Below are 55,438 nucleotides of genomic sequence, written 5' to 3'. Positions count from 1 at the left end.
GCGATTGCCGGATCGCTCCACTTCTCGATGTCCCCGCGGAAGATCGCGGCGATGGTGGGGGCATCCAGGTTGAGGGAGTCGATGCCCGGCAGGTTGAATGCCACCGCTATCGGGGAAATGTAGGCCGGAATGTCCATGGCGCCGTTGGGCCCGCAGACTTCCCGGGCTTGGCCCAGTTCCTCTTCCTGGAGATAGGCATCCGAACCGGCGAAGTCCACCGCGCCGGCCAGCAGCGCGTTGCGTCCGGCGCCTGAACCATCCGGGGAGTACTGCACCTGGACCTTCGGATTGATGGTGCCGAAGCCGGCCATCCAGGCGTCCATGGCGGGGCCCTGGGCACTGGATCCGGAGCCGGAGAGAATACCCGACAGCGTGGACGTGCTGTTTTCCGCTGCCTCGCGCTGTTCATCTCCCAGGGGGTAGTCCGAACCGCAGGCGGACAGCGCCAGGACGGCGGCGGCTGCCGCGGCAAGGGGACGGACGGAACGGGGTATGGGCACTGAGGCTGTCCTTCCGGGGACTGTGGCAGAGGCTGACGGCGCGGCCGGGATGCTCACGGAAAGAACACCGGGCACCCCTTCAAGGCTAGCGGCCATTCCCGCTCCCCCGCCAACCGAAAGGCCTCCCGGGCCTTGGCCGCGCTCAACAGGGGTGGAAGGATTGATGGCCAAGGAGGCGTCACCGTGCTCATTACCGCTGCAGTTTTTGCCGTGATTGCCGCGGCTGTCCATCTGTACATTTTTGTTCTGGAATCCCTGCGCTGGACGGTTCCGGCGACCATGAGGGTTTTTCGGATTTCCAGCCCGCAGGAGGCGGCCTACACCCAGGCACTGGCGTACAACCAGGGATTCTACAATCTGTTTTTGGCAGTCGGGGCGCTGCTGGGGATTGTCCTGCTTGGTGCCGGCAGCAGGGTGGCGGGGCTGACCCTGATGAGTTTCACGTCAGCGTCGATGGTCCTGGCCGCGCTGGTGCTGATCCTGAGCAACCGGAAAATGATCCGTCCCGCCCTTGTTCAGGGCGGCCCGGCCGTCCTCTGCCTGCTCTTTACCCTGCTCGCAGCCTGACGGCCGCGGCTACCGTCCGGATCCGTAGGCTGCGGCCGTCCACAGGTGGAACAGTGCGTAGGCCCGCCAGGGCCGCCACGGCTCGGACAGGGCGGCTGCAGCACGTCCGGTTCCAACGCCCAGCGCCCGCTTAAGCACGAGGTCATCCGCCGGATAGGCGTCCCGGTCGCCAAAAACCCGGACCGCCAGGTAATCAGCCGTCCACGGGCCGATTCCGGGAAGCGCCAGCAGGGCCGCACGGGTGGCAACCGGGTCGGACCCGGCACCGAGCACCAGCCCTGAGGCGGATGCTTCCGCCAGCGCGGCTACGGTCCTCGCCCGCGAATGCGTGAGTCCAATTGCCGCCTGCAGATCTTCCGCCGGCACGGCGGCCAGCTGTTCGGGGAAGGGAAAGGCTCGAAGCCCGTCCCGTTCCGGGCCGCCGAAGGCTGCCGCGAGCCGGGCGCCGAAGGTACGCGCGGCGGCGAGGGAAACCTGTTGGCCCAGCACCGTGTGAACGGCGGTTTCGAAGCCGTTGACGGATCCCGGCACGCGCAGTCCCGGTGCGGCCGCCACCAGCGGTGCCAGCAGGTCAAAGCCGGAGAGGAATCCGTCGATGACGGCGGGGTCCGCGCCCAGGTCCAGCCAGCGCCGCACCAGGACCAACACGGCAGCCTCCTCCTGTGCCAGCACCTCGGCCGGAGTTTCCGGGGCCAGGGAAAGCTCCACCTCTACGGCGCCCGGACGGCCGAAGCGGACGCGGACCCGGGCCGGTCCGGACGGTGCCGGCACCAGGCGCTCAACCTCCGCGCCGCCGTCGTCGTCGTATTCCGCCCGCTCCAGGCCGGGCACTGCATGGGCGGCAAGCGCCCGGAACAACGGTTGCCAGGCGAACGGTTCAGTGCAGGCCAGTTTGTGCCGAAGGGTCCGGGCCGGCGGGAGGATCACGGGGTCATTCCGGTCATGCGCAGGGTGATGTTGATCCGTCCCTGCGCCAGCCCCGAGTCGGGATCGGCCGTGCCCGGCAGGGTCTTGGGCACGCCGTGGTAGGCGAAGCGCGAGGGCCCGCCAAAGACAAACAGGTCTCCGGAGCTGAGCTCAATATCGGTGTAGGGCTTGGTCCGCGTGGAAGTATTCCCGAAGCGGAATATGCAGGTGTCGCCAATGCTGAGGGACACCACGGGGGCACTGGACTTCTCCTCTTTGTCCTGGTGCATGCCCATGTGGGCGCCGTGGGCGTAGTAATTGATCAGTGCGGTGTCCGGGGTGTAGTCCTCGGGCTTCCAGAGGTCCGGTGCGTATCCGGGTTCGCCCGGGCGTCCGTAGGCCTCGGTCAGGGCGCGCCGTCCCAGGGAGATCAGCCACTGGGGCACCTCGGCCACCCGGCCGCCGCCGGCGTCGTCGGCGGTGCGGGTGTATTTGTACGGCTGCCAGTGCCAGCCCAGGCACACGGTCTGCACGGACATGGGATGTCCGCCGGGGAGGACCGCGGCCCGCATGGGCACCGGCCCGATGGCCCACTGCCGGCAGGCCTGAACTATCTCGCGCTGCGCCGCCGGATCCAGCCAGCCGGGAACATGGACGGCGCCGGCGGCCAGCTCTGCCCGGTTGGGCGGGAACAGTGCGCCGCTCATGCCGCAGCCTCCAGATTCAGCAGCAGCCGTTTGGCGTCCGGTCCCCCGCGGTAGTTGCCTGTGGTCCCGTCCGAGCGCACCACCCGGTGACAGGGCACGACGACGGGCAGCGGGTTCAGCGCACAGGCTGTTCCGACGGCGCGGACCGCACCGGGATTTCCGGTCAGGGCCGCCAGCGCCGAGTAGCTGGCGGTGGATCCATAGCCAATGTCCGGGAGGTGCTCGACGACGGCGCGGCGGAAGCCGGCGGTCAGCCGCAGGTCCAGGGACAGGTCAAAGCGGCGGCGGGTTCCGGCAAAGTACTCCCCGATCTGATCCGCGGCGTCACGGAGCCGCTCGGGTGCCTTGAGGATGCGCGGGCTGATGCGTGCGGCAAGGGCGGCCAGCACCGTGTCGTGGTCCTCGCAGGCGAAGGACACCCGCACCAATCCGGCGTCGGTTGCCGCCAGGAGCAGTTCCCCCACCGGGGTATCAATGACCGTGTAGGCCACGTCCAGCACGCCGGTCTCCTCAGCGGCGGTGACCAGTCTTCCGTGCAGCCGCTCCAGGACAGCGGCTTCGGCGGCGTTCCCGCCGGTCTGCGGGCGCAGCTCCGGCGGCAGACCGTTCGGTGTTTCCTTCAGCGGCAGTTTTTCCGGCGGTGTCATCATGATTCCTCCAAGTTCAGGCTGCGCAGTTTCTTCATGCCGTCCGCTGCGGACCGGCGGCACGCCGCCTCGGTGCCGCCCAGCACCACGGCAACTTCCGCATAGGACAGCCCGGCCAGGTGGTGATAGGCAAGCGCCTCCCGCTGCCTGCGCGGCAGGGTCTTCAGTGCAGCCCAGAGCGGATCATAATCATTGGCCTCGCCGGGGACCGGATAGCCGGTGCTGCGCCCCTCGCGGCCATTGCTGCCCGCGGGCGGCGGCAGATCGGAAACCGGAACCGGACGCCGGGCGGCGGCACGGTGCAGGTCAATGGCCTTGTGCTTGGCAATGGTCACCAGCCAGGCCTGGATGTTGGCGCCCGGCGCCAAGTCCGGGTAGGCGCACAGCGCCGCCAGGAACGTCTCTGACCAGGCGTCCTCCGCATCCTGCGGCCCCAGCACGGCGCGGCAGACCCGCAGCACGGCCGGCCCGTGTTCAACGACAACGGCTTCGAACGGTTTCACTTCCACACCCGGTAAACGATCTCGGAGCAGCTTTTGTGAGCCTGCTCCCGCTGACGGTCCCATGGTCTCAGAAGAGTGTGTCCTGGACCCGCCGCGGATCCTCCAGCCCCAGCAGGTGCTGCTTGCGCTGCAGCCCGCCCGCATAGCCGGTGAGGGCGCCGGCAGCTCCCACCACGCGGTGACACGGAATGATGATCGAGACGGGGTTCCGGGCATTCGCTGCACCCACGGCCTGGGCCAGGTTCTTATCCCCGAGCTGCCGGGCCAGGTCCCCGTAGGTGCGGGTTTCTCCGTAGGGGATTTCCAGCAGCAGTGCCCAGACCCGCTGCCGGAACGGGTTGCCCGCCGGGGCCAGCGGCAGGGTGAAGTCCCGGCGCTCGCCTCCGAAGTATTCGCCGAGCTGTTCCCGGGTCCGGGCCAGGACGACGGCGTCGGCGACGGCGCCGTCACCGGCGGCGTCGTCGTTGTCCGAAACCGGCGGGCCGAGCGTTTCAGGTGCCGGGCCGCGTTTGTGGTTTTCCATGTAGACCGCGGTGAGGGCACCGCCGTCGGCCACCAGGGTCAGGGGCCCGATGGGCGAAGCGATCACACAATGGACGGCAGTCATGAGCCGAGCGTAGCGGCTTTATCAGCCCAGCCGGCCGCTGAGCCGGGAACGGATGGCATCGGAGGAATCATCCAGGCCGGTGATCCGGACCGTTTTGCCGCGGCTGCGGTACTTCTCGGTGATGGCATCCAGTGCGGCCACTGTGGAGGCGTCCCAGACGTGTGAGGCGCTCAGATCGATCAGCACCTGGTCCGGATCCAGGGCGTAGTCGAACTGGGTGTAGAGGTCATTGGAGGAGGCGAAGAACAGCTCGCCCTGCACCGTGTAGGTGACCGCACCGCCGTCGCCGTTCAGGGTGCGGTGCACGGTGACGAAGTGCGCCACCCGGCGGGCAAAAAGCACCATGGCCGTGAGCACTCCTGCTCCGACGCCGATCGCCAGGTTGTGCGTGAACACCGTGGCGAGGACGGTGATGACCATGACGGCGGTCTCCGACTTCGGCATGCGCTTCAGGGTGGAGGGACGGATGCTGTGCCAGTCGAACGCGGCCCAGGCCACGAAGATCATCACGGACACGAGCGCCGCCATGGGAATCAGCGCCACCACATCTCCCAGGACCACCACCAGGATGAGGAGGAAAACCCCGGCCAGGAATGTGGAAATCCGGGTGCGGGCACCGGAGGCCTTCACGTTCATCATGGTCTGCCCCACCACGGCGCAGCCGCCCATGCCGCCGAAGAATCCGGTCACAATATTCGCTATGCCCTGCCCTGCCGCCTCGCGGGGCTTGGAGGAGCGGGTATCGGTGATGTCATCCACGAGTTTGGCGGTGAGCAGTGATTCCAGCAGGCCCACAAAGGCCATGGCGAGCGCGTACGGGGCGATGATCCGCAGTGTCTCCAGGGTCAGCGGAATGTCCGGGAAGAGCAGGGCCGGCAGACTGTCGGGCAGCTCCCCCTTGTCTCCCACGGTCGGCAGGTCCCAGCCGGCGACGACGGCGGCCACCGTCAGGACGGCGATCGCCGCCAGCGGCGCGGGCACCGCCGTCGTCAGCCGGGGCAGGCCGAACACGATAACCAGCCCGACGGCGACAATCGGGTAGACCAGCCAGGGCACGCCAATGAGTTCGGGCAGCTGGGAGGAAAACACCAGGATGGCCAGCGCATTCACGAAGCCCACCATCACCGACCGGGGAATGAAGCGCATCAGCTTGGCCACACCGGCCAGCGCGAGCAGGATCTGGATCACGCCGGCCAGGATCACGGTGGGCACCAGGTAGCGGACGCCGTGGTTGGCCACCACCGGTGCAATCACCAGCGCGACGGCGCCGGTGGCGGCGGAAATCATGGCGGGGCGGCCGCCCACAAAAGCGATGGTGACTGCCATGGTGAAGGAAGCGAAAAGTCCCATCCGCGGATCCACGCCGGCGATGACCGAGAAGGCGATGGCCTCGGGGATCAGGGCAAGCGCCACGACAAGCCCGGCCAGCACTTCCGTTTTGAGCAGCCGCGGAGATTTCAGGGTGGCCAGCACCGACTGCCGGGTGACAGGAGTGCGGGCGGGCGCCTCTGAAGAGGGCATGGGGGTTCCTTTGAAGGCTGAGGAGATCGGTTGGAATTGGGGTTGGGGCGGCGGGAATGCACACCGCGCCCAGGACCAGATTACCGCCGGATTGCTGCGGTCCTACGCGGGGCCGGCAGCGTTCGCCAAGAAAAACACCGTTTGCCCGTCCATCTGCGCCCCGGTGGCCCTAGACTGCTCCATACCGAGCGGTATGGAATGGGGAGTACCGGCTCGGCGGGCCCTCTGGGGGTCCATAACCGCTTGGACGCTGAACGCCAGATCAAAGGAGATCTTCATGCAAAACCTCGCCGGCATTCTCACCGACACCGCGGCCCGGATTCCGGACCGGCCGGTCCTGCTGCTCGATGAGGCCACTGTCTCTTACGCAGCCCTGGACGCCATGAGCGCCAAGGTGGCGGGCGTCCTCGCCGCGCGCGGCATCGAGCCCGGTGACCGCGTCGCCCTGATCATGCCCAACATTCCGCAGATGGCCTTTGTCTACTACGGCGTGCTGCGGTACGGAGCCGTGGTGGTTCCCCTGAATCCGCTGCTCAAGGCCCGCGAAGTGGCCTATCACCTGCAGGATTCCGGCGCCCGGCTGGTCTTCGCCTGGGAAGGGATCCTGGCTGAGGCCCTGGAGGGGGCGGAGCAGGCCGGCGGCGTTGAAGTTATCCCGGTGAATGCGGGGTCGTTCCTTCAGCTGCTGGCAGAGACGGATCCGGTTTCCGAAGTGCGTGAGGTGGACGGGGAGGACACCGCCGTCATCCTTTACACCTCCGGCACCACCGGGCGGCCCAAGGGGGCCGCGCTGACCCACAACAACCTGGTCACCAACGCCGAAATTTCCCGCAATCTGCTGCACACGGTGGAATCGGATGTGATTTTTGGCGGCCTGCCGTTTTTCCATGTGTTCGGGCAGACGTCCGCACTGAACTCAGCGGTCATGGCCGGTGCCTCGATCAGCCTGCTCCCGCGGTTTGACGCCGGCAAGGCCCTGGAAATCATTGAACGCGACGGCGTGACCATCTTTGAGGGCGTTCCCACCATGTACGTGGGCATGCTGCGCCATCCCCGCCTGGCGGACACCGATGTCTCGTCACTGCGCGGAGCCATCACCGGCGGATCGGCCATGCCGCTGGAGGTGCTGCATGAATTTGAGCGTGTTTTCGGCACCCAGCTGCTGGAGGGGTACGGCCTGTCCGAAACCTCACCCGTGGTTTCCTTCAACCTGCCGGGACCGGACCGCATGGCCGGCTCCATCGGCAAGGCGGTGGAGGGCATGCACGTGCGCGTGGTGGATCCCGACGGCGGAGACCTTCCCGTGGGTGAGGTGGGCGAACTCGCCGTGCAGGGCACCGGTGTCATGAAGGAGTACTGGAACAATCCGGAAGCTACGCAGGCGGCCATTCCCGACGGCTGGTTCCGCACCGGGGATCTGGGCCGGCTCGACGACGCCGGAAACATCTACATTGTGGACCGCAAGAAGGATGTCATTCTGCGCGGCGGTTACAACGTCTATCCCCGTGAGGTGGAGGAAATCCTGTACGAGCATCCCGCCGTGGCCGAGGCCGCAGTGATCGGCATCCCCGACGAACTGCACGGCGAGGAAATCGTGGCCGTGGTGGGCTTGAAGGAGGATGTCCGGGTGGCCGACGACGTCGCCCGCGAGGCGCTGCTGGGGGACATCCGCAGTTTCGCGAAGGACCGGCTGGCAGCCTACAAGTATCCGCGGCGGGTGGTGCTGACCGATGCCCTGCCCAAGGGTCCCACCGGAAAGATCCTCAAGCGGGAAATCAGGGTGGATACCCCGGCCAGCCAGGGCGAACCTCAGGTCGAACCCCAGGCGTAGCGGCCGGGCCCGCCGCAGCAGAGGCTGCGGCGGGCCCGTCTCACGCGTAGGGATCGGGCTCTTCAAGGGCCTCGCCGGGCAGGCCGGCCGCCCGGTCCGAGCGCACCAGCACCACCCCCAGGACAATGAGCGCCCCGCCGATGAGCTGTACCGTGGCGGGAAGTTCCGCCAGGAACAGCCAAGCCCACAGGACGGCGAAGAGCACCTCGGTGAGGGAGACAAAAGACGCGACCCGCGAACCGAGACTGCGCGCCGCCACAATGCCCGTGACGTAGGCCAGCACGGTGGAGAGCAGGACCAGCCCGGCGAGCGGCACCCACCACGGCGTCACCTGGCCGGCCAGCACCACGTTGGCGGTGCTGAAGCCTGTGGGGAGAATGCCGGCTGCCCCGAGCAGCACCATGGTGGCGGCTCCTACGATCATTCCGCCGGTGGCGAGCACCAGGGGCGGCAGCGAGTCGTTCTGCTTGGCCGTGATGAAGAAGTAGATTGCGAGGCAAACGGCCGCCGCCAGACCCCACAGGACGCCCACCGGATCAATGCGCACGGCGCCGCCGATATCCAGGACGAGCACCAGGCCTGCGATCGCGGCCAGGGCGCCTCCGATGGTCTTCAGGCCCGGCCGACGGCGGGTGGCCGCCCAAATCCACAGCACCATCAGTACCGGTGCAAGGAATTCCAGCAGCAGCGCCACCCCTACGGACAACCGTTCCACTGCGTTGAAGTAGAAAAACTGGCACCCGGCAACCCCGATGAATCCAAAGGCCAGGATGGTCTTCCAGTTCTCCCGGACCTGGTACCAGCGCCCGTGCAGCACCACCAGGGCGGGAATGAGCAGCACCAGTGCTGCTCCGCCCATCCGTACGGCCACGGCGCTGGTAGACGTCCAGCCCGTCTCCAGCAGCGACTTGGCGAAGGACCCGGAGAGTCCGAACACTGCCGATGAAAGCAGGGCCACCGCTATGCCGGCGCTGCCGCCCGGGCTGCCGCCCGGGTTGCCGCGGATGCCCGCGGTGTCGGCCCCGGCTGCCCGCTTATGCTCTACGCGTTTCATGGTCCCTCCAGGAACAAAGATTAGACGTCCCGCGGGACAGGTCAGGACCATTCTGCCTCTTAGACCATTACACTGGGAAGACCTCTTCGAAAATGTCAGGATTCATAATGGTTTTAGGACATGACACCGCAGACTCCCTGGGAACTGTGGCGGCGCTCATCAACACCGGCGTGGCCGGACCGGACAAACTCCTCACCCTGGAAGACCTGGATGACTTCCTGGCTCAGGAGCGCTTCAGTGGTTCCCGCACCCGCACGGCAGCAGAACTGCGGGCCGTCCGGCACCTGCGCACCGTGCTGCGCCGGCTCTGGACGGCCGACGCAGAAGAGCTGGCGGCGGGCGTCAACCAGCTGCTGCGAAACTCCCGCGCCCTCCCGCAGGTGGTCCGCCATGACGAGTGGGGATGGCACCTGCACTGCACCTCCCCGGCCGCACCGCTGGAAGAAAGGATGGCCACGGAGGCTGCCATGGCCCTGGCGGACATCCTGCGCGGCGGCGAAATGAACAGGCTCGGGACATGTTCCGCCCCGGACTGCTCCGCCGTGATCCTGGACCTGACCCGGAACCGTTCCAAGCGTTACTGCGACACCGGGAACTGCGGCAACCGGGAACATGTCCGGTCCTACCGCAGCCGCCGGGCGTCGATTGGGGCCCCGCACACCAAGTAGTCCGCGCACCCGGCAGTAAGGGGTCTTGTTACTTGAAACACGTGTAGCTAGGTGAGGACACCAATGCGGGTCCCGGCCTTGTGCCGGGATGGCTCTTGGCGGGTGCGGCCAGGAGGCGCAGGGACCCGGTGCCGCCGACTCATCACAGTCCACCGCAGAGTCCTCGGCGAACCCCGAGACTTCCGGGCCTGGCTCGGTTCGGACGCGGCTCCACCGGTCCGGATCCACTGGCTCGGCACCAGCGGACGCACCGCCAGTATCACGGTCCGCGTTCCGGCAGAGCAGGTCCAGCCCCTGACCGATGCCGTGGCCGAACAGCAGCCCGCCGGGGCAGTGAAGGTCATTGTGGAGGAGTCCAGCGGCCCGGCAACCCCTCTGGGCACAAACGGGTCTTAATCCAGTAAAGGCCGGTCACCAGCCGGGACCGTCTCCCTAGACTGGAGGGCGTCAAGCAACGGCACCACGGCTTTCCCTAGGACCCGTTCATGGATCAGAAGCTGCACCACCTGCTGCACTCCCTCCCCTCCCGGACCGCCTGGATCATCATGGGCAGCTGCGCCGCATTCTGGCTCGTCTGCTTTACCGGAGTCCTGACTCCGCCGGTGTCTGCCCCGCCGAACCTGGCGCTGTTCTGGTTCTACGCCATGCTCATGCTCGCCCTGGCTTCCGCGATGGCAGCGATAGGTGCCGCAGCCGTTCTCCTGGTACGGCAGCAGCAGATCCCGGCGCCCGTGGGCGCGCAGCAGGCTCCCGCAGAGTCCGACGACGCCGGGCAGGACCAAGACGCGGAGCAGGACCAATTGGCCGGCCTCGGCCGGATGCTGGATGGTCCGGACGGCCTTCTGGCAGCTGACAGCACCGAGCGGCCGGTTCCACCTCAGAAGATTCCGAAAGCTCCGAAGCGGCCTCCGCGCAAGCGGCGCTAACGGCTAAGGGAAGCACGGAGCTTCGGACCAAAAACGCACCCATACCTTCTTCTCCGCCGAGAGGTAAAGCCCTCTGTGCAGAGACCGGGACAATTCCCTTGATAACTAAGGGGGCTTCTGGTTTCCTGAGGTAGCGGTCCAGCAGAGGGCCTCGTCGCCACTGCGAAGAGCTGCCCCATGACGCCTCCCGAGTCCGCTTCCCTCACCCATTTCACCCGCGCCCGGCATGCCCGCGGGGACCTGCAGCAGGCGCTGCACAATGAACTGGTCCTTAGACACCGCGAGCTTGCGGACAGTGTGGCCGGTTCCTACGCCGGCCACGGCCGGGACCGCGGAGATCTGCGGCAGGTGGCTTACATTGGGCTCATCAAGGCCGTCAAACGTTTTGACCCCGCCGTCGGCCGGCATTTCCCGGCCTTTGCCATTCCGACGATCCACGGGGAGATCAAGCGTTACCTGCGGGACCAGTCCTGGATGGTGCGGCCCCCGCGGGAGGTGCAGGACCTGCGCACCACCATTGCCAAGGTTTATCCTCTGCTCACCCAGCAGCTGGTTCGTGAACCCTCCCTGGCGGAGCTGGCGCTGGAACTGGGCTGCGAGGAGAAAACCGTGTCAGAAGCCCTGAACTGCCAGAGCAGCCTGCAGCCGGACTCCCTGGATGCCCCCTTTGAAGGCGGATATGTAGCGGATGTCTACGGACACATCGACACCCGGCTGGAGCGTGCGGAAAACCTGGCAATGCTGGCCCTGGCCATCCGGAAACTGACGGATCGGGACAAAGACCTGCTGTTTCGCCGCTACTTCCATGAGGAGCCTCAGCAGGTGATTGCCGACCGGCTGGGCATGACGCAGATGCAGGTCTCACGCCGGCTTGCCCGGATACTGGTGACCCTCCAGCAGGAAATCCTTGGCCCAACGGAGGCCGCCGCCCCGCTCTCCGCCGAGGCCGCCAGCGCCTAGAGCAGCTCCAGCTTCGCGGCGGCGGCCAGCACGTCCTGGACCGAGACCGCCAGCAGGGCAGGGTCCGGCTCCACGGCAAAGGTGTCCCCCACCCGCTGCGACTCGTCAGTCAGGGCAATGTGCGGCCCCTTGGGCGGGCCCCACTCGGCCACCGGCGCCGGGCCGAAAATCACCACGGAGGGCCGTGAGTACGCCGAGGCCAGATGCGCGGCGCCGGTATCGGCGGAGATGACCAGCGCAGCGCCGGCCACGGCGGCCGCAAACGCGTCCAGCCCCAGCTTCCCCGCCGCTACGGCGGCCTCCGGCAGCCCTGCGCATTCAGCCACGGCAAGTGCCCGGGGCCGTTCGCCGGCGCTGCCGGTGAACACCACCTCATGCCCGGCGCGGTGCAGTTCCGCCGCCACGGCGGCAAAGCGCTCCACAGGCCAGAGCCGGCTTCCGTAGGCCGCCCCGACATGGATGACGACGGCGCCCGGGGCCGGGCTGGCGGTGCGCGGCGGCAGCAGGAGGTAATCCAGCGGATCCGCCGGGATGCCGTGCCAGTCCATGAGCTCGGACCACCGCTCACGTTCATGGATGCCGTGACGCCAGACCGGTCCGGGCAGCCCGGGACCCGAGTGTCCGAGCAGGACGCGCGGCGCCAGCGCCTGCAGCCGGCCCGTGCTTTCCGGGCCGCTGCCGTGCAGGTTCACTGCCACGTCAATCCGGCCGGGCTCCAGCGGTATGGGGACATCGAGCCCGTGCAGCGGAAGAAGATCGTCAACGCTGCCCACCAGTTCCACTACCGGACGCAGCCATTCCTGTGCCGCGTAGCTGATGCGGTGCTCCGGAAATGCCCGGCGCAACGCCCGCAAAGCCGGCACGGCCACCAAAAGATCCCCCAGTTTCAAGGCTCGCAGCACCAGCAACTCCGGCTGGCCCGTCCTCGCACTGCTGCTGCCCATGCCCGCTCCTTCATCCGCTCCGCGTCCGCGGCCGCGGAGCAGTGAAGCACATCCTGCCAGAATTCCCGCCGCCGGCTAAGCACCGGGACGAGCCGGAGAAGATGTGGCAGCAAACCTGTTTAGGAGCGGTGCGGATGGGGAACAAGCTCCTTATGGAACATCAGGAGTCAGACAGGCCGCGGGCGGTGCTCTTCGACCGGGACGGAACACTGGTGCGCGACGTCCCCTACAACGGCAACCCTGACTTGGTGGTCCCCTTTCCCCGCGCGGCGGCAGTGCTGCGGACACTTCGCCGGCAGGGAATCCGCACGGGCGTGGTCAGCAACCAGTCCGGGATAGCCCGCGGACTGCTCACACCCGCCCAGGTGGCCGCCGTCAACGCCCGCGTAGAGGAACTGCTGGGCCCGTTCGATGTCTGGGAAATCTGTCCGCACGGTCCTCAGGACGGCTGCAGCTGCCGCAAACCCGAGCCGGGAATGATCCGCAGCGCCTGCGAGCGCCTGGGGTTGCAGCCGCGCGACGTGGCCATGATCGGAGACATCGGCGCGGACGTAGAAGCAGCCGAAGCCGCCGGTGCACGCGCGGTCCTGGTTCCAACCGCCGTCACCCGGGTTGAGGAAACCGCCGCCGCCAGGTGCGTTGCCCCTGATCTTGCCGCCGCCGTCGGCATCCTGCTGGGGACCCCGTGACGCGCCGCGTCCTGGTGGCCCGCCTGGACAGTGCGGGAGATGTCCTGCTGACCGGCCCCGCCGTCCGTGCCGTGGCTGCTGCCGGCAATACCCGCGTCACCTTGCTGTGCGGACCGCAGGGTGCCGATGCCGGCGCCCTGCTGCCCGGGGTGAACTCAGTGCTGACGTGGGCCAGTCCCTGGATTGTCGATCCCGCGCCTGCCGCAACTGCAGCCGCCGTCGCCGCCCTGGAAGCGGACATCCGTCATGAGCAGATCGACGAAGCGGTCATCCTGACCTCCTTCCACCAGTCACCGCTGCCGCTGGCGCTGGTGCTGCGGCTCGCCGGCGTTGCCCGGATCACCGGTGCCTCCGTGGACTACGCCGGGTCCCTGCTGGACGTCCGGCTCAAACCCGGCGAAGACTTCCCGGAAGACCAGCCGGAAGCCGAGCGGGCCCTGCAGATCGCCGCAGCAGCGGGCTATCGGCTCCCGCCGGACGACGACGGACGCCTGCGCCTGTCCGGCACCGCCGACGTCCGGGATCTGGTGGGTTCCGGACCATACATTGTGGTCCATCCCGGCGCCGCGGTTCCGGCGCGGGCCTGGCCGGCCCTGCACCACGCAGCTGCCGTGGAGCTGCTGACCGCCGCCGGACACCGGGTCATCGTCACCGGCGGACCCGGGGAAACCCGCCTGACCGCCACCGTGGCGGGGGTCGCCGGCCTGGACTTGGGCGGACGCACCGATCTTCGCACCCTGGCCGGTGTGCTGGCCGGCGCGTCGGCCGCCGTCGTCGGCAATACCGGCCCGGCCCACCTGGCCGCTGCCGTGGGCACGCCCGTCGTCAGCCTGTTCGCTCCCGTGGTGCCGGCGGTGCGCTGGGCGCCGTACCGGGTGCCGCTGGAGCTGCTGGGCGACCAGAACGCACCCTGCCGGCTCAGCCGTGCCCGCATCTGTCCGGTACCGGGCCACCCCTGTCTTTCCGGCGTAACGCCGGAGCAGGTGGTGGAGGCAGTGCACCGTCTCACCACCGGAGTGAGATCCCTGGGAACACGCAGAGAAACGAGGACTGTATGAGGATCCTGCTGTGGCATGTGCACGGCGGCTGGATGGAAGCCTTCATCCGGGGCGGACATGAGTACATCCTCCCGGCAACGGCGGAGGGTGGAGCCTGGGGGCTGGGACGGGGCGGACGGGACTGGCCGGACACAGCCGTTGAATGCGCGCCGGAGAACCTGCGGGACCAAGAGATCGATGCGGTGGTGCTGCAGCGCCCCGAGGAGATCGCCGCCTGCGAACGCCTGCTGGGCCGCCGGCCCGGAGTGGACCTGCCGGCCGTGTATCTGGAGCACAACACGCCCAAGGACAGCGTTCCCTCCGCCGTCCACCCGCTGGCCGGCCAGAGCAACATCCCCGTCATCCACGTGACGCACTTCAACAATCTCTTCTGGGACAGCGGCAGGGCCCCCGCGCGGGTGATCGAGCACGGCATTCCGGACCCCGGTTACCGGTACACCGGCGTCCGGGAGCACCTGGGCGTGGTCATCAACGAGCCGGTGCGCCGGTGGCGGGTGACCGGCACGGACCTGCTGCCGCAGTTTGCCCGCGCGGCCCGTCTTGAGGTGTTTGGCATGGGCACGGAAGGGCTTCCCGCCGCCACCGGCCTGGGCCCGGATGAACTGACCGTCCGAGGAGACCTGCCCACCGGGGAACTGCATACGCAGCTGGCCGGGTGCAGGGCGTACGTCCATCCCATGCGCTGGACCTCCCTGGGGCTTTCCCTGCTGGAAGCGATGCAGCTGGGGCTTCCGGTGCTGGCGGTGGCCACCACCGAAGCCGCACGGGCCGTGCCGCCGGAGGCCGGAACCGTCTCCGCAAATGTTCAGGAACTGGTGCGAGCAGCAGCGCGCCTCATCCGTGATCCCGACGAAGCACGGCAGCGGGGCTTGGCTGCCCGCAGCTTTGCCCTGCACCGTTACGGCCTGGACGCCTTCCTGGCGGCCTGGGACAACACGCTGTCGGACATCACCACGCGGACCGGCGGGCGGCTCCCCGTTTTCGAGGACCCGGCCGTCGCCGCGGAACTGCCGGTGGCACGGCCTACGGAACTGTCAGGTGCTGTTGGAGGGGGCAAGCAGTGAAAATTTCAATGGTGTCCGAACATGCCAGTCCGCTGGCGGCGCTGGGCGGTGTGGATGCCGGCGGGCAGAACGTGCACGTAGCGGCGCTGTCCGTGGCGCTCGCCCGCCGCGGGCACTCCGTACGCATCTACACCCGCCGGGATGATCCGGCGCTGCCGGCCGTGGTGCCGGTAGGGCCGGGCCTGGACGTGGTGCATGTGGATGCCGGACCTGCACGCGTGCTGCCCAAGGACCATCTGCTGCCCTACATGAGTGAACTCGCGGACGGGATCTCCGCTGACTGGGGCTCCGCTCCCCCGGACGTGGTGCACGGGCACTTCTGGATGTCCGGGGTGGCGGCACTGGATGCCGCACGCCGCTTCGATACCCAGGGTTATCCGGTTCCGGTGCTGCAAACCTTTCATGCCCTCGGCACGGTGAAGAAACGGCACCAGGGCACCGAGGACACCAGCCCGCCGGAGCGCACCTGGCTGGAACCATCGGTGGGGCGCAACGCGGACCGGATCATCGCCACCTGCTCAGACGAGGTCTTTGAACTCAAGGCCCTGGGCATCCCGGGGCATCGAATTTCCGTTGCCCCCTGCGGGGTGGACCTGGACCTGTTCGGCTCCGCCGGGCCGGCTGAGCCGCGCAGCAGACGGTGGCGGATAGCCGCCGTCGGCCGGCTGGTGCCGCGCAAGGGCATTGACCTGGCGGTCCAGGCGCTGGCACTGCTGGCAGAACGCGGAATCGACGACGTCGAACTCCTGATCGTCGGCGGGGCCTCCGACTCCGCCGGGCTGGCCTCCGATCCGGAAGCCCGGCGCCTGCTGGCGCTGGCCCGCGACCTGGGCGTCGGGGACCGGGTCCTGCTGCGGGGGCAGGTCCCGCGCGAGGAAATGCCCGCCGTGCTGCGCAGCGCCGACGCCGTGGTGTGCACGCCCTGGTACGAACCGTTCGGCATTGTTCCGCTGGAGGCCATGGCCTGCGGGGTTCCGGTGGTGGCCTCGGCCGTGGGCGGACTCATCGACACGGTGGTGCACGGCAAAACGGGGCTTCACGTGCCGCCGAAAGATCCGGAGGCGCTGGCTCAAGCGCTGGCGGAACTGCTTCAAAACCCCGGATATGCCACCCGTCTGGGCACCGCGGGCCGGCAGCGGGCGAGGGCACGCTATTCCTGGGACCGGGTGGCCGCTGACACCGAAAAGGCCTACCAGAGCGCCGTGAGCCAGACGGCCGCCGCCGATCAGGTCAGCCTGCAGCCGCTGGGAGGAGCATTGTGAACGCTGAAACCACCACAGCCGCCGGTGCCGGACTAGCCGGGACCCTGGGTACGGATACCCGGCCGGCCCTGACCGCACCCCACACCGCTGCCCACCGGGCAGTGCTGCAGCACTTCACTGATCTGGGACCGGCGGTGGCTTCCGTCCAGGCACAGGCCCGGCAGCTCACCGCGTGGGGAGTGGAGCTGGCCGGCCGGCTCCTGGCCGGACACCGGCTGCTTGCCGCCGGCAACGGCGGGTCCGCGGCGGAGGCGCAGCACCTGACCGCGGAGCTGGTGGGCCGGTTCGACGGCGACCGGCGCCCGTTCTCGGCCATCGCCCTGCACGCGGACACCTCGGCCGTCACGGCCATTGCCAATGATTACGGGTTCGATCAGCTCTTTGCCCGGCAGGTGCTGGGTCACGGACGCCGCGGCGATGTCCTGGTACTGCTGTCCACCAGCGGACAAAGCCCCAATCTGCTGGCCGCCGCCGCTGCTGCCCGCAGCCTCGGCCTCAGGACCTGGGCCCTGACCGGGCGCGGGCCCAATCCGCTGAGCATCGCCTGTGATGAGGCGGTGTGCATCGACGCGCGCTCGGCCAACGCCCAGGAAGCCCATCTGATTGCCGTCCACGCGCTCTGCCGCGCCTTCGACGCGGAAGTGCTGCGCCGCAGCGGAGAGGAACAGTCATGAAAATTGTGGTGGTGGGCGACGTCCTGCTGGACACCGACATCACGGGCAGCGCGCAGCGGCTCTCCCCTGACGCCCCCGTGCCCGTGGTGGAGGTGGAGACGGTTCGACGGCGTGCCGGCGGCGCCGGGCTGGTGGCCCGGATGCTGCAGCGCGACGGCCACGAGGTACAGCTGGTTACGGTCCTGTCCAGTGACGGCGCCGCAGGGGAACTGCGTGCTGCGCTCGCAGGCATTGCGCTGACCGCCGGGCCCTCAGGCGTTCCCACCCCGGTAAAAACCCGGATCCGTGCCGGGGCGCAGGCGGTGGTGCGCTTTGACGAGGGCTGCGCCCCGCCCGAGGTGCCGGAGGTGACCGAGGAGATGCTCTCTGCAGTCGCCGCGGCGGAAACAGTCATTGTGGCGGACTACGGCCGCGGACTGACCGGAAACCGTCGGCTGCGGACCGTGCTGGAAGGGCTGGCCGGACGGATTCCCGTGGTCTGGGATCCGCATCCCGCCGGGGCGGAACCGGTGCCCGGCGTCGCTGCGGTGACCCCCAATCTTCCCGAGGCGCTGCGCGGCGCAGGCGTCACCGGCGGCGGCGTTTCCGCGGCCCTGCGGGCTGCCGAACGGCTGCTCGAGCGGTGGCAAAGCCGCTCCGTCGTGGTGACCCTCGGCGCCCTGGGCGCACTGGTCCTGCCGCGGTCCGGGCTGCCCCAGGTGATCCCGGCGCCGCAGGTGTCCGCCTCGGACACCTGCGGGGCCGGCGACCGGTTCGCCGCCACACTGGCTCTTGGCCTGCACCGGGGCCACCCGCTGGAATCCGCTGCCGAGAAAGCCGTTCTGGCCGCAGCGGGTTTCCTGGCCGGGGGCGGTGTTGCCTCCCTGCACCGGGACAAAGAGCCCGCCCGGCTGCACAGCGAAAGCCTCGACGCGCTGCACGCCGCGCAGCAGGTCCGCGAGCGCGGCGGAACGGTGGTGGCCACCGGAGGTTGTTTCGACCTGCTCCACGCCGGCCATGCCAGGACCCTCGCGGCGGCACGCCGGCTCGGTGACTGCCTCATTGTGGTGTTGAACTCGGACAGCTCCGTCCGGCGGCTCAAAGGCAAGCAGCGGCCGATCATCGGTCAGGAGGACCGCACCGAACTGCTGCTGTCTTTGGGCTGCGTGGACGGCGTGCTGGTCTTTGACGAGGACACTCCCGAAGCGGTGTTGGAGCGGCTGCGTCCGGACATCTGGGTCAAGGGCGGGGACTACCGCGAGGATCAGCTTCCCGAAGCCGGCCTGGTCAGGACCTGGGGCGGAGAAACCGTAACCGTTCCCTATCATCCGGCCCGTTCCACCACGGCCCTTGCCGCTGCCTTGGCCCAGGTGGGCTGAGCGAAAATCCATCCGCTAAGAATCCGGAAACCCTTCTGAAAGGAAACAAGCATGTCGTTGAATCTCTCCAATCCCGGACGGGTGCTGATCACCGGCGGAGGCTCCGGCCTGGGCGCCGCGGTGGTGCGCGCAGTTACTGAAGCCGGCGGAACCGCCGTCGTGCTGGACCGCGACATCAGCGGCGTTACCGAAGCAAAAGCCTTTGAAGTGGATGTGGCGGACCGCGCGGCCGTGGAAGCCGCAGTGCGGGAAGCGGCGGATTCCCTGGGCGGGCTGGACGCAGTGGTGACGGCTGCCGGGATCGACCGCTGCGGGCGGCTCGAAGACGTGGCCGCAGAGGAATGGGAAAAAGTCATTGGCGTGAACCTGCTGGGCACCGTGTCCGTGGTTCGCGCCGCGCTGCCCTACCTCCTTGAGAGCCATGGCCGTGCCGTCACCGTGGCGTCGAGCCTGGGGATTAAGGCGGTTTCCGACGCCACCGCCTACTGCGCCTCGAAGTTTGGGGTGGTGGGCTTCAGCCGGGCGCTGGCGGCCGAAACCCGCGGCCGGTTGGGGGTGACCACCATGATTCCCTCCGGCATGAAGACAAGCTTCTTCGATGACCGCACGGAACAGTACAAACCCCGGGACGATTCCCGGCTTAATGATCCGCTGCGCGTGGCTGAGGCCATTCTTTTTGCCCTGCACCAGCCCAAGGGGTGCGAGGTACGGGAAATGGTCATCTGCCACGAGGAGGAGGACTCCTGGCCCTGACAGTAGCCGGCGGGCCGCCCTACGCGGGCGGGGCGGCCCGCAGCTCGGCCACGTCCGCATACACCGCTGCGGGATCCACCGAGGCGACAAAGGAATCGTCGTGCTCGCAGCGGTCGGCAGTCCAGCCAACCTGAGTGACATCCACTGAGCACACGGGGCAGCGGGACACCCAGGCCATGTGGATCCGGTGGCGGGTGCGGCCCATGGCCCCGGCATTGATCACGTTGCCAAACCAGTAAATCCCCACCGTGGGTGTTCCCACCGCCTGCGCCAGGTGCCGCGGACCGCTGTCATTGCCCACCATCACGCTGCTTGCCTTCAGCAGCGCCGCCAGGGTGCCGATTTCCAGTTCACCCGCCACGGAGCCAATATCGGCATTGTGCCCGGCTGCATCGAGGGCCTGGGCAAGGATCCGGTCGCCCAGAATCCGGTCGCCGTCGTCTCCCACCACCAGCACCCGGCACCCGTCTGCTGCGGCCCGCGCCGCGACGTCTGCAAAGGCCGACGCCGGCCAGCGGCGCCGCGGATCCGTGGCACCGGGGTGCAGGGTTATCAGGTCCCGGCCGGGCGCCAGATAGGCGGCGGCCTTTTCTTCTTCCTCGGGCAGGACCTGCAGCTGCGGTTCCAGCGACACCGGAACGGCGCCCGCCAGACCCGCCACCTCCAGGAAGCGGAGCACTTCGTGCTGGTAATAGACATAGGGAATGGTGCGTTCCAGGTGCACCGCATCCGGTGTCCTGGTTCCTACCGTGTGCTCGGCGCCCAGCTTGAGCAGGAACGGGTTGGAGTTGCGGCCCCCGCCGTGCAGCTGCACGGCCAAATTGAAGTTCCGCGCCCCCATCTCTGCGCGGAACTGTTCCAAGGCAGCCGTATCCTCGGGACCCGGGTGGATCCCCGGCGCCGAAGGCAGCACTTCGACGCGCTGCACCGGTCCGGGACGGCCGTCCAGCAGCGCCGCGTGCAGCGGAGTTCCCAGCAGGGTGATTTCTGCTTCCGGGTAGGCCGCGGCGAGGGCGTCCAGGGCAGGCATGGCAAACATGAGGTCCCCGAGACCGCCGCCGCGCAGCACCGCAATCCGCTCCACTCCGGCAAACGGTTCCAGGACCGGGCCCACCCCGCGGCGCAGCGGCTCAGCCTGCGGCTTCCCGAACGCTGATCCGTCCTGCTCCGCCAATCCGTGCACCATGTGCCCTCCGCAGTCTCTTGCTCCCGGTCCTTTTCTGGGCTTCACCCTAGGGCCTGCACCCACTGAACCCAAGCCTCGGGACGCACCTCAAAACTCCCGGTGCAAACCTGTGTAAAGCGCCGCCCAAACGGGTAGGAACCCTACACAGGATCCAGCCAGTTCGCCTGCCGACCGCAAGGAACCCCATGCCTCACAGTGCCGCTCCCGCCTCCCCGGCTGTCTCTCCCGCCACGGCCGCAGCTCCTCCTGCCCCTGCCGCCGCATTGGCCGGTACTGCCGGCGCGCCGTCCCCTGCCGGCGCCGTGCCGGGCAGCGGCAGAATCCTGGTGCTCAACCCGAATGACGGCACGCTCGTGGGTGAACTTGCCGCCGCGGACCGCGAGCAGGTGACGCAGGCGGTCGCCGCGGCACGCGGGGCACTGCCCGGATGGGCCGGAACGAATCCCGCCGACCGGGGCCGGATCCTGCGCTCAGCTGCCGCCGCCGTCGCCGAACGGGCCCGGGAACTCGCGGAACTGAACCACCGGGAAACCGGGAAACCGGTGGATGAGGCCCTGGGCGGGATAGCCGCAGCGGTGTCCACGCTGGAGCAGTACGCCGAACTCGGCCCGGTGCACCGCGGCCTCAGCCTGCGCGGATCCGCGCTGGCAGCGGACTACACCGTCTCCGAACCCCGCGGCGTGGCAGTGCTGCTCACACCGTGGAATGATCCGGTGGCCGTAGCAGCCGGCCTCATTGGCGCGGCGCTGGTCACCGGCAACACCGTCATCCACAAGCCGAGTGAACGCTCTCCCCACACCGGCATCCTGCTTGGCGACATCCTGGCACCGTTCTTCCCGGCCGGTGCCTTCAGCACTCTGACCGGAGATGCGGAGACCGGGTCGCTGCTCACCCGCGAGGACCGGGTGGACGTCTTCGCCCATGTTGGTTCCAGCCCTGCCGGCGGGCGGATCGCGCGGGCGGCCGGCCTGACCGGGGCACACGTCATTCGTGAAAACGGCGGCAACGATCCCCTGCTGATCGATGCCGGGGTGGATCCGGTCTGGGCGGCTGAGCAGGCGGCAATCGGTGCCTTCAGCAACAGCGGACAGATCTGCACCGCCGTCGAGCGCATTTACGTACACCGGGACCTGGCCGAACCGTTTTGCCGGGCCCTGACCCAGGAAGCCCGGCGCCGCAACCGGGACCAGCCGCCGGCCCCGCTGGTGGATGTCCGGCTCCGCTCCTCGGTCCATGCCCAGGTCACCGACGCGGTCCGGAACGGAGCGGAGCTGGCCGAGGGCGGCGTACTGCCCGACGGTCCCGGCGCCCACTATCCCGCCACGGTGCTCCTGAACTGCTCCCATCCCATGGCTGTTTTTACCGAGGAAACGTTCGGACCGGTGGCTCCGGTGCAGGTGGTGGACAGCTTCGCCGAAGGACTGGAACTGGCTGCGCGGGACAGGTTCGGGCTCGCTGCCACCGTGCTGACGCCGAGCATCGACTCGGCCCACCGCGCCGTGGCAGCCCTGCCGGTGGGAACGGTGAAAATCAACGCCGTCTTCGGCGGCGCTCCCGGCGGCTCCGCCGAACCCCGCGGGGAGAGCGGGCGCGGCTTTGGCTACGGACCCGAGCTCCTCGACGAGTTCAGCCTGGTCAAAGTGGTCCATGTGGGCCTGGCGAAGGTGCCGGGACAGGCATGATCATCCCGCCGGAACTGTCCGGGCTGCGCAGTCTGGCCCCGTGGCTGCCGGGCCGCCTGGCGGCCCGGGCGCCGCTTGTCGCCGTCGTCGGGGACGTCATGCTGGACGGCTGGTGGTCCGGCACCACGGACCGGTTCTGCCGTGAAGCCCCGGCTCCCGTGGTGGACATGGTCAGCCGCGACTACGCACCCGGCGGTGCCGCAAACACCGCCATGAATCTCCGGGGCCTGGGCGCGCGGGTCCGTCTGGCGGGGCTGGTGGGCGAGGATGAACCCGGGCGCCGGCTGCGGGCCGTGCTCGCCGCCGCCGGCATCGACCTCCAATTGCTCCATGCCAGGCCGGACGCGCGGACTGCCACCAAATACCGCGTCCTGGCAGGAGATCAGGTGCTGCTGCGCATGGATGACGGCGGCAGCCCGGTTCCGGGGCAGGCGGAGGAGGATCTGGCCGATGCCCTGCCCGCCTGGCTCGGTGAAGCGGACGCCGTGGTGGTGTGCGATTACGGCAGCGGGCTGCTGCACGGGCGTGTGCGCGAGGCCCTGATCCGGCAGCGCGGAAACCGCCTCACCGTCGTGGACGCCCACGCGCCGGGACTGTGGGCTGCGCTGGAACCCGACGTCGTTACCCCCAATTTCCAGGAGGCGGCCCGGCTGCTGGACCTGCGGCCGGAGCCGGGACGGGAGCGGGCCGAGCAGATCGGCGGCCGCGGCGCTGACCTGCTGCAGGCAACGGGTGCCCGCTCCGCCGTCGTCACCCTGGACCGTGAGGGAACGCTGCTGTTGACGGGCGGCGGCCAAATCCACCGCACCTGGGCGCGGCCTGCCACCGAGAAGCAGGCGTCCGGGGCCGGCGACACCTTTGTGGCGTGCCTGACCGTGGCCCGGGCCGCCGGGCTCCCCCTGAGCACGGCCGCGGACCTGGCGCAGAACGCTGCCGACGTGGTGGTCCGGCGGACGGGAACATCGGTGTGCACGTGGGCGGACCTGGAACTGCATCTGACGGCCCTGGCGGACACCGCCCTGTCTCCCGATGAACTTCAGGCGAGGGTGGACGCGGACCGGGCCGCCGGCAAGCGGATCGTGCTGACCAACGGCTGTTTTGACGTTTTGCACCGCGGACACACCCGTTATCTGCAGCAGGCCAAGGCCCTCGGGGACGTTTTGGTGGTGGCATTGAACGGAGATGACTCGGTGACGCGGCTCAAGGGACCGGGCCGGCCGATCAATCCGGTGCATGACCGCGCCGGCGTCATTGCGGCGCTGAGCTGCGTGGACTATGTCACGGTTTTTGACACGGACACCCCCATTCCACTGATCGAAGCCCTTCGTCCGGACGTCTACGCCAAGGGCGGGGACTACTCCCCCGAGATGCTGCAGGAGACGCGGGTGGTGCGCGAATGCGGCGGGCAGGTGCGGATCCTGGACTATGTCGCGGACCATTCGACGACGGCGCTGTTCGAACGAATCCAGTCCTCCTCCCCCGGCGTCCCCCGCCCCAGTGCGGAGTCAGGGGCAGGGGCGGGGAAAGCAGGCTCAGGTGAATCAAGCGTCCGGGGATCCAGTGCCTCAGCAACCTCGCCCGCCGGTCCGGGACCTGGTCCGGAGGAAGAAGCCGGAGCCCGTACATGAGCAGGAAGTGGTCCGGGGCGTGGGGAGCGGACACCGGCGGCGAGGACCCGGCGCCCGCTTCACGGCTCCCGCTGCAGGTCCTGATACCCACCAGGGGCCGGGAAACCGAACTGTCTGTGACGCTTGCCGGTCTGGCCGCGCAGGATGAACCAAACTTCGGCGTTGTGATCAGCGACCAAAGCCCGGGCGAACCGTCGTGGGCCCATCCGGCCGCGGCCGCTATGCTCCGGGTACTGCGGGCCCAGGGCCGTCCGGTCACCCTGCTGCGCAACCTGCCGGCGCGCGGGCTGGCCCAGCAGCGCCAGCACCTGCTGGAAGCGGCCGGATCTCCCCTGGTGCTGTTTCTGGACAATGATGTGTGGCTGGAACCGGACATGCTGCGCCGGATGGTGAACGCCCTGGCGGAGGCCGAATGCGGATTTGTGGGGGCGGCAGTGCAGGGTTTGTCCTATTTGGCGGACCACCGACCCCTCGAGCAGCAGCCATTCGAACTGTGGACGGGATCCGTAGAGCCAGAGCGGATCCGGCGCGGAGACCCGGACTTTGAGCGGTGGCCCCTGCACAATGCCGCCAATCTTGCCCATATTGGGGCAGATTTGAAGCTTAAGCCCGGCTCCTGGCTGTTGTACAAGGTGGCCTGGGTCGGCGCCTGCGTGCTCTTCGACCGCCGGAAACTGCTGGACTGCGGCGCTTTCAGCTTTTGGCCGGACCTGCCGCCTGAGCACTCCGGGGAGGACGTGGCCGCGCAGTGGCGCGTAATGGAAAAATACGGGGGAGCCGGCCTGATCCCCTCCGGGGCCGTTCACCTGGAGTCCCCCACAACGGTCCAAGACCGTTCCGTAGACGCTGCCGAGCTCATGTTCGGGCAGTGGGAAGCAATGGAAAACGCACATCAATCAAGGGAGAGCCATGAGTGACAAGCCAAGCCCGATCGACATCCAAAAGGCCTTGGGCGGAATGGATTATCCGGCATCCAAGGAGGACATCGTAAAGAAGGCCGAGGGGTCCAAGGCCGACCAGTCCGTGCTGGACGCGCTGGGAAACCTGCCCGAACGCGAGTACGGGGCTCCCACGGACATCAGTAAAGAGATCTTCGACTAACTCCCGGGGCGTCTGCCGCCCGGCAGTCCCGGAGCCTAGGCCGCAGGGCCCGTGGTGCCGGGATTGGCGGGGCGGGAGGCGCTGTCGGCCGTATTCGAAGGGGTCTCCGGAGCTTCCGGAACTGCGTTGCCGGAAGGCGCTGCGTTGCCTGAAGGTGCTGTGTTGTCGGAAGGTGCTGCGCTGTCGGAAGGTGCTGCGTTGTCGGAAGGTGCTGCGCTGCTGCGGGGGGCGCCAACCGAGCCGGCGCCGCCGGGAATCTTGGCCGAGCTGCGGTTCACGCCGGAGCCCTCGCTGAGGTGGTCCGGGTTCGGCTTTTCCGTCATGAGCAGCAGCGAGCAGATCAGGACGGAGGCGATGAACGCAATGCCTGCGGCGGTGAAGCCCAGATCAACCCGCAGTTCCTTTTCTCCGCCGCCGGTGGCGAAGATCATGGTGGCAATGCCCGCAATCACAGCCAATACGGCAGAAAAAATGAGCGGGGCCTTCACGGAGTTCCGCTTCTGCGGCCCACCGGATGAGCTGTTCGCCACTGATTTCCTCCTGCTGCGTTGATGATCGCGGTTCTACAAACGGTAGAACCGATTTTCCAGTTTACGGCTTTTGCCGGCCCGCTGCTGCCGGATCCGTGTTGCCCGCGGAACGGGCATCAAACCGGGCGCCCAGACCCGAGGTGGCCAACATGACCGCAATGATGAGGGCAGAACCGCCGGTAACTCCCAGCATCGCCTGCGCACCGAGGTCCATGGCCTGCACGGCTACCAGGATGATGGCGGCTCCCAGGCTCACCACTCCTGTGATCAGCCAGTCACGGGCCGGCAGGAATGTGGTGCGGGACTTGAGCCAGAGATAAAGCTCGACGGCGCCGCCCAGTGCCAGCGCAATGCCGGCGGCGGCGCAGAAGGCTTCCACCGAGCGCAGTGCGAGGACGGCCACACCGGCGAGGGCGTAGACGGCGGCCTCTAGCAGCTGCAGGGTGCGGATCCGGGGTTCCCCGCTGAGACCGGCGAGAACGGACATCCGCCATACGCTGACCGCTGTGAGCAGCAGGTAGAGCCCGCCGGCAACGGACAGCACATTGATGCCGGGTCCCTGCCAAAAGACGGTCAGGATCCCAAAGGCAGCCGCCGTGGCCGAACGGAGGAGGATGGGTTTCCACGGGGTCATTCCGTGGCTGGATTCGCCCACTGCCGAGCCTCCGCTTTCGTGTCTGCACCTTCGTGGAGCCGGTTGGCCCCCCACCATCTTAGTCGCTCGCGCTGCCCGGTGCCGCCCCGGTGACCATCCAGGCGTCCTGCCGGATCCGCCAGGTCAACGTGAGTGCGCGGGCACTCATGTATCCCAGTGCGAAGGCGGCCCACAGCCAGGCGATGCCGCCGGGACCTTCGAGGCCGGAGGCTTGGACCCACCACAGCAGCGGCAGGTAGGCGAGCAGGTTCAGCACGCCGGTGATCGCCAGGTACCGTGCGTCGCCGGCGCCGATGAGCACGCCGTCGAGCACGAAGACCAGGCCGCAGATCGGCTGGGACACGGCCAGCACCCACAGTCCGGCGGTCAGCGCGGACTGCACACCGGCGTCGGGCGTGAAAATCCAGCCGGCAAAGGGAGCCGCCGCGGCCAGCAGCACCCCGGTGATCACCCCGAATCCCACGCCCCACCGGATCATCCGGCGGGTCAGCTCCCGGGCCAGGGACGCGTTGCCGGCACCGAGCTCCTTGCCGATCAGTGCCTGCGCGGCAATGGCCAGGGCGTCGAGGGCGAAGGCCAGGAAGGTGAAGACGGTCATGACCAGCTGGTGGGCAGCCAGCGACTGCGGTCCCTGCGCGGTGGCCACCAGTACCGCCGCCAGCACGGCCAGGCGAAGGCTCAGCGTCCGCAGCATCAGCCAGGAGCCCACGTGCGCGGTGGCGCGGATCCCGGCGGCGGCGGGACGCAGAGGAACTCCGGCACGCCGAGCCATCCGTCCCACCAGCACCAGATAGACGGCGGCCATGCCCCACTGGGTGATGCTGGTGCCCAGCGCGGAACCGGCAACGGAGAGGTTGAAACCGTACACCAGCAGATAGTTCAGGCCGATGTTCACTGCGCAGCCGACGGCGGCCACCATCAGCGGCGTGCGGGTGTCCTGCAGCCCGCGCAGCACGCCAGTGGCCGCCAGGACCACGAGCATGGCGGTGAGTCCGGGCATTGAATACTGCAGGTAATCCACGGCGAAGGCATGCACTTCACCGGTGGCTCCCAGAGCGGTGGCCAGAGCCGGGGCAGCCAGGATTCCGGCAACGGAGAGCAGCACGCCCAGGATCAGGGCCAGCCCGATTCCGTCCCGGCCGGCTGCCACGGCCTCACGGTGCCGGTCCCCGCCCAGATATCTGGCCACGGTTCCGGTGGTGGAATAGGCCAGGAACACCATGAGCCCGACGGCGGTTTGCAGCACCGTGGATGCCAGCCCCACCCCGGCCAGTTCATTGACGCCAAGGTGGCCCACGATCGCCGAATCGGCAATCAGGAACAGCGGTTCGGCGATCAGTGCACCCAGTGCCGGTACGGCCAGGGCGAGGATGCGCCGGCCCAGGGCGGAGCCTGAGGTCTGTGCTGAAGTGCCCATCTTCACAGCTTACGGTTCTGCCGCAGGGGAGCCTGCACCGGCGGGGTGCCCCGTTCCGGAGCGAGGACCGCGGCGGCCGCGGCGGCGGCCAGGGCCATCAGCACCCCCACAAAAACACTCAGTCCGGTCCAGCCCCAGTGCTGGAAAAAGATGCCGCCCGCCCAGCCCAGCAGGCTGGAACCGGCGTAGTAGAACAGGTTGTACAGCGAGGAGGACTGTGCCCGGCCTTCGGTCGCGAGGAAGGGCGCCCAGCCGGAGGCAATGGAGTGGGCGGCGAAGAATCCGCCGGTGAACACCACGAGCCCGGCGATCACGGCCGGCAGCCAGGACCCAAGAGTGAGGGCCAGCCCGGAGGCCATTACCGCTATTGACCCGAGCAGCACCGTCTTGCGGCCTCCGTGCGCCGCCAGCCGGCCGGCCAGGGATCCGGCGGCACGGGAGGACCAGGTGCCGGCGAGGTAGGCCAGGAAGAGGAAGCTGGCCACGCTTTGCGGCAGCGAGAACGGTGCAGCGCCGAGCCGGAACCCCAGATAGTTATAGACCGCCACGAATCCGCCCATCAGCAGGAAGCCCTGCAGATACAGGCTGATCTGGCGGGGATTGCGCAGGTTCAGCAGCAGCCGCCCGCCAAGTCCGGGGCCGGGATCGGCGCGGCGCAGCGGTGAAAACCCGCGCTGCTTCGGTGCGGTGAGCATAAAGACGACGGCGGCTCCGGCGGCCAGCAGGCTGACGGTGCCGACGCCCACCCGCCAGTTTGCGGCGTCGGCCATCGGGGCGGCAACGATCCGGCCGGCAAGCCCGCCGATGGTGGTGCCCGAAACGTAGCTGCCGGCGGCCACGGCGGCATGGACCCGGGACACCTCTTCGCTGAGGTAGGCCAGGGCGACGGCGGGAATCCCGCCCATCGCCGCGCCCTCCGTGAACCGGAGCATCAGCAGGACCGGAAGATTGGGGCTGAACGGAACCAGCAGTCCCAGGACCACGGCGGCAATGATTGCCAGCCGCATGACCGGCAGCCGGCCGAAGCGGTCAGCTGCCGCGGACCAGGAAATGACGGAAGCTGCCAGGCCCAGTGTTGCCGCTGATACAGCCAGTGCGGCGGCCGGGGCGGTGATGTCCAGGTCCCGGGCCAGGCCGGGCAGGACACCCTGGACGGAGTACAGCTGGGCGAAAGTTGCCATTCCTGCCGCGGCCAGTGCCACCATGACGCGGCGGTAGCCCCGGCTGCCTTTGGGATGACCGGTCCACGGGATTGATGTGTTGCCGCTCAATCCTGCTGCCCCCGGGCCGGCTGTGGAAGTTTCAGTTCGGAGCGCAGGTTGCGGCGCGCCTGCTCCTCCCAGCGGTTCCGTGCAGCGGGAGAGGAAAACAGCGGATCGGCCTCCAGCAGCTGCTCCACCACCCGGCGGCGGCCGGCGGTGAAATCGGCGTGGCCCACGTGCGCGTATTCACGTCGGACATCGGCAACGTAGCGGCGGTAGGCTTCCGGGCTGCGACCCAAAACCGACAGGTCGGCGTCACAGAGCAGCATTCCGGCCGTGTCCCCCGGCTCAGGCCGGTGGCCGGCCGTCAGCCGGACCAACCGCTGCACTTCGCGAATCTCCGCCTCGGCTGAGCCCGCTTCCGGAAGCAGTGTCCCGGCGAGCTCCGCGGAGCATTCCTCATCCTCGGGGGCCCCGCGGTACACGGCGTCGTGGAACCACGCCGCCAGAAGTACCGTCCGCGGCGGCGGCCCCTCCGAAAGCTGCTCCGCTGCCTCCAGGACGGCCAGCAAGTGCCTGCGGTCGTGGTAGCGGCGGTGCGGCTCGCCCCAGCGGTTCAGCAGCTCGGCGCCCAGCCCGTTGGCTCCAGGCACCAGCGCTTCCCAGCGTGCCAGCAAAGGGTGCACCAGCGAGGCACTGCGTTCACGCGCCTTGATGCGCAGCCCGCTGCGGATGAGCAGGCGCACCAGGGTACCGCCGTCGACCTCCATCGCACCCCGGGCCACCAGATCCCGGTAGCGGCGCACCGGCACATCGTAGTGGTCCAGATCGAAGGCGCGGGCATCGATTCCGGCGGCAGCCGCGAAGCCGTGCAGTTCAGCCAGGGAGGTGTCCGAGACCAAGTGGGAAAACACCGTATTATGGGCCGGCCACAACGGCGGATCGATGTAGATCATCCGGCCGTGCACCGGAACGGGAAGCGGAAAGGCATGCTCCATACCTACCGGATGCGGCCGCGCATTTCCACGCGGGACCTTTCGGCGGACCCTTGTCCGTGCCGCGCCCGCATGGTCCAATACCAGCATGAATGAAGGGGACACAGCCGTCCTGGCCATTGGTACGCGCAAGGGCCTGTGGCTGGCGACCAGTACTGACAGGCACCACTGGGACCTGGTCGGGCCGCACTTCCTCATGGATGAGGTCGCGTCCGTGGCCCTTGATACCCGGGGCCCGGCTCCCCGGATCCTCGCCGGCATCATGAACTGGCACTGGGGCCCGTGTGTGGTCCACTCGGATGACCTCGGGCAGACCTGGAGCGAGCCGGAGGACGGCGCCGTCCGTTTTCCGGCGGACACCGGCGAAGCACTGACCCGCGTCTGGCAGCTGCAGCCGGACAGCGCGGACCGCCCGGGAGTGGTCTGGGCGGGGGCGGAACCCATTTCCGTGTGGAAATCCACGGACGGCGGCGAGCATTTCGAGATGAACCAGCCGTTTTGGGACCATCCCCACCGCAGCGGGTGGGGCGCCGGTTTCGGCGGTGCCGCGGCCCACACCGTGCTGCCGAGCCCGGTTGATGACACCGTCCATGTGGCGATCAGTGCGGCAGGTGTTTACCGCACGGACGACGGCGGGGCATCCTGGGCGCCGCGCAACACCGGAATCAGCGCGTACTTTATGCCCGATCCGAATCCGGAGTACGGGCAATGCGTCCATAAGGTGGCACGGGACGCCGGTGATGTCCGTCGCCTGTATGCCCAGAACCATCATGGGGTCTACCGGACGGACGACGCCGGGGACTCCTGGCAGTCCATCGCGGACGGACTGCCCGCCGATTTTGGCTTTGTCATGCTGGCGCATCCAACCCGGTCCGGAACCATTTGGACGATCCCGTTGAAAGCCGACGGTGAGCGTATTGCCCCGGAGGGGCATCTGGCGGTGTACCGCAGCGAGGATGCCGGGGATTCGTGGACGCGGCTGGATTACGGCCTCCCGGAGACGGACTACAACGCGGTGCTCCGCGATGCGGCCGCGGTAGACACCGCAGAGCCGGCCGGCGTGTACTTCGGCACCCGGGGCGGGCAGGTATTCGGGAGCGCCGATGAGGGCAACACTTTTTCCCTGGTTGCGGGAAACCTTCCTGACGTACTGTGCGTCCGGGCCGCGGTTGTGCAGGCTGCGGGACTGTAATGGACGCTGCACTGTGACGGGTGACAGGGTTGCGGGGAGGTGAAAGCGTGACGGCAACCGATCCGGTTCGCCTGGTCCTGCCGGCGGCGCTGTCCGCCGCAGCCGGCGGGCAACGTGAACTCTCGCGCACATCCGGTCCGGGACTTACCGCCGCCGCCCTGCTGGACGCCCTGGCCGCCGACTATCCCAGACTGGAGCGCCGCATACGGGACGAGGCCGGCCGACTGCGCCGGTATGTGAATGTCTATATTAACGGAGAAGAGCTCCGCTCCCTGGACGGCCTGGCCAGCTCGGTGCCTCCGGGATGTGAAGTCCTCGTCCTGCAGTCCGTGGCGGGCGGCTGACGGCGGAGGGCGTCCCGGCCTGTCGGTTAACGCAGCAGGCGCCCCGCCGTGAAGCGGGGCGCCTGCTTTCTGTTAATATCCGGTCCTGCAAAGATGCTGCAGATTCCGGGCTAGGCCTTCACTAGGCCGGCAGCTGCAGAACAGCGCCGGTGAAGATCAGGTTCGGGTCGATGACGGAGTCGGCGTTGGCGTTGTACAGCGCCTGCCAGCCTCCTTCGATGCCGAGCTTCTCGGCGATTCCGGAGAGCGTGTCACCGGACTGGATGGTGTAGGTCTCACCGGTCACAGCGGGGGCAAAGGTCTCCACCGGTGCGTACTGCTGAACCTGTGCCTCCGGGATAACCGGGGTCTCGGGCACTGCAACCTCAGGGGCTGCCGGGGCTTCGGGAACCGAGTAGGTTTCCACCGGAACAAATTCCTGGGCCGGAGCCGGTGCCGCGTATTCCTGAACCGGGGCCGGTGCCGCGTATTCCTGAACCGGGGCCGGAGCGGTGTACGTAGCCTCGGGGGCAGTGTACTGCTGGGTCTGCTCCGGAACAGTGCTCTGGGGAGTCACCGCACCGGTGGCTCCGCCGGAGAGGCCGAGCTTTGCGGAGCAGGCAGGCCAAGCGCCCCAGCCCTGTCCGGCGAGAACGTTCTCAGCCACGGCAATCTGCTGCTCACGGCTGGCAGAGGTGGGATCACCGGTACCGCCGAAGGCGGCCCAGGTGCTCGGGGTGAACTGAAGGCCGCCGGAGAACCCGTTACCGGTGCTGATGCTCCAGTTGCCGCCGCTTTCACACTGTGCGAGTGCATCCCATGTACTCGCGTCGGCAGCCTGGGACGGTACTGCGGTCAGGGCCACGCCAGCACCCGAGATTGCTGCTACAGCTAGTCCCCGGCGAACGTTACGGCTGATCTTAGACTTAGTCATTTGGATTTGGCTGCTCCCGGGGCCCACCTGCGTTCCACCCTTCCCAAGGCTTCTCGACGCCGTCGCCAACCCCTTGACGATAGAGGTCATGAAAGCGGTGCCTGACGATGTGGCGACGTGTGGTGGCTCGAGGCACCGAGCGTTTTGCGGCTGCACCCGGAACGGTGCCAGCCATCTTCCGGGACTTCATCTGCCCGGGGGGTTCTATTTCCGAACCCGCTAAACACCGTAAGGGATGTCCCGCTTGATAACAAATTGGTATCGGTCACGCAAACACGTGACCGCCTCCGCACTCTTGTGCGCTCTCCCGCCAGCGCGCGGGCCGATGGCCGGAAGGGTGCAACAACCCGCTCCGCATAGCGGTGGCGAAGGTCACAGCTATTAGGGGCTTGTGGACACGGACCAACCGCAGGTCTAGGGTTTGACCTCGTGCTCACATTCTTCAATGCGCTCAAGCGCATTCTGGTCGGGCGTCCCTACGGCAACGAACGGCTCTCGCACACCCTGCTTCCGAAGCGCATCGCACTGCCGGTATATGCCTCGGATGCCCTTTCGTCGGCAGCGTACGCTCCCGACGAAATTTTGCTCACACTGGCCCTGGCCGGCGTCACTGCGGTAACCGTCTCTCCCTGGGTGGGACTGGCCGTCATCATCGTTTTGCTCACAGTGGTTGCTTCCTACCGGCAGAACGTCCATGCCTACCCCTCCGGCGGCGGGGACTACGAAATCGCCAGCACCAACCTGGGTAAACCCGCCGGATTGACGGTGGCCTCCGCCCTGCTGGTGGACTACGTGCTCACGGTCGCCGTATCCATGTCTTCCGCGTCGCACTACCTGATCACTGCCATGCCGGTGCTGGACGGACATCAGGCGGTGATTGCCGCCGTCGGCGTGGCCGCCCTGGTCCTTGTCAATCTGCGCGGGATCCGGGAAGCCGGAGCCGTATTCGCCGTTCCCACCTACGTTTTTATCGCTTCGGTGCTGGGCATGTGTGCCGTCGGTGCCTTCCAGGCCGTCACCGGCACGCTGGGCAAGGCGCCGTCCGCAGACTTTGACCTGGTGCCTGAATCCGCGATGGACTCCGGTCTGGTGGGCCTGGCCGGAGCGTTCCTGCTCCTGCGTGCCTTCTCCTCGGGTGCAGCTGCGCTGACCGGCGTGGAGGCAATCAGCAACGGTGTTCCCACCTTCCGCAAGCCCAAGAGCACCAATGCCGCCACCACTCTGCTGCTCCTGGGAGTGGTGGCTGCCTCGATGCTCGCCGGAATCCTCGCCCTTGCCAGCGCCACGCATGTGCGCATGGTGCAGGACCCCGCCCTCCAGCTGACCATCAACGGGAACCCGGTCGGCCCGGAATACGTTCAACATCCGGTGATCAGCCAGCTCGCGGAAACGGTCTTCGGCAACGGAAGCCTGCCGTTCTACATTGTGATTGCAGCCACGGGACTGATCCTGGTTTTCGCCTCGAACACGGCCTTCAACGGGTTCCCGGTCCTGGCCTCGATCCTCGCGAAGGACGGGTTTCTGCCGCGGCAGATGCGCACGCGCGGTGACCGGCTCGCGTTCAGCAACGGCATTATTGCCCTTGGCGTTGGCGCGCTGGTCCTGATCCTTCTTTTCGACGCCGATGTCACCCGCCTGATCCAGCTTTACATTGTGGGTGTGTTCGTTTCCTTCACGGCCAGCCAGCTCGGCATGATCCGTCACTGGACCGCACGATTGCGCACGGAACGCAGCCGGGAAGCGCGCCGCCAGATGAAGCGCTCCCGGGTCATTAATGCCGGCGGCTTCGGCATGACGGCGCTGGTTCTCGTGATTGTCCTGGTGACAAAATTCACCCACGGTGCGTGGATTGCACTGTTGGCCATGGCCGGGCTGTATCTGCTCATGTTCACTATCCGAACGCACTACGATTCCGTGGCCAGGGAACTGGCCGTGGAGGAAGACGCGCAGGGGCTGGCGCTGCCGTCCCGCGTCAATGCAGTGATCCTGGTGTCCAAGGTTCACAAGCCCGCCCTGCGGGCCCTGGCCTACGCCCGCGCGTCGCGCCCCTCAACCCTGAACGCCATCATCGTGGACATCGACTCCGAGGACACCAAACGGGTGATGGAGCAGTGGGAAAGGATGCAGATCCCCGTGCCGCTGACGGTGCTTTCCTCCCCGTACCGCGAGACGGTGTCCCCCGTGCTGACCTATCTGCGCGAGGCACGGCGTAATGCTCCCCGCGAACTCTTTGTGGTCTACATCCCCGAGTATGTGGTGGGCCGCTGGTGGGAACAGCTGGTGCACAACCAGACCGCCCTGCGGATGAAAGCCCGCCTGCACTTTGAGCCGGGCATCATGGTGGCCAGCGTCCCCTGGCAGCTGGCTTCCAGCCGGGACCGCGACGCCACGCCCACAGCGGGTTCCGGGCTGTAGCAGGAGGTCTGAAAGACGTTCCGGCCGTCAACGTCACTGATGCGCTGCAGCCGTTCCCGCTCCGCTTCCTGCGCCTCCCAGACCGGCCGCCAGCGCCGCTGCGATGCCTCACGGGCCGCCAGGTAAGCCGGTGGACTTGCCCGAGCCGTTCTCGCCAATCAGCCAACGCGGTCGCCCCCGGAGACGGAAAGGAAACCTCGGTAAGAATGCGGCGGCCCGGATAGCTGAAGCTGACGGCATTCAGGTGAAGGTGCCCGCCGGGGATGTGCGGCGAAAGGGCTGCGCGTGGAGTCGGTGCGCTGAAAGGCTGCCATGTGGGTCCTGAGGCCCGGAAATCGGCCGCACCCCGGGCATCAGGGCACAGTTGCCGGTCTACGGGAGTGCAGCGGCGGCAGGAGCAAAAGCTCCGGCTCAGGCCTCCGGTTTGGCGGTCGGTTCCGGAACGGGCATGCCCCGCCCGGCAAGGACCGACCGGTAGGCATAGTCCGTGAGGAGCCCGTCAGCGTGGGCCTGCACCACGGTCTCGAAGGAGCGCGGTCCCTGCTCGGTGCTGTAGGGGAAATGGATCAGCTCGGCAATGAGCTCCCAATCCTCGGCAATGGTCTCAATGAGATCCGCCGGGGTTTCCTCCGGTCCGGGCCCGCCGCTGAGGACCGTCCAGGATCCCTCCGGAACCCGGTAGGCCTCCAGCCGTTCCAGGTCGGCTTCGAGTTCCTCCAGGGAACCGTATTCGGTCTGCGCCTCGGGCGGAACGGAGCCGTCCGGTGTTGCCAGCTGGCTCACGAAGCCGGTCTCGAGCGGGAAGACGGACGTCGGCACGGGTTCGCCCTCTTCCAAATAGGCGGGCAGCTGCGAGGGCATCCAGTACCAGGCATCGCCGTCGAGCGCACCGCCGGGCTGGCTCCGTTCGCTGATCCAGCCGCGTGCGGTCAGCAGCGACTCGCCTTCGTCGCTGGTGAAGGATTCGGTGTTGCCGAAGATCCGGTTGGTCTCATGCTCGGCACGGCGGGCCTGCTTCTTCTTGGCTGCTGCCTTCTTGCGGGGCTTTGACTTGGGCACGGTACTCCTAGGATGCGGCTGGTCGGGAATGCGGCCGTGACGGACCGTCAGGGCGCAGACCGGCAGCATCAATTCTAGACGCCGGGCGCCTAGAAGCCGGAGCCGCCCTCCACTGCCATGTTGGAGAACCGGGAGTAATGGCCCTGGAAGCCCACCACGATGGTTTTGGTGGGGCCGTTACGGTGCTTGGCCACAATGACGTCGGCCTCGCCGGCACGCGGGGACTCCTTGTCGTAAATGTCCTCACGGTGCAGCAGGATCACCATGTCCGCATCCTGCTCAATGGAGCCGGATTCACGCAGGTCCGAAACCATGGGCTTCTTGTCCGTACGCTGCTCGGAACCACGGTTCAGCTGCGAAAGGGCGATCACCGGCACTTCAAGCTCCTTGGCCAGCAGCTTCAGGGCACGGGAAAACTCTGAAACTTCCTGCTGGCGGGACTCCACCTTTTTGCCCGAGGACATCAGCTGCAGGTAATCCAGCACCACGAGCTTGAGGTCATGGCGCTGCTTCAGCCGCCGGCATTTGGCCCGGATTTCCATCAGTGACATGTTCGGGCTGTCGTCAATGAACAGCGGGGCGTCATTCATCCGCCCCATGGTGGTGGCGATCTTGCCCCATTGCTCGTCCTTGATGGTTCCCTTGCGCAGGTCCTGCAGCCCGATGGTGGCTTCCGCGGAGAGCAGGCGCATGGCAATCTCGTTGCGGCCCATTTCCAGGGAGAAGAAGACGGTGGTCATGTTGTTCTTGATTGCTGCGGAGCGGGCAAAGTCGAGGGCAAAGGTGGATTTACCCACGGCGGGGCGGGCGGCGATCACGATCATCTGGCCTGGATGCAGCCCCTGTGTCAGCTCATCCAGTTCGTAGAATCCCGTGGGCACGCCGGTCATGCCTTCGCCGCGGTGGCCGGCGGACTCGATCTCGTCCACCGTGCCCTCGATGATGTCCTTCAGCGGAACATAGTCCTCTGCGGTGCGGCGTTCCGCCACGGCGTATACCTCGGCCTGCGCCGCGTTGACGATGTCATCCACTTCCATGCCGTCGCTGGAATATCCGAGCTGGACAATTTTGGTGCCGGCATCCACCAGCCGGCGCAGAACCGCGCGTTCGCGGACGATTTCGGCGTAGAAACCCGCATTGGCCGCGGTGGGAACGGATTGGATCAGTGTGTGGAGATAGGCCGGGCCGCCGATTCGCCCGATCTCGCCGCGCTTGGTCAGTTCATCCGAGACGGTGACGGCGTCGGCAGGTTCGCCGCGGCCGTACAGGTCAATGATGGCTTCGAAAATGGATTCGTGGGCCGGACGGTAGAAGTCGATCCCCCGCAGGACCTCCACGACGTCGGCAATGGCGTCCTTGGAGAGCATCATGCCGCCCAGGACGGACTGCTCAGCAACCAAATCCTGCGGGGGCGTCCGTGCGAAGTCGGAGCCTGCGCTGGATGCCGGTGAATCAGTATGCGTGAGCGACACTGTGTAACCCTTTCCCAAGGTACTGCTGTGGTGCGATCCCTGCCCGGTGGGCAGCTGATTCAGGTCTATCCCGCCGCGGTGACACTTCTGCGGCGGCCGGAGAACGGCACCGTCCCGGTGAAAGGCAGGGAGTCGAATAGATGGGATTCATCCGCAACCGTAGTCCCGAATCCCCCTGCTCCCAAATGAGTTATCCACAGCCCTTGTGGACAAGGTGTTGATAAGGCGGCGTGTCTTGTGCACAGGTTGGGCATAAGGGTGTGGATAAACATTTATTTTCACCCTAAATACGGCTCTGACGTGGGAAAACGTTCATCCACACCTGTGCACAACAAGTATTTTTTGTGGGCATGGACGCCGGAATTTCAGGTTGACAGATGGCCGAATCAGGCATACGGCCGAGGTTATCCCCGGTTTGGTGAGAATTTTCCACAGCCGGTATCCACAGGATTTACCCGGCATGCCGCCACAGCCGCGAGGATGCCCGCTGCACGCAAAAGCGCCCCCCGCCCGAAGGCGGGGGGCGCAGAAGCCAAACACGCGCTAAGGCGTGCCTGCGGCGTACTAGCTGGCTACGACGTTCAGGTCGATGACAGCAGCAACGTCGTCGTGCAGACGGACGTTGGCCTGGAAGGAACCAACCGACTTGATGTGAGTCGGCAGTTCAACCTTGCGCTTGTCGATGGCGCCGAGACCGGCAGCTTCGACAGCAGCGGCAACATCGGCGGGCTTGACGGTACCGAAGAGGCGTCCGGACTCGCCGGCCTTGACGGCCAGAGTGACCGGCTTGGCGGAGAGTGCAGCAGCCTGCTTCTGAGCATCTTCCAAGGAAGCGTGCTCGCGGGCAGCGCGGGCAGCCTTGATGGACTCAACCTGCTTCTCGCCACCCTTGGTCCAGGTCAGAGCGAAGCCGCGGGGCAGAAGGAAGTTACGTGCGTAACCGTCCTTTACCTCGATGACGTCGCCGGCAGCGCCGAGACCGGTTACTTCGTGGGTCAGAATGAGCTTTGCCATGAGTTAGGTTCCTTTCCTTTAGCCGCGGCCAGCGCCGGAGTACGGCAGGAGAGCAACTTCACGGGCATTCTTGATTGCCTGTGCAATTTTGCGCTGTTCCTGCACAGTTACGCCAGTTACGCGACGAGCGCGGATCTTTCCGCGGTCGGAAATGAACTTGCGCAGCAATGCTACGTCCTTGTAGTCGATGACAGTGATGTCAGCGGCCTTCAAGGGATTGGACTTTGGTTTGGGCTTGCGAAGTTCAGCCTTAGCCATCGTGGAGCTCCTTATGTCTAGTGGAGCCCGTGGATCATTCCACGGGATGGGCTCGACGGCGGGTGCCGTCTGAGGTTGCGCCCGAAGGCGCAGGGGGTGAAAAGCTGTGCGTTTCCCGTTGGGCAACGCACCGCTCTCCGGTCGAGCTTAGAAGGGCGGATCGTTGGAGTCCGGACCGTTGCCCCAACCGCCGGCGTTTCCGCCGCCTGCAGGAGCACCCCAGGGATCGTCAGCCGGTGCAGCCTGTGGCTGCTGCTGGCCGCCGCCCCATGCGGGGTTGGAATTGCCGCCGAAGCCGCTGTTTCCGGAGTTTCCGTTGTTGCCGCCAAAGCCGCCGCCACCGCCGCCGGAGCGCTGGGTGCGGGTGACCTTTGCGGAGGCGTACCGAAGCGAGGGACCGATCTCGTCGACCTCAAGCTCCATAACGGTGCGCTTTTCGCCTTCTTTGGTTTCATACGAACGCGACTTCAGGCGGCCCTGGCAAACAACACGCGTCCCCTTAGTCAGGGATTCGGCCACGTTCTCAGCGGCTTCGCGCCAGACAGATGCACGGAGGAACAGCGTTTCGCCGTCCTTCCAGTCATTTGACGTGCGGTCGAAGGTCCGCGGAGTCGAGGCAATGGTGAAGTTAGCCACTGCCGAACCTGACGGGGTGAACCGGAGTTCCGGATCATTCGTTAGGTTGCCGACGACGGTAATAGTTGTCTCGCCTGCCATGTTGCCTCCTGATTTCGGTTTGGTTTGCAGAAATTACTCTGCGGAAACCTTTGCAGCTTCAGCCTTTGCGGCCTTCTTGGCATCCTTCTTCGAGATCTTCTGCTCTTCCGGGCGGATGATCTTGGTGCGCATGATGGTCTCGTTAAGGCTCAGCTGGCGGTCAAGCTCAGCAGCAGCAGCAGGCGTCGCGGTGAAGTTAACCACTGCGTAGATGCCTTCAGCCTTCTTCTGGATTTCGTAGGCGAGGCGGCGACGGCCCCAGATGTCGACCTTCTCGATGGTTCCACCATCGTTGCGGACAACATTGAGGAACTTGTCGAGCGAAGGCTCGACTGTACGCTCTTCTACCTCGGGGTCGATGATAACCATCAGTTCATAAGCACGCATTTGTGAACCCACCTCCTTTGGGCTATACGGTCACGGCATTTCCGTAACAGGAGGTTCTTTTGCGTTGTCGTCCCGCCGACCCTGGAGGACCAGGGGGCAGGAAAAGCGTCGGGCAAGCCGACAGCACAGACTTAGCTAGTCTACCGGACCCGGACAGGTGGTTCTTACGCTCCCGCCCGGGTCCGGCATCCTGCGGCCGGCGGTTACTTGGTGAAGAAAACTTCACTCACCCGGGACAGGTGGAAGGGATCCTGAACGCCGGCCATCTCGCGGGCCGAGTGCATGGACAGCAGCGGAATGCCGACGTCGACCGTGCGGATGCCCAGCCGGGTGGCCGTCAGCGGGCCGATGGTGGAGCCGCACGGCATGGAGTTGTGGGACACGAACTCCTGGTACGGAATCCCGGCTTCCCGGCAGAGCCCGGCCCAGCGTGCTGCGCCGGGAGCGTCGGTGGTGTAGCGCTGGTTCGCATTGATTTTCAGCAGCGGGCCGCCATTGAGCACGGGGTGGTTGGCCGGATCATGGCGTTCAGAGTAATTGGGGTGGACCGCGTGGCCGGCGTCGGCGGAGATGCAGAAGGAAGCCGCGAAGGCCCGCTGCTTGTCCAGCTCGGACGCACCCAGACCGCCGGAAATCCGGTTGAGCACATCTTCCAGGAACGGGCCTGCGGCACCGGAACGGCTCCCGCTGCCCACTTCCTCATGATCGAAGGCAGCCAAAACGGCAATGGATCCGCCGGTTTTGCTTTCTGCTGCGGCAATCAGGGCCGCCAGTCCGGCATGGACCGATGACAGGTTGTCCAGGCGGCCCGAGGCAAAGAATTCATTCTCCGCCCCGAAAGTCCGCGGCTCCTGCGTGTCCGCGGCAACAATGTCATAACCGCCCACCTGGTCTGCCGTCAGTCCGGCGCGGGCGGCCAGCAGCTCCAGCAGATCAGCGGTTGAGGGATCCCCAAGTCCCCACACCGGATTCATGTGCTGCTGCTTGTCCAGTTTGAGGCCCTCATTCACGGCCCGGTCCAAATGGATGGCCAGCTGGGGGAACCGCATCAGCGGTCCGGTTTCCACCAGGTGTTCTTCACCGTCAAAGGTCACCAGCCGCCCGGCCAGCTGCAGTTCGCGGTCCAGCCACGAGTTCAGCAGGGGGCCGCCGTACACCTCCACGCCGGCCTGCAGCCAGCCGAGCCGTCCGGTGGTGGAACGGGGCTTGAGCTTGAAGGAGGGCGAATCCGTGTGGGAGCCCAGAATGGAGAACCCGGTTCCGGAACCGGCGCCTTCGGGAACGATCCACGCGATCAGGGCGCCGTCGCGCACCACCAGGTATTTTCCGGGCTCCGCCGGCCACTGAAGGCTTTCGTCCAGTTCGGTGAACCCGGCGGCAATGAGGCGGCGGGCGCCCTCACGTGCGGCATGGAAGCTGGAGGGGGAGGCGCTGACAAAAGCGCCAAGGTCATGGATGTGATCCGATGCATCAGACATGCTTCGATTCAACCAGAGCCGGGAGGCAGCGCGTAACAGTGACGCGAACCGTGGGTAAACCGGGTGCTTAAACACGAAAACTCCCCCCTGTGGAGGAGTTGGTGCCCTGCGAAGGATCCGGCCGGAGGCGGCGGCTGTTCATCCGCCGCCTCCGTCCCCCAACGGTTGTTGTCCCTAGACGTCGCGGCGTTTGGCCACAAGCAGGGAAATGATGAGCAGCCCCACGGCCCAGGCTGCCATCACCAGGCCGCCCTCCAGGGCGGTGAGCTGCCCGGCTTCATCGGCTGGAATCAACAGCATCCGGTCCCCGGCGTTGGTGGGCAGGAAGCGGGCGGCGTCGGGAATCCAGTCGGCCAGCCCCTGAATGAGGTTCACGATGATCACGGGAAAAACGAAGAACAGTCCGATGGCCGTCACCACGCCGCCTGCCGTATTGCGCAGGAGCGTGCCAATCGCCATCGAGATCACGGCAATGAACGCCAGATAGGTTCCGGTGTTCAGGATGGAGCGCAGCACGCCGTCTTCGGACAGGGCAAAGTCCAGGCTTTCCCCGGAGAGGATTGGCTGGGCGATGAAGTAGGAGATGAACGCCGCGCCGGCACCGAGGACAAAAGCGATGAGGGCAATGACCAGATTCTTCGCCAGCAGGGCCGGGATCCGGGTGGGAACAGCCACCATGGTGGACCGGATCATGCCGGTTCCCCACTCCGAGGCGATCAGGACAACCGCCAGTGAGGCGATGAGCAGCTGGCCGAAGATGTAACCGCTGGCAGGTGCGATGAGCGCCTGTTCGCGGAGCATGTCCAATCCGCCGCCCATTTGGGCCTGCATCTCCGGGGTTGCGTCCGCCATGAATTGGACCGATACCGCCAGCTGCCAGGCGTACAGGGCGCTGAGCCCCACCATGACGACGAGCGTGATGGCCAAAAGGATCACGGTGGAGGGCACGGTGGTGACCTTGATCCACTCCGAACGCAGGATGCGCGAGAAGCTCAGGCCCGAGCCGTCCCGGCTTCGGGCCGGAGCCGGTGTTGGTGCTGTCTGGGTGCTCATACTGACTTTCCTCCGCCGCTGATCAAAGTTGGCTCGGCTGCGGGCGCCGGTTCCTCCCGCTGCTCAATGCCGTGTGACTGGTATTCGACCTGGTCCCGGGTCAGCTCCATGTACGCCTCTTCCAGGGAGGTCTTGCGGGGAGTCAGCTCGTAGATCAGGATCTGCCGGGCCAGTGCGGCCTCGGCGATGCTGCGCGGCTCGGGGCCGGTGATTTCCAGGAGACCCGGTTCAAGCTGGGTGAAGGTGGTTGCACGGTTTTCGAGTTCCCGACGCAGTTCCTCCGGCTGGTCCGTCCGCACCAGCGTGCGGATTTTGTCCTGCCCGGCAATGACCTCGCTGATCGGCGCGTCGGCAATGATGCTGCCGCGGCCGATGATGATCAGGTGGTCCGCGGTGACAGCCATTTCGCTCATGAGGTGCGAGGACAGGAAGACGGTCCGCCCCTCAGCGGCGAGGCCCTTCGCCAGGTTGCGGACCCAGAGAACGCCTTCCGGGTCCAGGCCGTTGACGGGCTCGTCGAAAATCAGTGTCTGGGGGTCACCCAGAAGTGCGACGGCGATGCCCAGGCGCTGCCCCATGCCCAGGGAGAAGCCGCCCACCCGCCGTTTCGCCACCGGTCCCAGGCCGGTGAGTTCAATGACCTCGTTGACCCGTTTGTTCGAGATCCCGTGGGTGGCTGCCAGCGCGCGCAGGTGGTTGTAGGCCGTGCGCTTGGTGTGCACGGCCTTGGCATCCAGCAGTGCGCCGACTTCGTGCAGCGGCGCGCGGTGCTGCTGGTACGGCTTGCCGTTGACCGTCACGGCACCGGCCGAGGGGCGGTCCAGCCCCACGATCATGCGCATGGTGGTCGATTTGCCGGCGCCGTTGGGGCCCAGGAAGCCGGTGACCCTGCCGGGTTGGACGGTAAAGGAAACGTCGTTGACGGCGGTTTTGGGGCCGTAGCGTTTCGAGAGGCCGGATGCCTCGATCATGGTGATCCTCACGTTGGGGCGGATGGAAGCTGGGGGGCTCCTCTCACCCTATGGGAGTGAAACGCTGTCCGAACCGTTCGAAAGGATGATTTCGGCAACTTTCCAGGGATGAATCAGGGATAACCCGCAGTCAGCCGTGGACTCGGAGGCACGGCTCAGACGTCCCGTTTTTTCAGGAGAACGACGGCGGCCACCAGCAGCACCAGCGCCCAGCCGGCCAGGATGAGGCCCCCTTCCACCTGGTTGAACTGGTCCGGCTGGATCCTTGTAGCGACGAGTTGGGTGGCAGCACTGCTGGGCAGGAAACGGGCCGCGTCATCCACCCAGTCCGCGAGCCCGGACAGCAGGCTGGCAATGATCGGAAGGACAAACAGTGCGCCCACGAACGTCACCACTCCCCCGGCCGTGCTGCGCAGCAGGGCGCCGATGGCCACACCCATGACGGCGATCAGCGCCAGGACGGTTCCGGTGTTGATAATTGACGGCAGCACCCACTCGGCGTCCAATCCGAAGCCCAGATCCTGGCTGTCCAGTATCGGTTGCGCCACCAGGTAAGCGGCCAGAGCAGAGAAGACACCCACGACAAAGGACACAACGGCAATCACGAGGGTTTTGGCCAGAAGCGCAGGGGTCCGGGTGGGCACGGCCACCATGGTGGTGCGGATCATCCCGGTGGTGTACTCGCTGCCCATCAGCACCACGGCCAGGGCAGCGATCAGCAGCTGGCCGAAGGGCAGCCCGGAGGCCGGAATGTCGTAGGCGAGGCTCTGCGCTGAGGCGTCGAAGCCCCCGGGCGGACCGGCTGCCGGTTCGCTCACCAGCTGAACGGTGCCCCAGGCCACCAGCGCGGCCAGGCCAACCATCACCACAAATGTCACGGTCAGGAGGATCACGGTGGAGGACACGGTGACGGTTTTGATCCATTCCGAGTTCAGGACCCGGGGGAACGTGACCCGTCCGGTTTCCTGCCGGGGCGCCGGTGGGACGGGGGACGCAGAGGAAGCCGCGGAGGTACTCACGCTGTCCGTCCTTCCTGCGCCGGCAAGGATTCCGGCGGCTGGTTCATCGACTGGGACTGGTATTCCACTTCACCCCTGGTGAGCTCCATGTATGCGTCCTCCAGGGAGACCTTCTGCGGAGTGAGCTCGGTGATGAGGATGTCCCGGGAGTGCGCCGCTTCGGCAATCGTGCGGGTAGACAGGCCGACAATCTGCAGGACATCCCCGCCTGTCCTGTCCACGTCCACCCCGGGAGCGGCGACGGCGGCCGCCAGCGCCGCGACGTCGTCGGTACGGACCAGGACACGTTCCTGCTGGCTGCCCGCGAGGACCTGGTCAATCGGCGCGTCGGCAAGGATCCTGCCCCGGCCGATCACAATCAGGTGGTCCGCGGTCACCGCCATCTCGCTCATCAGATGTGAGGAAATGAAAACGGTGCGGCCCTCCGAGGCCAGGCCCCGGACGAGGTAACGCACCCACTTCACCCCCTCAGGGTCCAGGCCGTTGACCGGTTCGTCCAGGATCAGGGTCTGCGGATCCCCCAGCAGGGCCGCTGCAATGCCGAGCCGCTGGCCCATGCCCAGCGAAAACCCGCCCACCTTCTTCCGCGCCGCCGGTCCCAGGCCGGTGAGCTCAATGACTTCACGAACCCGGGCAGCAGAGATCCCTTCGGTGGCGCCGAGGGCCCGCAGGTGGTTGTAGGCCGTGCGCTTGGGGTGGACGGCCTTGGCCTCCAGCAGGGCGCCCACTTCATGCAGTGGCGTCCGGTGCCGGGCATACGGTTTTCCGTTGACCGTCACTGTTCCTGCGCTGGGGCGGTCCAGGCCCACGATCAGCCGCATGGTGGTGGATTTGCCGGCGCCGTTGGGGCCAAGAAAGCCGGTCACCCTTCCCGGCTGGACGGAAAAGGTAATGCCGTCGACGGCGGTCTTGTCACCAAAGCGCTTGGCGAGTTCATGTGCCTCAATCATTGCGTGTCCTCACAGGGAACGGACGGACCTACCTGGAGCTCACCGACGCGAACTTCCGCACGGCAAGGGGAACAAAGACCAGCAGCATCACCGCAGATCCGATCAGCACCGTAGCAATGGCGTGCTGCATGGGCCAGGTGTCGGGCACGGGCGTGGTGCCCAGGTTGCCGAATAGTTCCCGCACTGCCTGCACCAGGGCGGACACCGGGTTCCATTCCGCGAAGACGCGCAGCGGCCCCGGAAGCGTGGAACTCTGCACAAACGCGTTGGAGATGAAGGTGATGGGGAACAGGATGATGAAGGATGCGTTGTTGATCGTTTCCGGCGTCCGCACGCTCATGCCCAGCAGGGCCATCACCCAGCTGAAGGCGTAGGAGAAGAGCAGCAGCAGTCCAACGGCTGCCGCAAAGGAGGCAAAGTTGGTGGTGACCCGCCAGCCCACCAGCAGCCCGGTTCCCATCATGATCAGCATGGAGATGCCGTTGAGGGCGAGATCTGAATTGGTCCTCCCGATCAGCACCGCGGAGGGGCTCATGGGCAGGGTGCGGAATCTGTCGATGATTCCTTCCTTCAGGTCCTGCGCCATGGCGGCCCCGGAAAACGTGGATCCGAAGACCACCGTCTGGGCGAAAATGCCGGCCATCAGGTATTGGGTGTAGTCGGTGCCGGCCACGCTGATCGACCCGCCGTAGACCTGGCTGAACAGCAGCACGAACATGATGGGCTGCAGCACCGCGAAGACGATCATGTCCGGCGAGCGTTTGATCTTGATCAGGTTGCGTTTGGTGACGGTCCAGCCGTCGGCTGCCCAGTTGGCCGTGGTTGAGGTGCCGCGGCCGGCCGGAATACTTACTGCAGCGGCGCTCATCGGCGGGCTCCTTCCGTGCTCCGGGCGTCCTGGGACTCAGCTTCCTCCTCGGTGGGACGGCCGGTCAGCTGCAGGAACACATCATCAAGGGTGGGCCGGCGGATGCCCGCGTCATGCAGGTCAATATGCTCTGTCTGCAGGTCCGCGAGGATCAGCTGCAGGGACGCCGGGCCGTTCTGCACCGCTACTTCCAGGCTGCGGCCGTCATCGGCGGTATGGGGCGGCCCCGAGCCGTGCCGGGTCAGGATGCCGCGTGCGGTCTCGGCGTCGTTCCCGTCGATCAGCGCCACCGCAACACTGTGGCCGCCAATCCGGGACTTCAGCTGGTCTGAGGTGCCCTCGGCAATAACCGCACCATGGTCAATGACGGCTACGGTGTCCGCAAGCTGGTCTGCTTCCTCCAGATACTGGGTGGTCAGCAGCAGCGTGGTGCCGGCAGCCACCAGATCCTTGATGACCCCCCACAGGGCCAGGCGGCTGCGCGGATCCAGGCCCGTGGTGGGCTCGTCCAGAAACAGGACGCGGGGACTGTTGACGAGGGCGCCGGCCAGATCCAGCCGCCGGCGCATGCCGCCGGAATAGCCTTTGACGGGGCGGTTTCCCGCATCGGTGAGCTCAAACATGTCGATCAGCTCCGCGGCCCGCACGCGTGCCTGCCGGCCCGGCAGGTGGTAGAGGCGGCCCACCATCCGCAGGTTTTCCTGGCCGGTGAGGTTTTCATCCACCGCGGCGTACTGGCCGGAAACGCCGATAATCCGGCGGACATCCTTGGGAGCGGTTAGCACGTTGATGCCGTCGATCGTGAGGGTGCCGGCATCGGGCCTGATGAGTGTGGTGAGGACCTTGACGGCGGTGGTTTTCCCGGCGCCGTTGGGTCCCAGCAGCGCCATGACCATGCCTTCCGGAACGGAGATGTCCAGGCCGTCCAGGGCCCGGACCGGACCGGATTTGGAGTTGTAGACCTTGCTGACTCCCTCTGCCTGAATCAGGCCGGGGGCGGGGCCGGGCAGCCCCGATGAAGGGTTGGGGGAAGTGGACATCGTCCGAAGTTAGACCCTGCAGCCCGCCTCCGGAAGCCCCATTGCGGACAGATTTGGTCCGCTGGTTTCGGGGCGGAGGTTCGCCGCCCCCGAATCAGGGCGGCCCTGTGTCACGGCCCCGAATCAGGACCGTGCGTCCGAAGATTCCTTTTGTTCTGCGGCGGCGGGGGCAAAGATGATGGAGAGCAGCATGGCTGCGCCCACTACCAGCAGCGAGTTGCGGATCCCCCAGTGTTCGCCGAGAAAGCCGAGCACGGGAGGCCCGATGAAGAAGGCCGAGTAGCCGATGGTGGACACGACGGAGACCCGGGCTGCGGCGTGTGCCGGGTTCTCTCCGGCGGCGGACATGCCCATCGGGAAACCCAGCGCCGCACCGATGCCCCACAGCACTGCGCCAAGGGCGGCCAGCGCGAGGTTGGGCGCCAGGACAAAGAGCAGCAGACCCACCAGGGACGCGCCCATGCACATCCGCAGCGCCGGCACGCGGCCCATCCGGTCGATCAGCCGGGCGCCGAACCAGCGGGTGAGGGTCATCGCGGCAACAAAAACAGCGAACATCACGGCGCCGGTGGACTCGCTGGTTCCCAGTCCGTCAACCGTCGCCTTGGCAACCCAGTCGTTGGCGGCCCCCTCGGTCAGGGCGGCGCCCAGGACGACGACGCCGATCAGCAGCGTGCGTCCCTCTTTCCAGGCGCCGAAGCGGGACGGCGCCACCCGCGCGCCGGTGGAGTCCGTGCCGTGCTCAGCGTGGGAAACCTGCAGGAAGTTGCGCGGCACAATCAGCACCGCAACGCAGACCACGGTCAGGATGGCCAGCAGATGCAGGGACAGGGAGACGCCCAGGGCGGACAGGCCGGCGCCGATCAGGGCGCCCACAAAGGAACCCCCGGAGAAGGCGCCGTGGAATTTGGGCATGATGGTGCGCCCCAGCTGCCGTTCCACGTCCGCACCTTCAAGGTTCATGGCAACGTCCCAGCCGGCGATCCCCACACCGAAGATCAGCAGGCCGGCGGCGGTCAGCGGAATGGAGCCGGTGTACAGGCCGGCGGCGATGATCAGGGACGCGGCCGACGTCGTAATTCCGCCGGCGCGCACGGTGCCGGCGGTGCCGATCCGCTGGGCCACCGAGCCGGCCAGCGGCAGCGCGAGCACCGAGCCGACGGCGGAGAACAGCAGCAGCAGGCCAACGCCCGCGGCACCGATGCCGAGGTCCTGGGCGGCGGCCGGGATACGGGCCGCCCAGCTGGCGAAGACCAGGCCGTTGAGGCCGAACACTACGAAAACGGCAATGAGTGCCTTGTTGAGGACGGTGTCTTTTCGGGCAGTGTCAGTGGGGTTCTTTTCGGTCACGGCAATATTGTCCCCTACCGCGCGCGGACCACTCGTTTTTCGTCCCAGACCGGGGTCTCGGATTCGTAGACCAAGCCGTCGGAGCCGAACACCAGGAACCGGTCAAAGCTGCGGGCAAACCAGCGGTCATGGGTGACGGCCAGGACGGTGCCTTCAAAGGCGTCGATCGCCTTTTCCAGTGCTTCGGCTGAGTGCAGGTCCAGGTTGTCGGTCGGTTCATCCAGCAGCAGCAGCGTGGCGCCGGAGAGTTCCAGCAGGAGGATCTGCAGCCGGGCCTGCTGCCCGCCGGAGAGTGAGTCGTACTTTTGCTCGGAGGACGCGGCCAGGCCGTAGCGGTCCAGTGCTCCGGCGGCGGCTTCACGGCCCAGTCCGGAGCGGTGCTCGTCACCGCGGTGCAGGATGTCCAGCAGGGTTTTGCCGAGCAGGTCCGGGCGCATCATGGTCTGGGCGAAGAATCCCGGCCGGATGCGGGCACCAAGTTTGACGGAGCCCTCATGCGGAACCGGAGCAATCTCCACCTCGGAGACCGGCTCATGTTCCCGGTCAGGATCGGTGCCGCCCAGGGCCAGCAGGCGCAGGAAGTGGGATTTTCCGGAGCCGTTGGAGCCCAGCACGCCCACCCGGTCGCCAAACCAGATTTCGGTGCTGAACGGCTTCATCAGCCCCGTCAGCTCCAGTTTCTGGGCAACCACGGCACGCTTGGCGGTGCGGCCGCCGCGCAGCCGCATCTTGACGTTCTGCTCTATGGGCAGCGCCTCGGGCGGTCCGGCTTCGAGGAACTTGGCCAGCCGCGTCTGCGCGGCCTGGTAGCGGTTGGCCATGTCGGAACGGAACGCCGCCTTGTTCTTGTACATGTTGACGAGTTCCTTGAGCTTCAGGTGCTCCTCGTCCCAGCGCCGGCGCAGTTCCTCGAACCGGGCATTGCGGTCCTCGCGTGCCGTGACGTAGCTGCTGAAGCTGCCGCCGTGGATCCAGGCGGAAGCGCCGTTGATGCCCGGTTCCAGGGTGACGATGCGGGTGGCGGCGTTGTCGAGCAGCTCACGGTCGTGGCTGACGAACAGGACGGACTTCCTGGACTCGGCCAGTTTGGCTTCAAGCCAGCGCTTGCCGGGAACATCCAGGTAGTTGTCCGGTTCGTCCAGCAGCAGCAGTTCATCGGGGCCGGAGAACAGGGCTTCCAGGACCAGGCGTTTCTGCTCGCCGCCGGAGAGGGTGGAGGCCTTGCGGTACTGGGCACGGTCAAAGGGCATGCCCAGGGCCGCCATGGTGACCTCGTCCCAGACGGTTTCCTGCTCGTAGCCGCCGGCATCTCCCCAGTCCGCAATCGCCGTGGCGTAACGCATCTGGGTGGGTTCGTCGTCGTGCTCCATCATGGCCAGCTCGGCGTCATCCACGGCCTTCGCAGCGGCGGCGAGCGCGGGCGGGGCGGCGGAAACCAGCAGGTCCCGGACCGTGCTGTCATCGCGGACCTGGCCCACAAACTGGCGCATGATCCCCATGGACCCGGATTTGGACACCGTGCCCTCATCGGCCTTGATGTCCTCGGCAATGATGCGCAGCAGCGTGGTCTTTCCGGTGCCGTTGGGGCCGATCAGGGCGGTCTTGTGCCCGTCCCCCACCTTGAAGCTGACGCCGTTGAGCAGCTGCCGGCCGTCGGACAGGAAATAGTCAATGTTGGATACGTCGAGGTGTGCCACGCATCCATCCTCCCATCCGCCGGGATGGACAGCCGCCGCATTGACGTGCCTACGATGAAGGCCGCGCGTCCCCGCCCGGGACGTCAGCCGGAAACACGCCGCTAAGGAGCGAAAATGATCTTCATTACCGTCAAGTTCAACGTCAAGCCCGAATGGGTGGAGCGCTGGCCGGAACTGACCGCCGATTTCACTGCAGCCACGCGCGCAGAGCCCGGCAACCTGTGGTTCGACTGGTCCCGCAGCCTGGAAAACCCCAACGAATTTGTCCTGGTTGAGGCCTTCCAGGACGACGCCGCAGAGGCCCATGTGGGCAGCGACCACTTCCAGCAGGCCATGAAGGACATGGTTCAGGCACTGGTGGAAACTCCGAAGATCATCAACACGGTCATCGACGGCGAAGACTGGTCCCGCATGGGTGAACTCACGGTCGAATAGAGCCCGCCGCCCAGCTGCCCGGAACGGCGGCTGGGCTATTTGGTATCCAGCGTGTAGCCGGCCCGGGTCAGGATCTTCCGCAGGTCCACGACGGTCTGCTCGTCGATGTCCTTGCCCCGGGGCGGCTCCAAATAATCCGTCTGCCCCGCAATGGTCACCTCGTACTTGCCGTTGTGCTCGCGCGTGGTGTCGGCCACTGCTTCCAGCAGGGACACCACCCTCTTCCACTCAATGTTGGAGCTGGTGGGATGACGCAGGATCTGCTCCAGCGTGTCCCTGTGGTGGTTGTTCAGGTGCTCGGTCATCAGCACACCTCCTGCTTCCAGTTCGCCATGCCGGAGCTCCGGGCGCAAGGGGAGCCGGGCTCCCGCCGCCCGCAGTACCCCTACTTCGGAGTGTTGCCGGTGAGGAAGTTACTGATCCGCTGCGGCACCAGATGTGCCACCTGCGGCGCCAGGATCCGGGCGCCCAGCTCGATCACTGCTCCCCAGGCGGCCAGCACCAGGAACGTCCACCATGCCGGTCCCAGGGTTCCGATTCCCGGACCAAGACCGTCGCTGCCGCCGGTTCCGGCCCGGCCCGCGGCCACGAGGCTCAGCAGGGCGACGGCGGCGCCGACGAGGCCGAAGGCCACCGGCAGGCTCAGCCACGAGGTGCGGCGGGCCGGGGAGGCTTGCTGGGCCAGGTACCAGGCCAGTGCTGCCGCCGCTGCCAGCAGCACTCCCAGAACTCCGGCTGCTGCACTGGCCCAGACCGGCAGATCAGCTACGGAGGCCGGGATCTGCCCGTCTCCGGGCAGATCCCGGTTAGCCACGGTGGACAGGTGGCCGGCCGCGTACGCCCAGGCCGACGCCGTCGGCAGCCACAGCGGAGCGGCGAAGGTCACTGCCACTCCGCCGCGAATCAGGGCGGTGGTCAGCAGGATCGCTCCGGCCGCTGCTGTGTAGAACAGGTAATGGCCGCCGGCCAGGCGAAGGGCCGCGCGGAGTTCCGGCAGGGCGCGCTCCGCCCGGATGAACCACTGCAGCGGTGTGCCGGACTCTTTTTTGCGTCCCGCCCAGCTGGCACCGGTTCCCAGCAGCACCGCCCCGGCCACGAGGCTCGGCGAGGCCGCGGTCAGGAACACGGCACCAATGTCGGTTTCCGAACGCTGGGAAAACAGCAGGCTCAATGTCACGGAGAAGGCGGCCAGCACCAGACCGGTCACCCCCGCGTACAGCCACCGCGTGCCATCGGATTCAAGTGGCTGCCTGCGCTCGGCACGCCGGCCCTGGCGCCACAGTGTGAGCACCGCAACCCCTGTCAGCAGCAGCGGCAGCGCACCGGTCCAGACACTCACCAGCGGGCCGGCAGCCGAGTACACGGCTGAGGAGACCGTCAGGACCGTTGTGCCGCCCAGCGCCATTGACGCCAGGAAAAACGGATAGATCAGCAGCGCCGAGGGACCGTCAAGCCGGGCACCCACGTTGGAGGCGGAATCAGTCATGGCGTCCAGGGCACCGGTGCCGCCCAGGAAGAATCCAAGGACCAGCAGCGCCATGGTGACGAGCGCGGCTCCCAGGGTCAGGGAATACGCAATGAGTGCCGCCCGCACCGCCAGCCACCACTGCGGGTCCCGGCGTCCGGACCCGACGGGCGGAACAAGGGTGTCGGGGTTTCCCGGCATCCCGCCGTCCTGGTTATGCATTCCATTCCCCCTGCAAAGCGTGAGCGGCGTTGCGCCGGATTCAAACATACAAGCTTACGGCGCCGCCCTCCCGCCGGACTGCTCCCCCGGGGGCTAGTTTCCGGTCCCCAGGTCCGGCAGCGGAAGTCCGTGCTCCCGCCGCAAAGCCAGCTCCGCGGCATGGAATCCGCCCATCCCGTGGACACCGGGTCCCGGCGGCGTGGATGCCGAGCACAGGTAGACCCCCGGCAGCGGGGTTTGCCACGGGTTCAGGGCGAGAACAGGCCGGGCCGCCATCTGCCACAGGTTGACGGCGCCGCCGCCAAAGTCACCGCCCACATAGTTTTCGTTGTACCGCTCCAGATCCGCCGCCGTTGTGGCCTGCGAGCGGACGACGACGTCGCGGAAGCCGGGCGCGAAGCGTTCGATCTGTGCGGTGACGGCTTCGGTCATGTCCACGGTGGAACCGGCGGGAACGTGGCAGTAGGTCCACAGGATGTGCCGGCCGGCCGGGGCGCGGGAGGAATCAAAGCTGCTGGGCTGGGACAGGAGAACATAGGGCTTTGCAGGATGCCGTCCGGCCGCCACCCGCGCTTCGGCTTCAGCCAGTTCGGCACGCCGTCCCCCCAGGTGGACGGTTCCTGAGCGGTGCACCTCATCGTTTGCCCAGGGAACGGGCCCCGAGAGGATGAAATCCACCTTGCAGGCTGCGTTTCCGTAGCGGAACCGTTCCAGGGAGCGTGCGTAGCGGCCAGGCAGCCGCGGTCCGGCAAGTTCCAGCAGGGTCTTCGGAGAAACATCGAGCAGCACCGTCCTGGAGCTGCTGACCTCGTCCAGGGAGGACACCCGGTGGCCGGTGACCACCTCTCCCCCGTGCGCCTGCAGGTCCTGGACCATGGCGTCGGCGATGGCCTGCGAACCGCCGTCGGGCACGGGCCAGCCCACCGTGTGGGCCAGCAGCGACAGGAGCAGGCCGCCGCCGGCGGAGGGGAGCGACGGCATGCGGCCCACCGGGTGGGCCGCCACACCAGTGAGCAGCGCGGGTGCCTTGTCCGTGGAGAACCGCCGGTTCCACAGCACGGTGCCCTGGTCCAGGGCGGCACGCCCGAAGGCCAGCGCGGCTGCGGGTTTGCGGTAGCCGCGGAACAGCGGGGACATAAGGAATTCCGTGATGTCCTCGCTGCGCTGCACCAGCGGCTGCATCAGGGAACGGAACGCCGGGCCGTCCGCGCCAAGACCCGCCACGGTGCGCTCCAGGTCCCGATACGCCAGGCCGGCATCGCCGCCGTCCAGCGGATGCGCGTAGGAGATCTCCGGCACGGTGAGCCGAATCCGGCCGGCCAGGTCAAAGCGGCGGAAGAACGGCGAAGCCAGGGCCATGGGATGCACGGCGGAGCAGACGTCGTAGCGGTGGCCGGGTTCCAGAAGTTCCTTCGTCCGGCTGCCGCCGCCCGCGGTGGCTCCCGCTTCAAACACCCGCACCGACAATCCGGCGCGGGCCATGATCACGGCGGCCGCCAGTCCGTTGGGGCCGGCGCCTACTACTGACACATCCGTCACGGGGTTCCTGCTTCCTCTGCCGGGGTCCGGATAGCCGCCGGTTGTCGGGCTTTGCGGCCCAGCCGGAACCGGTCCGGCGCGTGGTCGAAGGGACCGCCCTGGGGATCATCGACGTCGAGCCGGCGCACCGGATCATCTGCCGGATCGAGGATATCGCGGACCACCCACACCATCAGCCAGGCAGTGGCAAGCCAGTGCCCGGCCACTGCCCACACATAGTAGGCCGCATCAATGTTGCTGCGTTCGGGTCCGCCGGAAGTGACGGCACCCAGATACATCCAGATTGCCCACCAGTGCAGCACTTCAAAGAACTGCCAGATCAGGAAATCCCGCCACCGCGGCCGTGCGAGCGCCGCCAGCGGGATCAGCCACAGCACAAATTGCGGGGAGTACACCTTGTTGGTCAGGATAAAGGCCGCCACGATCAGGAAGGCCAGCTGCGCCAGCCGGGGGCGGCGCGGTGCGGCAAGCCCCAGCAGGGCAATGCCGGCGCAGGCAGCGGCGAACAGGACGTACGCCCAGAAATTGATGAACCGCGGATCCGCTTCCGCCTGTCCCCAGCTCCCGGCGAGCAGGTTCCAGGCAAACCACACCGAGGAGTATCCGGCCGGACGTTCGCCGGTGTAGGTGAGGAAGTACTTCCAGCCGGTGAAGTCGGAAACCATGAACGGCACGTTCACCGCGAGCCACGCGGCCGCGGCCGCTCCCGCTGTCTGGACCACCGGGCGCAGCCGCAGGGTCCGCAGGCCAAGGACCAGGATGGCACCCAAAATCAGGACCGGGTACAGCTTGAGCGCGGTGCCCAGTCCCAGAAGCACGCCCGCGAGCACCGGACGGTTGCGGGCAAAGGCCAGCATGCCCAGGGCGGCCAGGAGCACCGCCCATATGTCCCAGTTGATGAAGACCGAAAGGACCATGGCCGGTGCCAGGGCAACCATGGCTGCGTCCCAGGGCCGGCGGTTGGCCATCCGCATGGTGGCCGTGACCGTGGCGGCCCAGGCCAGGACTGCCAGCACCGCATTGATGTCGAAATAGGCCAGGGCCCGGTCCGCAGATGCGCCGCCCGGCACCAGCAGGGCTGTGGCCCCGGCCAGCAGGCCCAGCAGCACCGGGTACTCAAAACTGGATCCCGGGGTCAGGAAGGGAAAGATTCCCGCGGCCAGGCCGCGGGAATCAAACAGGACCGGCCAGTCCGAATAGCAGGCCTGGTAGAAGTGATCCGGGGAGGTCCAGCCGCCAACGCGGCAGGGAGTCTTGATCAGCACGGCCAGCAGTGCGGCGGCGGTGGTCAGCAGGATCAGGACCCGTTCCACGGTGAAGAACCCGGGCGTCACGATTCCGGGCGCGGTGTACCGTCCCAGCGGTCCCCCGACGGCTTCGGTGAGGTTCCTCAGGAGTGGATCGTTGCGGCTGGGCACCACTATCCGCAGCGGCTGACGTCGGGGCTTGGGCTCCATGGTTACCAGTATGACCGCCGGCACGGCGGGCTTCGAAGACCGGATACAGGTCATTCCCGCTCAGCTGCTGCTGTGACGGCGCACACTCAGCACTCGGGTTGAGGCCGTAGACTGGGCCCGTCTTTGCCGCATCCGGTGCGGCACTGAATTACTTTTCTTCAAAGGAGAACTGTGGCAATGAACCCCATTCGGGTCGCAATCGTTGGTGTCGGCAACTGTGCGGCGTCCCTAGTCCAAGGCGTGCAGTACTACCGCGACGCAGATCCTGACCTGACCGTTCCCGGGCTGATGCACGTGAAGTTCGGGCCGTACCACGTCAACGATGTGCAGTTTGTGGCCGCCTTCGACGTCGACAGCAAAAAGGTGGGCCTGGACCTGGCGGACGCCATCGGTGCCAGCGAGAACAACACCATCAAGATTGCCGACGTCCCGCAGACCGGCATCACCGTGCAGCGCGGCCACACCCTGGACGGCCTGGGCAAGTATTACCGCGAAACCATCGTGGAGTCCGACGCCGAGGCAGTGGAC

At 67.0% G+C, this 55,438-nt stretch carries 56 protein-coding genes (2 of these 56 only partly in view); 21 read left to right on the top strand and 35 right to left on the bottom strand.

Annotated elements, in window-relative coordinates; all coding sequences use genetic code 11:
• A protein-coding gene (pstS, locus tag AC4D2W_RS15775) for a phosphate ABC transporter substrate-binding protein PstS (protein WP_490927855.1) crosses the window boundary here: on the bottom strand, positions 1-500 show its 5' end (the start). Its footprint begins 616 nt before the window's first position; the window shows 500 of its 1,116 coding nt (coding positions 1-500); it begins with the start codon at positions 498-500; the stop codon falls past the left edge of the window.
• A 183-nt stretch (positions 501-683) separates the two neighbouring features.
• Between pstS and AC4D2W_RS15770 the strand changes: the two genes are divergently transcribed.
• Positions 684-1,067 (top strand): DUF1304 domain-containing protein, encoded by a 384-nt coding sequence (locus AC4D2W_RS15770; protein WP_490927854.1) that lies wholly within the window; start codon positions 684-686, stop codon positions 1,065-1,067.
• Positions 1,068-1,076: 9 nt separating this feature from the next.
• On the opposite strand, the gene AC4D2W_RS15765 is transcribed toward AC4D2W_RS15770, so the two are convergent.
• From AC4D2W_RS15765 to AC4D2W_RS15740, 6 genes are all read right to left on the bottom strand, one after another.
• Positions 1,077-1,994: a DNA-3-methyladenine glycosylase family protein gene (locus AC4D2W_RS15765; protein WP_490927853.1), complete on the bottom strand. Its 918-nt coding sequence runs from the start codon at positions 1,992-1,994 to the stop codon at positions 1,077-1,079.
• Positions 1,991-2,680: an alpha-ketoglutarate-dependent dioxygenase AlkB family protein gene (locus tag AC4D2W_RS15760; protein WP_490927852.1), complete on the bottom strand. Its 690-nt coding sequence runs from the start codon at positions 2,678-2,680 to the stop codon at positions 1,991-1,993. The genes AC4D2W_RS15765 and AC4D2W_RS15760 overlap by 4 nt, the downstream gene beginning before the upstream one ends.
• The gene (locus tag AC4D2W_RS15755; protein ID WP_490927851.1) at positions 2,677-3,330 is read right to left on the bottom strand and encodes a methylated-DNA--[protein]-cysteine S-methyltransferase; all 654 of its coding nucleotides are present in this window, start codon (positions 3,328-3,330) and stop codon (positions 2,677-2,679) included. Before AC4D2W_RS15755 ends, AC4D2W_RS15760 begins: the two co-directional genes overlap by 4 nt.
• Positions 3,327-3,830, bottom strand: coding sequence for an RNA polymerase sigma factor (locus AC4D2W_RS15750; protein WP_490927850.1), 504 nt, complete (start codon positions 3,828-3,830; stop codon positions 3,327-3,329). Before AC4D2W_RS15750 ends, AC4D2W_RS15755 begins: the two co-directional genes overlap by 4 nt.
• 67 nt (positions 3,831-3,897) lie before the next feature.
• Positions 3,898-4,437: a methylated-DNA--[protein]-cysteine S-methyltransferase gene (locus AC4D2W_RS15745; protein ID WP_490927849.1), complete on the bottom strand. Its 540-nt coding sequence runs from the start codon at positions 4,435-4,437 to the stop codon at positions 3,898-3,900.
• Positions 4,438-4,458: 21 nt separating this feature from the next.
• Positions 4,459-5,958 carry a SulP family inorganic anion transporter gene (locus AC4D2W_RS15740; RefSeq protein ID WP_490927848.1) on the bottom strand — a complete coding sequence of 500 codons (1,500 nt, stop codon included), beginning with the start codon at positions 5,956-5,958 and terminating at the stop codon, positions 4,459-4,461.
• 277 nt (positions 5,959-6,235) lie between these two features.
• Between AC4D2W_RS15740 and AC4D2W_RS15735 the strand changes: the two genes are divergently transcribed.
• Positions 6,236-7,789, top strand: a complete 1,554-nt coding sequence (locus AC4D2W_RS15735) for a long-chain-fatty-acid--CoA ligase (protein WP_490927847.1) — start codon at positions 6,236-6,238, stop codon at positions 7,787-7,789.
• 40 nt (positions 7,790-7,829) lie between these two features.
• Here the strand turns inward: AC4D2W_RS15735 and AC4D2W_RS15730 are convergent, their stop codons facing one another.
• The gene (locus tag AC4D2W_RS15730) at positions 7,830-8,843 is read right to left on the bottom strand and encodes an EamA family transporter (RefSeq protein WP_490927846.1); all 1,014 of its coding nucleotides are present in this window, start codon (positions 8,841-8,843) and stop codon (positions 7,830-7,832) included.
• 107 nt (positions 8,844-8,950) lie between these two features.
• Here AC4D2W_RS15730 and AC4D2W_RS15725 point away from each other — a divergent pair, with 107 nt between their 5' ends.
• The 3 genes from AC4D2W_RS15725 to AC4D2W_RS15715 all read left to right on the top strand — a co-directional run bounded on the left by AC4D2W_RS15725 (position 8,951) and on the right by AC4D2W_RS15715 (position 11,397).
• Positions 8,951-9,511 (top strand): CGNR zinc finger domain-containing protein, encoded by a 561-nt coding sequence (locus AC4D2W_RS15725; protein ID WP_490927845.1) that lies wholly within the window; start codon positions 8,951-8,953, stop codon positions 9,509-9,511.
• Positions 9,512-9,996: 485 nt separating this feature from the next.
• Positions 9,997-10,437, top strand: coding sequence for a hypothetical protein (locus AC4D2W_RS15720; protein ID WP_490927844.1), 441 nt, complete (start codon positions 9,997-9,999; stop codon positions 10,435-10,437).
• Between the two features lie 177 nt (positions 10,438-10,614).
• A complete protein-coding gene (locus AC4D2W_RS15715; RefSeq protein WP_490927843.1) occupies positions 10,615-11,397 on the top strand; it encodes a sigma-70 family RNA polymerase sigma factor in 783 nt (260 codons plus the stop codon).
• Here the strand turns inward: AC4D2W_RS15715 and AC4D2W_RS15710 are convergent.
• Positions 11,394-12,341 carry a glycosyltransferase family 9 protein gene (locus AC4D2W_RS15710; RefSeq protein ID WP_490927842.1) on the bottom strand — a complete coding sequence of 316 codons (948 nt, stop codon included), beginning with the start codon at positions 12,339-12,341 and terminating at the stop codon, positions 11,394-11,396. The genes AC4D2W_RS15715 and AC4D2W_RS15710 overlap by 4 nt on opposite strands.
• Positions 12,342-12,475: 134 nt before the next feature.
• On the opposite strand from AC4D2W_RS15710, the gene AC4D2W_RS15705 reads away from it, so the two are divergent.
• Genes AC4D2W_RS15705 through AC4D2W_RS15675 form a run of 7 tightly spaced genes read left to right on the top strand, consistent with a single transcriptional unit; the run spans position 12,476 to position 19,199 of the window.
• A complete protein-coding gene (locus AC4D2W_RS15705; RefSeq protein ID WP_490927841.1) occupies positions 12,476-13,030 on the top strand; it encodes a D-glycero-alpha-D-manno-heptose-1,7-bisphosphate 7-phosphatase in 555 nt (184 codons plus the stop codon).
• On the top strand, positions 13,027-14,088 hold the full coding sequence (locus tag AC4D2W_RS15700) for a glycosyltransferase family 9 protein (RefSeq protein WP_490927840.1): 1,062 nt from the start codon (positions 13,027-13,029) through the stop codon (positions 14,086-14,088). Before AC4D2W_RS15705 ends, AC4D2W_RS15700 begins: the two co-directional genes overlap by 4 nt.
• On the top strand, positions 14,085-15,152 hold the full coding sequence (locus tag AC4D2W_RS15695; protein ID WP_490927839.1) for a glycosyltransferase: 1,068 nt from the start codon (positions 14,085-14,087) through the stop codon (positions 15,150-15,152). Before AC4D2W_RS15700 ends, AC4D2W_RS15695 begins: the two co-directional genes overlap by 4 nt.
• Positions 15,149-16,414, top strand: a complete 1,266-nt coding sequence (locus AC4D2W_RS15690; RefSeq protein WP_490927838.1) for a glycosyltransferase — start codon at positions 15,149-15,151, stop codon at positions 16,412-16,414. Before AC4D2W_RS15695 ends, AC4D2W_RS15690 begins: the two co-directional genes overlap by 4 nt.
• Positions 16,411-17,088 carry a D-sedoheptulose-7-phosphate isomerase gene (locus AC4D2W_RS15685; RefSeq protein ID WP_490927837.1) on the top strand — a complete coding sequence of 226 codons (678 nt, stop codon included), beginning with the start codon at positions 16,411-16,413 and terminating at the stop codon, positions 17,086-17,088. Before AC4D2W_RS15690 ends, AC4D2W_RS15685 begins: the two co-directional genes overlap by 4 nt.
• The gene (locus AC4D2W_RS15680) at positions 17,085-18,446 is read left to right on the top strand and encodes a PfkB family carbohydrate kinase (RefSeq protein ID WP_490927836.1); all 1,362 of its coding nucleotides are present in this window, start codon (positions 17,085-17,087) and stop codon (positions 18,444-18,446) included. Before AC4D2W_RS15685 ends, AC4D2W_RS15680 begins: the two co-directional genes overlap by 4 nt.
• Positions 18,447-18,497: 51 nt before the next feature.
• Positions 18,498-19,199: an SDR family oxidoreductase gene (locus tag AC4D2W_RS15675; RefSeq protein WP_490927835.1), complete on the top strand. Its 702-nt coding sequence runs from the start codon at positions 18,498-18,500 to the stop codon at positions 19,197-19,199.
• Positions 19,200-19,218: 19 nt separating this feature from the next.
• On the opposite strand, the gene AC4D2W_RS15670 is transcribed toward AC4D2W_RS15675, so the two are convergent.
• Positions 19,219-20,385: a glycosyltransferase family 9 protein gene (locus tag AC4D2W_RS15670; RefSeq protein ID WP_490927834.1), complete on the bottom strand. Its 1,167-nt coding sequence runs from the start codon at positions 20,383-20,385 to the stop codon at positions 19,219-19,221.
• Positions 20,386-20,570: 185 nt separating this feature from the next.
• On the opposite strand from AC4D2W_RS15670, the gene AC4D2W_RS15665 reads away from it, so the two are divergent.
• The 4 genes from AC4D2W_RS15665 to AC4D2W_RS15650 are packed head-to-tail and all read left to right on the top strand — an operon-like array spanning position 20,571 to position 24,796.
• On the top strand, positions 20,571-22,067 hold the full coding sequence (locus AC4D2W_RS15665; protein ID WP_490927833.1) for an aldehyde dehydrogenase family protein: 1,497 nt from the start codon (positions 20,571-20,573) through the stop codon (positions 22,065-22,067).
• The gene (rfaE2, locus tag AC4D2W_RS15660) at positions 22,064-23,695 is read left to right on the top strand and encodes a D-glycero-beta-D-manno-heptose 1-phosphate adenylyltransferase (protein ID WP_490927832.1); all 1,632 of its coding nucleotides are present in this window, start codon (positions 22,064-22,066) and stop codon (positions 23,693-23,695) included. Before AC4D2W_RS15665 ends, rfaE2 begins: the two co-directional genes overlap by 4 nt.
• A complete protein-coding gene (locus tag AC4D2W_RS15655; protein WP_490927831.1) occupies positions 23,692-24,612 on the top strand; it encodes a glycosyltransferase family A protein in 921 nt (306 codons plus the stop codon). The genes rfaE2 and AC4D2W_RS15655 overlap by 4 nt, the downstream gene beginning before the upstream one ends.
• Positions 24,605-24,796 (top strand): DUF2795 domain-containing protein, encoded by a 192-nt coding sequence (locus AC4D2W_RS15650; RefSeq protein WP_490927830.1) that lies wholly within the window; start codon positions 24,605-24,607, stop codon positions 24,794-24,796. The genes AC4D2W_RS15655 and AC4D2W_RS15650 overlap by 8 nt, the downstream gene beginning before the upstream one ends.
• A 35-nt stretch (positions 24,797-24,831) precedes the next feature.
• Here AC4D2W_RS15650 and AC4D2W_RS15645 read toward each other — a convergent pair whose 3' ends face one another.
• From AC4D2W_RS15645 to AC4D2W_RS15625, 5 genes are all read right to left on the bottom strand, one after another.
• Positions 24,832-25,254, bottom strand: coding sequence for a hypothetical protein (locus AC4D2W_RS15645; protein ID WP_490927829.1), 423 nt, complete (start codon positions 25,252-25,254; stop codon positions 24,832-24,834).
• Between the two features lie 133 nt (positions 25,255-25,387).
• Complete coding sequence (locus tag AC4D2W_RS15640; RefSeq protein ID WP_490927828.1) at positions 25,388-25,981, bottom strand: hypothetical protein; 594 nt, start codon at positions 25,979-25,981, stop codon at positions 25,388-25,390.
• Between the two features lie 58 nt (positions 25,982-26,039).
• Positions 26,040-27,398, bottom strand: coding sequence for an MATE family efflux transporter (locus tag AC4D2W_RS15635; RefSeq protein WP_490927827.1), 1,359 nt, complete (start codon positions 27,396-27,398; stop codon positions 26,040-26,042).
• Positions 27,399-27,400: 2 nt separating this feature from the next.
• Positions 27,401-28,603, bottom strand: coding sequence for an MFS transporter (locus AC4D2W_RS15630; RefSeq protein WP_490927883.1), 1,203 nt, complete (start codon positions 28,601-28,603; stop codon positions 27,401-27,403).
• A 62-nt stretch (positions 28,604-28,665) separates the two neighbouring features.
• Positions 28,666-29,598 (bottom strand): DUF4031 domain-containing protein, encoded by a 933-nt coding sequence (locus AC4D2W_RS15625; RefSeq protein WP_490927826.1) that lies wholly within the window; start codon positions 29,596-29,598, stop codon positions 28,666-28,668.
• A gap of 85 nt (positions 29,599-29,683) precedes the next feature.
• Here AC4D2W_RS15625 and AC4D2W_RS15620 point away from each other — a divergent pair, with 85 nt between their 5' ends.
• Both AC4D2W_RS15620 and AC4D2W_RS15615 read left to right on the top strand, forming a co-directional pair.
• Positions 29,684-30,787 carry a WD40/YVTN/BNR-like repeat-containing protein gene (locus tag AC4D2W_RS15620; protein ID WP_490927825.1) on the top strand — a complete coding sequence of 368 codons (1,104 nt, stop codon included), beginning with the start codon at positions 29,684-29,686 and terminating at the stop codon, positions 30,785-30,787.
• Between the two features lie 47 nt (positions 30,788-30,834).
• Complete coding sequence (locus AC4D2W_RS15615; protein ID WP_490927824.1) at positions 30,835-31,131, top strand: MoaD/ThiS family protein; 297 nt, start codon at positions 30,835-30,837, stop codon at positions 31,129-31,131.
• Between the two features lie 121 nt (positions 31,132-31,252).
• On the opposite strand, the gene AC4D2W_RS15610 is transcribed toward AC4D2W_RS15615, so the two are convergent.
• Positions 31,253-32,044, bottom strand: a complete 792-nt coding sequence (locus tag AC4D2W_RS15610) for a transglycosylase family protein (protein WP_490927823.1) — start codon at positions 32,042-32,044, stop codon at positions 31,253-31,255.
• 429 nt (positions 32,045-32,473) lie between these two features.
• On the opposite strand from AC4D2W_RS15610, the gene AC4D2W_RS15605 reads away from it, so the two are divergent.
• Positions 32,474-34,459 (top strand): APC family permease, encoded by a 1,986-nt coding sequence (locus AC4D2W_RS15605; RefSeq protein ID WP_490927822.1) that lies wholly within the window; start codon positions 32,474-32,476, stop codon positions 34,457-34,459.
• Positions 34,460-34,870: 411 nt separating this feature from the next.
• Here the strand turns inward: AC4D2W_RS15605 and AC4D2W_RS15600 are convergent, their stop codons facing one another.
• From AC4D2W_RS15600 to AC4D2W_RS15530, 15 genes are all read right to left on the bottom strand, one after another.
• On the bottom strand, positions 34,871-35,518 hold the full coding sequence (locus AC4D2W_RS15600; RefSeq protein ID WP_490927821.1) for a hypothetical protein: 648 nt from the start codon (positions 35,516-35,518) through the stop codon (positions 34,871-34,873).
• Positions 35,519-35,607: 89 nt separating this feature from the next.
• Positions 35,608-36,990: a replicative DNA helicase gene (gene dnaB, locus AC4D2W_RS15595; RefSeq protein ID WP_400930274.1), complete on the bottom strand. Its 1,383-nt coding sequence runs from the start codon at positions 36,988-36,990 to the stop codon at positions 35,608-35,610.
• A gap of 564 nt (positions 36,991-37,554) precedes the next feature.
• Positions 37,555-38,004: a 50S ribosomal protein L9 gene (gene rplI, locus AC4D2W_RS15590; RefSeq protein WP_400930271.1), complete on the bottom strand. Its 450-nt coding sequence runs from the start codon at positions 38,002-38,004 to the stop codon at positions 37,555-37,557.
• 18 nt (positions 38,005-38,022) lie between these two features.
• Complete coding sequence (gene rpsR, locus AC4D2W_RS15585) at positions 38,023-38,262, bottom strand: 30S ribosomal protein S18 (RefSeq protein WP_003800144.1); 240 nt, start codon at positions 38,260-38,262, stop codon at positions 38,023-38,025.
• Positions 38,263-38,409: 147 nt separating this feature from the next.
• On the bottom strand, positions 38,410-38,979 hold the full coding sequence (locus AC4D2W_RS15580; protein WP_400930267.1) for a single-stranded DNA-binding protein: 570 nt from the start codon (positions 38,977-38,979) through the stop codon (positions 38,410-38,412).
• A gap of 33 nt (positions 38,980-39,012) precedes the next feature.
• Entirely contained in the window at positions 39,013-39,366 is a 354-nt protein-coding gene (gene rpsF / locus AC4D2W_RS15575) for a 30S ribosomal protein S6 (protein ID WP_490927820.1), read from the bottom strand.
• 203 nt (positions 39,367-39,569) lie between these two features.
• Entirely contained in the window at positions 39,570-40,844 is a 1,275-nt protein-coding gene (locus tag AC4D2W_RS15570) for a M18 family aminopeptidase (RefSeq protein ID WP_490927819.1), read from the bottom strand.
• A 174-nt stretch (positions 40,845-41,018) separates the two neighbouring features.
• Entirely contained in the window at positions 41,019-41,897 is an 879-nt protein-coding gene (locus tag AC4D2W_RS15565) for an ABC transporter permease (RefSeq protein WP_490927818.1), read from the bottom strand.
• Positions 41,894-42,868, bottom strand: a complete 975-nt coding sequence (locus tag AC4D2W_RS15560; protein ID WP_490927817.1) for an ABC transporter ATP-binding protein — start codon at positions 42,866-42,868, stop codon at positions 41,894-41,896. Before AC4D2W_RS15560 ends, AC4D2W_RS15565 begins: the two co-directional genes overlap by 4 nt.
• A gap of 155 nt (positions 42,869-43,023) precedes the next feature.
• Entirely contained in the window at positions 43,024-43,887 is an 864-nt protein-coding gene (locus AC4D2W_RS15555; RefSeq protein ID WP_490927816.1) for an ABC transporter permease, read from the bottom strand.
• A complete protein-coding gene (locus tag AC4D2W_RS15550; protein WP_490927815.1) occupies positions 43,884-44,837 on the bottom strand; it encodes an ABC transporter ATP-binding protein in 954 nt (317 codons plus the stop codon). The genes AC4D2W_RS15555 and AC4D2W_RS15550 overlap by 4 nt, the downstream gene beginning before the upstream one ends.
• A gap of 28 nt (positions 44,838-44,865) precedes the next feature.
• Entirely contained in the window at positions 44,866-45,705 is an 840-nt protein-coding gene (locus AC4D2W_RS15545) for an ABC transporter permease (RefSeq protein WP_490927814.1), read from the bottom strand.
• Positions 45,702-46,745 carry an ATP-binding cassette domain-containing protein gene (locus tag AC4D2W_RS15540; RefSeq protein WP_490927813.1) on the bottom strand — a complete coding sequence of 348 codons (1,044 nt, stop codon included), beginning with the start codon at positions 46,743-46,745 and terminating at the stop codon, positions 45,702-45,704. Before AC4D2W_RS15540 ends, AC4D2W_RS15545 begins: the two co-directional genes overlap by 4 nt.
• 123 nt (positions 46,746-46,868) lie before the next feature.
• Complete coding sequence (locus AC4D2W_RS15535; RefSeq protein ID WP_490927812.1) at positions 46,869-48,095, bottom strand: MFS transporter; 1,227 nt, start codon at positions 48,093-48,095, stop codon at positions 46,869-46,871.
• Positions 48,096-48,109: 14 nt separating this feature from the next.
• The gene (locus AC4D2W_RS15530; RefSeq protein ID WP_490927811.1) at positions 48,110-49,792 is read right to left on the bottom strand and encodes an ABC-F family ATP-binding cassette domain-containing protein; all 1,683 of its coding nucleotides are present in this window, start codon (positions 49,790-49,792) and stop codon (positions 48,110-48,112) included.
• Between the two features lie 114 nt (positions 49,793-49,906).
• Between AC4D2W_RS15530 and AC4D2W_RS15525 the strand changes: the two genes are divergently transcribed.
• The gene (locus tag AC4D2W_RS15525) at positions 49,907-50,227 is read left to right on the top strand and encodes a putative quinol monooxygenase (protein WP_490927810.1); all 321 of its coding nucleotides are present in this window, start codon (positions 49,907-49,909) and stop codon (positions 50,225-50,227) included.
• 35 nt (positions 50,228-50,262) lie between these two features.
• Here AC4D2W_RS15525 and AC4D2W_RS15520 read toward each other — a convergent pair whose 3' ends face one another.
• The 4 genes from AC4D2W_RS15520 to AC4D2W_RS15505 all read right to left on the bottom strand — a co-directional run bounded on the left by AC4D2W_RS15520 (position 50,263) and on the right by AC4D2W_RS15505 (position 54,910).
• Positions 50,263-50,532 carry a hypothetical protein gene (locus AC4D2W_RS15520; RefSeq protein ID WP_490927809.1) on the bottom strand — a complete coding sequence of 90 codons (270 nt, stop codon included), beginning with the start codon at positions 50,530-50,532 and terminating at the stop codon, positions 50,263-50,265.
• A gap of 80 nt (positions 50,533-50,612) precedes the next feature.
• On the bottom strand, positions 50,613-51,914 hold the full coding sequence (locus AC4D2W_RS15515; protein WP_490927808.1) for a hypothetical protein: 1,302 nt from the start codon (positions 51,912-51,914) through the stop codon (positions 50,613-50,615).
• Positions 51,915-52,007: 93 nt separating this feature from the next.
• A complete protein-coding gene (locus AC4D2W_RS15510) occupies positions 52,008-53,453 on the bottom strand; it encodes a phytoene desaturase family protein (RefSeq protein WP_490927807.1) in 1,446 nt (481 codons plus the stop codon).
• Positions 53,450-54,910: a glycosyltransferase family 87 protein gene (locus AC4D2W_RS15505; RefSeq protein WP_490927806.1), complete on the bottom strand. Its 1,461-nt coding sequence runs from the start codon at positions 54,908-54,910 to the stop codon at positions 53,450-53,452. The genes AC4D2W_RS15510 and AC4D2W_RS15505 overlap by 4 nt, the downstream gene beginning before the upstream one ends.
• Positions 54,911-55,081: 171 nt before the next feature.
• Here AC4D2W_RS15505 and AC4D2W_RS15500 point away from each other — a divergent pair, with 171 nt between their 5' ends.
• Positions 55,082-55,438, top strand: partial view of an inositol-3-phosphate synthase gene (locus AC4D2W_RS15500; protein WP_490927805.1) — the start only. Its footprint extends 729 nt past the window's final position; the window shows 357 of its 1,086 coding nt (coding positions 1-357); it begins with the start codon at positions 55,082-55,084; its stop codon lies beyond the right edge, outside the window.

The sequence above is a fragment of the Arthrobacter sp. TJ-58 genome, assembly GCF_058269295.1.
The sequence above is the reverse complement of the archived record's forward strand: the minus strand, read 5'-3'. Positions and strand labels throughout refer to the sequence as shown.

Excerpts from the sequence above, each read along its gene's own strand:
- AC4D2W_RS15760 (WP_490927852.1), bottom strand. The coding sequence starts at position 2,680 with ATGAGCGGCGCACTGTTCCCGCCCAACCGGGCAGAGCTGGCCGCCGGC.
- AC4D2W_RS15755 (WP_490927851.1), bottom strand. The coding sequence starts at position 3,330 with ATGATGACACCGCCGGAAAAACTGCCGCTGAAGGAAACACCGAACGGT.
- AC4D2W_RS15745 (WP_490927849.1), bottom strand. The coding sequence starts at position 4,437 with ATGACTGCCGTCCATTGTGTGATCGCTTCGCCCATCGGGCCCCTGACC.
- AC4D2W_RS15740 (WP_490927848.1), bottom strand. The coding sequence starts at position 5,958 with ATGCCCTCTTCAGAGGCGCCCGCCCGCACTCCTGTCACCCGGCAGTCG.
- AC4D2W_RS15735 (WP_490927847.1), top strand. The coding sequence starts at position 6,236 with ATGCAAAACCTCGCCGGCATTCTCACCGACACCGCGGCCCGGATTCCG.
- AC4D2W_RS15730 (WP_490927846.1), bottom strand. The coding sequence starts at position 8,843 with ATGAAACGCGTAGAGCATAAGCGGGCAGCCGGGGCCGACACCGCGGGC.
- AC4D2W_RS15725 (WP_490927845.1), top strand. The coding sequence starts at position 8,951 with ATGGTTTTAGGACATGACACCGCAGACTCCCTGGGAACTGTGGCGGCG.
- AC4D2W_RS15720 (WP_490927844.1), top strand. The coding sequence starts at position 9,997 with ATGGATCAGAAGCTGCACCACCTGCTGCACTCCCTCCCCTCCCGGACC.
- AC4D2W_RS15715 (WP_490927843.1), top strand. The coding sequence starts at position 10,615 with ATGACGCCTCCCGAGTCCGCTTCCCTCACCCATTTCACCCGCGCCCGG.
- AC4D2W_RS15710 (WP_490927842.1), bottom strand. The coding sequence starts at position 12,341 with ATGGGCAGCAGCAGTGCGAGGACGGGCCAGCCGGAGTTGCTGGTGCTG.
- AC4D2W_RS15705 (WP_490927841.1), top strand. The coding sequence starts at position 12,476 with ATGGGGAACAAGCTCCTTATGGAACATCAGGAGTCAGACAGGCCGCGG.
- AC4D2W_RS15695 (WP_490927839.1), top strand. The coding sequence starts at position 14,085 with ATGAGGATCCTGCTGTGGCATGTGCACGGCGGCTGGATGGAAGCCTTC.
- AC4D2W_RS15680 (WP_490927836.1), top strand. The coding sequence starts at position 17,085 with ATGAAAATTGTGGTGGTGGGCGACGTCCTGCTGGACACCGACATCACG.
- AC4D2W_RS15675 (WP_490927835.1), top strand. The coding sequence starts at position 18,498 with ATGTCGTTGAATCTCTCCAATCCCGGACGGGTGCTGATCACCGGCGGA.
- AC4D2W_RS15670 (WP_490927834.1), bottom strand. The coding sequence starts at position 20,385 with ATGGTGCACGGATTGGCGGAGCAGGACGGATCAGCGTTCGGGAAGCCG.
- AC4D2W_RS15665 (WP_490927833.1), top strand. The coding sequence starts at position 20,571 with ATGCCTCACAGTGCCGCTCCCGCCTCCCCGGCTGTCTCTCCCGCCACG.
- rfaE2 (WP_490927832.1), top strand. The coding sequence starts at position 22,064 with ATGATCATCCCGCCGGAACTGTCCGGGCTGCGCAGTCTGGCCCCGTGG.
- AC4D2W_RS15655 (WP_490927831.1), top strand. The coding sequence starts at position 23,692 with ATGAGCAGGAAGTGGTCCGGGGCGTGGGGAGCGGACACCGGCGGCGAG.
- AC4D2W_RS15650 (WP_490927830.1), top strand. The coding sequence starts at position 24,605 with ATGAGTGACAAGCCAAGCCCGATCGACATCCAAAAGGCCTTGGGCGGA.
- AC4D2W_RS15635 (WP_490927827.1), bottom strand. The coding sequence starts at position 27,398 with ATGGGCACTTCAGCACAGACCTCAGGCTCCGCCCTGGGCCGGCGCATC.
- AC4D2W_RS15630 (WP_490927883.1), bottom strand. The coding sequence starts at position 28,603 with ATGGTGGCACTGGCCGCGGCAGGAATGGCAACTTTCGCCCAGCTGTAC.
- AC4D2W_RS15625 (WP_490927826.1), bottom strand. The coding sequence starts at position 29,598 with ATGGAGCATGCCTTTCCGCTTCCCGTTCCGGTGCACGGCCGGATGATC.
- AC4D2W_RS15620 (WP_490927825.1), top strand. The coding sequence starts at position 29,684 with ATGAATGAAGGGGACACAGCCGTCCTGGCCATTGGTACGCGCAAGGGC.
- AC4D2W_RS15610 (WP_490927823.1), bottom strand. The coding sequence starts at position 32,044 with ATGACTAAGTCTAAGATCAGCCGTAACGTTCGCCGGGGACTAGCTGTA.
- rplI (WP_400930271.1), bottom strand. The coding sequence starts at position 38,004 with ATGGCAAAGCTCATTCTGACCCACGAAGTAACCGGTCTCGGCGCTGCC.
- rpsR (WP_003800144.1), bottom strand. The coding sequence starts at position 38,262 with ATGGCTAAGGCTGAACTTCGCAAGCCCAAACCAAAGTCCAATCCCTTG.
- AC4D2W_RS15580 (WP_400930267.1), bottom strand. The coding sequence starts at position 38,979 with ATGGCAGGCGAGACAACTATTACCGTCGTCGGCAACCTAACGAATGAT.
- rpsF (WP_490927820.1), bottom strand. The coding sequence starts at position 39,366 with ATGCGTGCTTATGAACTGATGGTTATCATCGACCCCGAGGTAGAAGAG.
- AC4D2W_RS15570 (WP_490927819.1), bottom strand. The coding sequence starts at position 40,844 with ATGTCTGATGCATCGGATCACATCCATGACCTTGGCGCTTTTGTCAGC.
- AC4D2W_RS15565 (WP_490927818.1), bottom strand. The coding sequence starts at position 41,897 with ATGAGCACCCAGACAGCACCAACACCGGCTCCGGCCCGAAGCCGGGAC.
- AC4D2W_RS15560 (WP_490927817.1), bottom strand. The coding sequence starts at position 42,868 with ATGATCGAGGCATCCGGCCTCTCGAAACGCTACGGCCCCAAAACCGCC.
- AC4D2W_RS15550 (WP_490927815.1), bottom strand. The coding sequence starts at position 44,837 with ATGATTGAGGCACATGAACTCGCCAAGCGCTTTGGTGACAAGACCGCC.
- AC4D2W_RS15545 (WP_490927814.1), bottom strand. The coding sequence starts at position 45,705 with ATGAGCGCCGCTGCAGTAAGTATTCCGGCCGGCCGCGGCACCTCAACC.
- AC4D2W_RS15540 (WP_490927813.1), bottom strand. The coding sequence starts at position 46,745 with ATGTCCACTTCCCCCAACCCTTCATCGGGGCTGCCCGGCCCCGCCCCC.
- AC4D2W_RS15525 (WP_490927810.1), top strand. The coding sequence starts at position 49,907 with ATGATCTTCATTACCGTCAAGTTCAACGTCAAGCCCGAATGGGTGGAG.
- AC4D2W_RS15520 (WP_490927809.1), bottom strand. The coding sequence starts at position 50,532 with ATGACCGAGCACCTGAACAACCACCACAGGGACACGCTGGAGCAGATC.
- AC4D2W_RS15515 (WP_490927808.1), bottom strand. The coding sequence starts at position 51,914 with ATGCATAACCAGGACGGCGGGATGCCGGGAAACCCCGACACCCTTGTT.
- AC4D2W_RS15505 (WP_490927806.1), bottom strand. The coding sequence starts at position 54,910 with ATGGAGCCCAAGCCCCGACGTCAGCCGCTGCGGATAGTGGTGCCCAGC.